A 55291-nucleotide genomic window follows, 5' to 3' on the forward strand; every position below is an offset into this window, starting at 1 on the left:
TGCGCGACGACGTCGTGCAGTTCGCGGGCGATGCGCACCCGATCCAGCGCCACGGCCTGCGCGGCGGTCACCTCGCGCGCCTCCTCGAGCTCGCGGGTGCGCTCCTCCAATGCCAGGCGCTGCACCGCCGCATGCCAGGAGCGCTCGCCGAAGTAGTACGCGCCGCCGAAATACAGCCCGTTGACCAGTAGTTGGATCATCATGACCGCTACGTACGGCGAGAACAGCCCTGCGGCCATGTCGGCCTTGCCCGCCTCATCGATGGCGTCGCGGTACATCACGATGATCAGCCAGATGAACATGCCGAGGATGATGCCGACTCGCACGAGCATCGCCGCTCGGCGGTTCCGCATCCACGCCCCGATCGTGTACAGCGCGATGAACATCGAGATGTTCGACACGTACAACTCGGGCACGTGGAAGGTCACGCTGACGAAGTAGATGACCGAGATCAGGACGGCGACGGCGGCCGGCCAGCGCCGACGGGCGGCGAGGGGAGCCGTCACCCCGACGACGACGAGCAGCGCGGACCACATCGGCGCCTGCTCGTCGCCGTACATGCGGGCGACGGTCGACAGGCCAGCGCTGATGATCCCGCCGACGAGCATCACGGCCGCCAGCAGCAGATCCTGGCGCAGGTCGCGCGGAGTCGGCGCGCGCGTGAAGGTGGAGTCCGGCATCCTTCCACCGTAGGGCGGGGCGGATGCCGCAGCATCCCCCGCGAGGCGGATCGCGCTCCAGCCGGCCCGCGCGCCCGCCGCGCGCCGCGCCGCCGCGCCGCCGCGCGAGCCACCAAGAAGTCGTCGACCCACCAAGAGGTTTCACGCCGTCTGCTTGGTGGCTGGGCGATTGCCTGGTGGCTCAGCGGGCCCGGGCGGTGCGTGTGAGAATCGAGCGTGACCCTCCCGCGCCCTCGGCTTGCGCCGCTGTACCTCGCCGGCTTCACCACGGCCTTCGGGGCGCACGGCATCGCCGCAGCTCTGGGCGCGGAGACCGAGGACATCGGCTGGACGCTGCTGGCGTTCGGCTTCACCCTGGCGCTGTACGACCTCGCCGAGGTGCTGCTCAAGCCGTTGTTCGGCGCGCTCAGCGATCGGATCGGGGTGCGCCCGGTGATCGTCGCGGGGCTGCTGGCCTTCGCCGCGTTCTCGGTGCTCGGAGCGCTCGTGCCCGGCACGGTCGGGCTGATCGTCGCCCGTTTCGGGCAGGGCGCCTCGGCGGCGGCCTTCTCCCCGGCATCGTCGGCGGCCGTGGCCCGACTGACCGACGGCGCCTCGCGGGGGCGATACTTCGGGCGGTACGGGTCCTGGAAGAGCCTCGGCTACGCGCTGGGTCCGCTGATCGGCGCGGTGCTCGTGGTCTGGGCAGGGCTGCCCGCCCTGTTCTGGGCGCTCGCCGCGCTGGGGCTCGCCGCCGCTGCGTGGGTGCGGTTCGCGGTGCCCGCCGTGCCGGTGCTGCCCCGCAAGCGTGTGACGCTCATCGATCTGGCGCACGAGGTGACCGCACCCGGCTTTCTCGTGCCGACGCTCGTGCTGGCGGCGACCACCGGTGCACTCGCCGTGGCGGTCGGCTTCCTGCCGCTGCTCGCGCGTCAGGTCGGCATCGGCACCGTGGGCAGCATGGCGCTGGTCACCGTGCTGGCCGTGGTCGCCAGTGCGGTGCAGCCTCTGATCGGCGCCTGGCACGACCGCGGGCGGGTGTCGGTGCGGCTCGGTGCGATCGGCGGACTCGCCCTGATCGCCGGGGGCATCGCCCTGGCCGGCGTGGTCGCGGTCGTCGAGGACGGCCACGGGATGCTGCTGCTCGCCGCCCTCATCCTCACGGCGGTGCTCGTGGGTGCAGGCGTGGGCTCGGCGACGCCGGTCGCGTTCTCGCACCTGGCGGCGTCCACGCCGGAGGAGCGGATGGGGCGCACCATGGGCTCGGCGGAGCTCGGCCGCGAGCTGGGCGATGCCGGCGGGCCGCTCATCGCGGGGGCCGTGGGCACGGCATCCGTCCCTGGCGTGGGACTGATCGTCGTCGCCGTGCTGACCGCCGGCGCCGGTGCGCTGGCCCTGGTCGGCCTTCGCCGACCGGGCTGATCAGCAGATGCTGTTGACACCTGTGATCGCCGGGCGCAGGATCTCCCCATGACCGGACGCATCATCATCGACCTGTTCACCACTCTCGACGGCGTCGCCCAGGCACCGGGTGGTCCCGAGGAGGACACCAGCGACGGCTTCCCGTTCGGCGGATGGCAGGCGCCACTGCAGAGCGAAGCCGTGGGCGCGAGCGTCGGCAAGGGCATGGAGACCCTTGACGCGCTGCTGCTCGGACGGCGCACCTATGACATCTTCGCCGGGTACTGGCCGAACCACACCGACGGTCCCGAGGGCTTCATCGGGCAGCTGTTCGACCGGGTGCCGAAGTACGTCGCCTCCAGGGATGCCGACATCGCACTGGATTGGCAGGGCTCCACGCGGGTCGGCGAGGACCTGGCATCCGAGATCGCGGCGATGCGCGAGAAGCATCAGGACGTGCACGTGATCGGCAGCATCGACTTCGTGCAGACCCTGCTGGCCGAGCAGCTCTACGACGAGCTGCAGCTCTGGGTGTACCCGGTCGTTCTCGGCCAGGGCAAGAAGGTGTTCCCCGAGGGCGCGGCGCCCGCGAACCTCAAGCTCGTGCATTCAGAAGCCGGCGACGGCGGGGTGCTGATCCTGCGCTACGCGCCCGTCTCCGGCGAGGTGGAAGTCGGCACGATGGGGTCCTGATGCAGGCTGTCCCTTCCGCTGGGACGCACCTGCCCAGTACATTCTGAATCAGCACATTGCCGTCGGTTCGGCAGAGTGAACCACCCGGACGGCGGACGGCGATGTCGCCACGCGCCGTGAACTCGTGAGGGGACGAGATGACGACATATCGCGCGCACGCCCGGAGGTCGCTCAGCGGCATCATCGCCGGAGTCGTGGCACTGACGATGCTGACGCTGGGCGCCACGCCCGCAGCGGCCGAGGAGCCGACGACCGGCAGCATCTCGGGGACGGTCGTCGCGGATGGCGATGGCGCACCGGTCGCCGGGGCGCGCGTGTCCGCGCAGGCTGATGACGGGTCCGGTGTCGTCGAGACGATGACGGATGCCGATGGCACGTACCAGCTCGAGGGGCTGATGCCCGGTGACTACGTCGTGCACTTCGAGCCGTCGACCGATGTGCTGCTCGCGGAGTACTGGAACGATGCGCGGCAACAGTGGCGCGCCGAGCGGATCACCATAGAGGCGGGTTCAGCGATCACCGGTATCGACGCGCGTCTGACTGCGGTGGGGTCGATCGCAGGCACGGTCACGCAGGACTCGGACGGCAGTCCGATCGCCGGGATGCAGGTGAGTGTGACGGGCAATGAGACCGGCGCGTGGGCATCCGCCACGACGGAGAGCGACGGCACGTACGTGATCCCGGGGGTGCCGGTCGACTCGTACATCGTCACCTTCCACACCGACGGCACCGCGTTCGTCAGCGAGTTCTGGAGCGATGCAGCCACGTGGGACGCTGCCGCACCGGTCGCTGTTGCGGCCGGTGCGTCGGTGACCGGCATCGACGCGGCCCTCGCCGTGGGAGGTGCCATCGCCGGAACAGTCACGCGCGCGTCGGACGGAACAGCGGTGGCGGACACGTTCGTGAATGCACTTTTCGCGAACGGCGAGATCGCCGGCAGCGGATATGCCGGCGTGAACGGCGAGTACCGGATCGACGGGCTGCGCGCGGGTGACTATGTGGTGCAGTTCGGTTCTCCCGATGCGGCGCTCGTGGCCGAGTACTGGGACAACGCTCGCAGTCTGGCAGAGGCGACGCCGGTCACAGTGGTCGGGACGCAGACGGTGACCGGCATCGACGGCTCCCTCGACGCGGCCGGGTACGTCAGCGGCACGGTGACGCGGGCGTCCGATGGCGCTCCCGTGAGCGGCATCGTCTTCGTCATGGACGTCTCCGGCGATAGCGGCATGGTGGGTGCCGACGTCATGGAGGATGGCACGTATCGCGCCGTCGTAGCGCCCGGAACCTATCAGGTGATGTTCCAGGCGTGGGATTCCACGCTGCTCACCGAGTACTGGCAGAACGCTCGGAGCGCATCCGAAGCGACAACGGTGACGGTGGCATCGGAGGAGGAGATCCAGGGGATCGACGCCGCGCTCGATGCGGCAGCGATCATCACCGGCGTCGTGAGTCTGGACAGCGACGAGGATCGCGAGGTCATCGTCGACGCCTACGACGGATCGACACTGGTCGCCTCAGCGCACGCGAGCCTCGACGATGGGTCCTACACGCTCGCCCTTCCGCCCCGGCACATACACGCTGAAGGCCTCTGCCGTGTTCTACAACCACAGCCGCACGACGGTGAAGCCGCAGTACTACGACGGCGCGTCGAACGCGAAGAAGGCGACGCCCGTGGTCGCCGATGACGGAGAGGCGCTCACCGGCATCGACTTCACTCTCGTGGCGAAGAAGAAGGGCAAGGGCTGACCCGGGGTCGATCCTGACTGAGGAGCCTCAGCTCGCCAGCATCCGCTCGATCACCTGCGCGACGCCGTCTTCGGCGTTCGCGGAGGTGACCTCGTCGGCGGCATCCCGCACGACGTCGATCGCGTTGGCGACGGCGACGCCGTGACCGGCCCACTGAAGCATCTCCAGGTCGTTCAGCGCGTCGCCGAAGGCGAGCACCTCGCTGCGGTCGATGCCCAGCCGCGTGCAGACCTGCGCGAGACCGGTCGCCTTGGTGACGCCTTGCGCCATCACCTCGACGAAGGGCGCGCCCGACAGCGTCGCCTCGAAACCGCTCAGCCCCAGTGACTGCAGCGCGGCAAAGATCTCCGGGATCGGTACGGACGGATGCCGGATCACGAGCTTCAGACTCGGCGCACCCACCACGTCCGCCAGCGGCACACCGCCCATCGAATCCGGATGACGCTTGTGGTCGTTCACATCGGCGATCGCGGCGTAGCCGTCCTGCGCGACGAAGCCCTCACCGGCATCCCGCACGCTCGCGAAGAGCAGATCCGGGATCACCTCGAGCAGCGCATCGGCCAGCTCCTGCTGCACAGCGGACGGGATCTCCTCGGCGAACAGGTGCTCGCCGGTGGTCAGATGCACGCCGTATGCGCCGTTGCCGCACAGCGCCCAGCCGTCGAACCCGGCCTGCGCGGCGATCGGACGCAGCCCGATCGGCTGCCGTGCCGTCACGGGGACCGTCGGGATGCCGGCATCCCGGGCAGCGTCCAATGCCGCACGCGTGCGCGGCGAGACGACTCCCGCGTCGTCGAGCAGGGTGCCGTCGAGGTCGGTCGCGATCAGACGGACGCCTGAGGCGGGAAGGGTCACGCGAAGATCATCGGCAGGTCGTCGTCGTCCTCCGCCGCGCCGAGGGAGAGGTCCACGGCCACAGGCACGTGGTCGCTGGGCTGCTCGCCCTTGCGCTCATCGCGGTGGATCTTCGCGGCGGACACGGCGTTCGCGAAGGGTTCCGATCCGAGGATGAAGTCGATGCGCACGCCCTCGTTGCGGGGGAACTTGAGCCGCTGGTAGTCCCAGTACGTGAACCCCTCGGGGATCAGTGGGCGCACGACATCCGTCAGTCCCGCCGACTCCAGCGCGAAGAACGCCGCGCGCTCCTCGGGCGAGACGTGCGTGGATACGCCCTCGACGATCGATGGGTCGCCGTTGTCCTTCTCGAACGGGATGATGTTGAAGTCGCCGACCAGCGCCAGCGGGCGGCTCGGGTTCGCGGCGATCTCGGCCGCGGTCGCGGTGCGCAGCGCTTCGAGCCAATGCAGCTTGTACGCCAGGTGCGGGTCACCGAGGGCGCGGCCGTTGGGCACGTACAGGCTCCACACCCGCACGCCGTCGACGGTCACGCCCAGCGCGCGCGCCTCGAGCGGAGCATCCGGACCCTCATGACCCTTCGCGAATCCGGGCATCCCGTCGAACCCCGTGCTCACCTCGGTCATCGGCAGACGACTCGCGATCGCGACGCCGTTCCACTGATTCAACCCGTGCACCTCGACCTGGTACCCGGCCTCCTCGAACGGAGCGTACGGGAACTGCTCCGGCTTGCACTTGATCTCCTGGAAGGCGAGCACGTCGATGTCCTCGCGCACGGCGAAGTCGACGGCGCGTCCCACGCGCGTGCGGATCGAGTTGATGTTCCAGGTGGCCAGACGCATGCGTCCAGCCTATTCGGGGGAGCCGACACCCTCGGCGCCACGGTGGAAGATCGCCGCCGCCTCGGTGCGATTGGCGGCACCCACCTTCGCGAGGATCGCCGACACGTGCACCGACGCGGTCTTCGGCGAGATGAACAGGCGTCGCCCGATCTCGGGGTTGGTGAGCCCTTCGGCGACGAGTTCGAGCACCTGCCGCTCGCGGGCGGTCAGCTCCGGCAGCCCGGTACTCGGGGTGCCCGCCAGGCCCGCGCGTCCGGCGAGCTCCCGCGCCCAGCGCGCCACGACCTCGATGCCGTGCGCAGGAGCACCGGTCGCGATCATCTCGAGCAAGGCGGATGCCGCGTCGCGCTCGCCCGCATCGAGCAGCGCCTCCGCCAACCGGTACCGGGCGTACCAGAGCTGGCGTACGGGCACGAAGCCGTCGGCGGCGAGGTCAGATGCCGTGCGCCAGGCGTCCACGGTCGCCGCCGGTGATTCGGCATCCGCCCGCGTGGCCTCCGCGGCGACGAGCGCCTCGAGCGCGGCGGTCGGATCGTCCCGGCCGTGCCGTCCCAGTGCGTCGTCGATGAACTCCCGCAGCTGCGCTTGGTCCTCAGGTGCGACGCCGGCCCGCGTCGCCTCCGCGAGGGCGCGCGCCGTCGGCACCACGTGGGGCCGGCCGATGCCCGGTTCCAGGCCGGCGCGGGCGATGTCGAGCGCCCCCGCGAGCGCCGTGTCGACGAGGAGCGCACGCGTCGTGACATCCGTCGTCCCCTCGGCTTGATTCAGCGCCGCCTCGAGCGTGCACGTGCCCCAGCCGGCGACCTCCTCACCGTCATCCGCGATGAGCTCGGCGATCGCCGCAGCGTGCTCGTCCCGCAGCGAGCGCGCCCGTTCCGGGCGATCGCTCCAGATATCGGCCAGACTCAGCAGGCGCCAGCCGAACGAGCTCATCACCTGCGGGCCGACGATGGTCGCGAGATCGCGCCGTGCCACGCGACGCCCTCCTTCGATGTCTCCCAGGGCGAAGAGCGCCTCGGCGACGTTCAGGTCGATGCCGAACATCACGTCGGTCCCCTTCGGCGTCTCCTCGGTCCTGCGATGGGCGAGCGCCACCGCCTCGCGGAAACGACCCAGGCGCACAAGGGTGTCGAGTTCGGTGATGAGGTTGATCTGGTACTGGCGCTCGGTGAGCCGAAAGGCGGGGAAGCGGCGCAGATTGGCGAGCGCCGCGTCGAGCCGGCCGGAGGTGATCTCGAGAGTCGACGCGGTGTCGAGCACCCTGGCGCTCAGCACGCGATCGTCGAGAATGTCGCTGTGCGCGATCGCAAGGGCGGTCATGCGCTCCAGTTCCGACACGCGCTCGCCCCGCACGTCGAAGGTCGCCGTGCGGATCCTCGACACCAGGCAGTCCACGATGAGGGCACGCGTTGAGGGGTCGGGGTCGGGATCATCGAGGTCGATCAGGGACAGCGCCTCCTCGCTGGCGTCGCGGGCGCCGGCCGTGTCGCCCAGGTTCGAGTGCGCGTAGCTCATCGCGTTCAGCAGCCGGGCGCGCTCCGAGCGCTGCTCCGGCCGGACCTCGGCCAGCCCGGCACGGGCGATGAGCATCGCTCGGCGGGGATCGTTGAGCGCGTTCTGAGTCGTCACGGCGAACAGGTCCAGGCGCGACATGCCGACGTGCTGCTCCGCATCCGGAACCTGCGGCCACGACGCCAGCATCCGCTCGGCGATCTGCGAGGCGACCAGCTGGGTCGCCGTCGCGAGAGCGAATCGGCGCGCCACCACCATCGCGGCGAAGGCACGGGTCACGTCGCGGGCGTGCCCCCAGTGCTCGGCGGCTCCGGCCGCCAGCTCGTGTCTGCCCGCGGCGATGCGCAGGTCGAGCGCCGCGGCGTAGCCGGCGTGCAGCTCGGTACGGATGCTGGGCAGCAGGTCGTCGTGCACCGCCTCCTGCAGCAGTGCGTGCCGGAAGGCGTAGCCGTCGCCGTCGGTGACGAGGATGTTCGCCGCGAGGGCCTCGCGCAGCCCGTCGTGCAGCCGGTCGCGCTCGATGCGCCCGTCGGCGGTCTCCTCCAGCAGATCGCTGTCGACGTGCACTCCGCCGGCGGCGAGCAGATCGACGGTGGCGCGGGCGTCGGCCCCGAGGGTCTCGACCCGCGCGAGCAGCAGGTCGCGGAGGGTGTCGGGAAGGCGTCGGTCCGCGAAGGCGATGAGCTCCTCGATGAAGAAGGGCAGGCCGTCGCTGCGCTCCACGATCTGCTGGACGGCGTCGCCGTCGAGCTCCGGCGCGAGCATCCGCGTCAGGCGGGCGGCGTCGTCGGCGGTGAGCCGGTCGAGGTCGACGAAGGCGACGGCGCGATTGCGCTCGAGGTCGCTGAGGACGCCGCGCAGGGGATGTCCGCGGCCCACGTCGTCGGTGCGGTAGGTCAAGATCACGGTCAGGTGCGCACCGCGCAGCGTGAACGCGAGAGTCTTCAGCAGGGCGAGGGTGGCGGTGTCGGCCCAGTGCAGGTCCTCGATGAACAGCACCGGATGGCGGTCGACGCTGAGCTTCTCGAGCAGAGCGCCCAGAGCATCGGCGACGGCGTCGGCACCGGGAGCCGCGGTCGCGGGAGAATCAGTGGACATCTCGGGCAGGATGCCGGCGAGCGCGCTGCGTACAGTGGGAGTCGCGGCGTCAATCAGCAGGTCGCCGAGCTGCGAGTGCAGGTCGCGCAGCATCCGGCGGATGGGTGTGTAGGGGCTGCCGATCTCGCCCATGTCCACGCACTGGCCGGTGGCGAAGACGGGCTCGGGTGCGGTGATATCGCGGGTGGCCTCGCTGCGGAACTCCTGCAGCAGGCGGGTCTTGCCGATGCCGGCCTCGCCGCGCACGATGACCACTTGCGGGACTCCGCCGCGTCCGGCCTCGAACGCGCGGCGAAGAGTGGATGCCGCCTCATCGCGCACGATGAGCGCTGTCGACGATGACATGGTCATGCCTCATCGTGGCATGCGGGGTGCGGGGCGGCCACTGCTCATGCGTGGCGGGGAGCGCGGGTGCGGCGGGCGGTCGGCAGCAGCGCGCGGCGGATGCCGGCGGAGATGCGCTCGGCGCGCGTGAGGCGCGGGGCAGCCGTGTGGCGCTCGGCGCGGCGCTCCAGTGCGATGCGGCGGATCTCGAGCTGGCGGTTCAGTTCGGCAGTGCGACGCGACTCCATCATGGATGCGGCGTTCAGGTACTCGTACATGTCGTTCTCCTTGTTCGTGCCCCGTTCGGTGCGGGGCTGATGAGAACGACGATCCTCTCTGAGGGGCGGGTGCTGAATCGGGCGGATGCCTTATCTTGCGGGCACCGCGATGGGCCCGGCCCGGGCTGAGGGGGCCTCAGACGACGGCGCGGCTGTCTGAGGCCCCTCATGCCGGCGTCGTGAGGGGCCGATGCCGCGAACACCGAGTCCGGCTCAGCGCTCGGTCGGGTCGCCCGTGCCGATCAGGATGCCGCGGGCCAGCGTGTGGAAGTGGCGGTTGAAGCCGAGCACGGCCGGCGTCGCGCCGATCTCCAGGTCCAGATGATCGACATCGAGCGCGTCTACGACGAAGAAGTAGCGGTGAATCCCGGTGCCTGCGGGCGGGGCTGCGCCGATGTAGCGCTCCAGGCGCGCCTCGTTCGGCAGCACCGCCGATCCTCCCGGCAGGCTCTTCGTGGTGCCGTCGCCGCTCTCGAGCCGGCGTGCGTCGGCGGGCAGGTTGTACGCGGCCCAGTGCCAGAAGCCCGAGCCGGTCGGGGCATCCGGGTCGAAGCAGGAGATGGCGAAGCTGAGCGTGCCGGCCGGCGGCTGCGACCATTCCAGCGTCGGATGCTGGTCTTCACCCCCTCGGCTGGACGACCAGGCGAAGCCCGGCAGCGGGCCGCCGGCGGTGAAGTCGGGGCTGGTCAGCTCGAGCGGCGGCACGGGGCGCAGTTCGGCGAGGGCGGCATAGGGATCGTACGAGAACATGGGTGGCCTCCTTCCTTCCACGCTAGGCCAGCTCACGGCATCCGGGTAGGGGACGCGGCAGCGGGGACGAAGCCGGGCGGCGAATACACTGGTGCCGTGACCGATCTCGCCGCTGACCGCCAGGCCCTGCTCGACCTCATCACCGCCGAGGCGGTGTTCCATGGCGACTTCACGCTTTCCAGCGGCAAGAAGGCGACCTACTACGTCGACATGCGCAAGCTGACCCTCGACCATCGGGCCGCCCCCGCGATCGGGCGCATCATGCTCGACCTGATCAAGGACCACGACGTGTCGGCCGTCGGCGGGCTCACGCTCGGCGCCGACCCGATCGCCAACTCCGTGCTGCATGCTTCCGTGGCATCCGACCGTCCGCTGGACGCGTTCGTCGTGCGCAAGGAGCCCAAGGACCACGGCCGCGGCCGTCAGGTGGAGGGTGCGGATGTCGCGGGCAAGCGCGTGATCGTGCTGGAGGACACGTCCACCACCGGGCAGTCCGCACTGAAGGCGGTCGAGGTGCTGCGTCGCGAGGGCGCCGAGGTCGTCGCCGTTGCCGTCATCGTCGATCGCAAGACGGGCGCGCAGGCCGCGATCGAGGCCGAGGGCCTGCAGTGGCTGGCCGCGTTCGACCTGGACGACCTGGGGCTCGACCCGCAGTAATCGTCTGCTCAGCGGCATCCATCAGCTGCCGCACGGAGGAGTCGCCGCGAAAGCGCACAGTCTTCGCCCACTCGTCGCGGATGCCGTCGACGCATGGCTCAGAAGAACAGCATTGCCTTGTACGCGACGACTGATGAGACCACGCATAGGCCGATCGTGACCGCCACCCCTGCCAGCGGGACGAAGCGAACGCGTCGGTGCCGGCGCAGCGCGACGATCAACAGCAGAGTCACGAGCTGGATCAGCGCAGTCACGATCATGAATCCTCGAAAGTTGTATTCAAGGAGGCCCCAGTCGCAGTTCGGCGAGCAGCCCGGGGTGGAAATGCCCAAGAATCCGACCCAGAACACGGCCGCCATTGACAGCAACAGCTGGATGCCCCAGTTCACGAGACTGCGCCAGTACTCGACGACCGGTTTCGGTCGGAGCCAGAGTCCGATTGAGGCTGCCACGCCGCCCGCGATCGCAGCCGCCAATGCAGCAAGTCCGAACAGCTCGTTCATCCGGTCAGTGTCCGCATCGATCGTCCGATCGGATGTCCGACTGGTGCGGCACGTCGCGATCCACTAGCCGGCCTGAATCAGCTCGACGACCGCGTCGGGGTCGTCTTGGGGCGAGAGCCCCAAAGTGACCTGGTCACCGCTGATCGGTTCCATGACGGATACGGCCGAGACGATCTCATCGCCAGCCTTCATGAGAAGGCGGGACTCAGTGCCGGCGTCGCTCGCCTGGGTCGTGAGGTCGTTGAGCACTTTGGCGCCCTCATCGGTGAACGTGACGTCGACGGCATTCTGCTCGTCGTCGTTGCGCGCCACAGCAGTCTCGACGGCTGCTTCCTCGAAGTCAGAGGGGCGCATCAGGTGCTCATCGCCCACGGGAATGCATTGCGGGTCAGATCCGGCATCACATGTCTGTGTGATCGCCAGCTGGATCGACCCTCCGCTCTGCGATGCCGGGGTCTCGCTGTCGCCGGCCACGGCACACCCGCATAGGCCCAGCGACACAAGGATGACGAATGCGAATCGGGCCGTTTGCTGTGTCATCGTCGCTCCCCCTGGTCGTGCGACAGCAGCCGATTGATTACCGGTATCCTTGCCAAGCTAGGGGACACCGGCAGCGCACGCCACCGGCGCGCCTGACGAAAATCGTGACCATTCCCTGCTCGGGCGGATTCGCGCGCAAGGTAGGGGCGCATGCACTCCTGATGACCGACGCAACGCGCAAGGACAGCGATAGCTATCGGCGGGCATTAGGCGACTACACCTGACCGTCTCTGACTTCCCCGTTTGGGAATCCCGGAGGCAGGGTGCGGGCCGCGCGCACCGACCGGCAGGCGATGAAGCGGGTACCTCCGTGAACGAGCGTTCAACGGCACAGGTGAGGGATGCCTGTCGATGCCTTCGAGCGTCTGTGGTCAGGAGCAGGCGCTGTCTGACCACACCTCAACAACGCGATCGATGTCGGGGTAGCCGGCGGTGTCGAGCTGATCCTTGACGTGAAGGGTCACGGTGAGCAGGTACGCCTCGCGTTCGAGGGCTTGGGCCGATGTGTTCGCTCGTTCATAGTCGTTCTTGGAATCGTTAAGCAGGCTGACCGTCGAAGCCAGTGCCACAGGCGACACCTCTGCTTCGGCAAGCGCCGCTTCGGCAATGACCCGGGCCTCGTCACTGGTTCCTTCACGCGGGTCGCCAATCCACCACGAACCGGTACAGGCTGCACCGGCCGCAACAAACTCGTCAACGCGATCGGCGGGACCACGAACCAACGCGCATCCGGCGAGCAATGCGCTCGCGAGACAGGCGATTCCGAGGAACGCGATGCGACGAGTTCTCATCCCACGAGGATACGGGACGGGTATGCAGAACTGTTCTCGGCACCACGAGCGCGGCGGGCAGAGCATCCAGCGCCGCGGCGAACTCCGCCGTCTCGATGCCGGCCGCCCGTTGAGCACGGTCCATCACCCGTCGGCGTTCGCCGCCTCGTTCACGCGGATGCCGGGTGCCAGCTTCCCGGCAGACTCGAGCTCGGCGAATCGACATCGGCGCACGGCTTGGAAGGTTTTCAGCAGGCCTATTCAGCGAGAGCGCTTCGATTCTGTCTCTGGTCGCGGGGGTGGCGTGTCTGTCGCCGAGGTGGGGTGGTTCAGACGCGGGCATGCGCGGGCACTTCGGCAAGTGTCCGCAGAGCGGCAGGGCGCCGGGCAGCACGCACACCGTTGAGGATCACGAAGACCTCCGCGATCTCGTGCACGAGAACCACGCCGGCCAGCCCGAGCACACCGAAGAGCGCGAGCGGGAAGAGCACGACGATGATCGCGAGGGCGAGCACGATGTTCGCGGTCATGATCCGGCGGCCACGACGAGCGTGGGCGAGAGCCCCGGGGATCAGCCGGAGATCGCTGCCGGTGAAGGCGACGTCGGCGGACTCGATGGCAGCAGCTGATCCCTTCAGTCCCATGGCGATTCCGACGGTGGCGGTCGCGAGGGCGGGGGCGTCGTTGATGCCGTCACCGACCATGGCCGTCGGGCGCACGGCTGCGAGTTGTTCGATGACGGCGGCCTTGTCGGCGGGGAGCTGCTCTGCGCGGATGTCAGAGATGCCCGCCTCTGCGGCGATCGCGCGCGCGGTGCGTTCGTTGTCTCCGGTGAGCATCGTGATCCCGATTCCGGCGTCCTGCAGCAGTCGCACGGTCTCTGCGGATTCCGGGCGCAGTTCGTCGCGGATGCCGATGAGACCGGCGATCCTGCCGTCGGCTTCGACGACGACAACGGTCATGCCCTTTTCGGCCATGTCATCGGCCGCGCCCTTTAACGCGCCGGGGTCGAGCCAACGAATGCTCCCGACCCGGACCAGGGTGCCGTCGACGTGGCCGGTGATGCCGTGGCCGGCGTCTTCCATCACGTCCTCGGCTGAAAGCCTCTGGGGTGCGGCGGCGCTGATCGCGGCGGCGAGCGGGTGGCTGCTTGTCGCTTCGACTGCTCCCGCCCAGGTCAGCAGATCTTCGCGAGAGATGCCGTCTGCAGAGCGCACATCGACGACGGCCGGTTCATTGCGGGTGAGAGTGCCGGTCTTGTCCAGAGCGACCGCTCGGATGGTGCCGAGCTGCTCGAACGCCTCCCCGGACTTGATCACGACCCCGAACCTCGAGGCAGAGCCGATGGCGCTGATCACCGTGACCGGCACGGCGATCGCGAGAGCACACGGAGATGCGGCGACCAGCACGACGAGCGCGCGCTCGATCCAGGTCGACGGATCCCCGACGATGAACCCGAACACGGCGACGAGGGCGGCGGCGATCAGCACGACGGGCACGAGCGGGCGGGCGATGCGGTCGGCAAGCCGTGCGCGGTCTCCCTTTCGGGCGTGCGCCTGCTCCACGAGGGAGACGATCTGGGTGAGCGAGTTGTCGCGGCCATCCGCGGTCGCTTCGATCCGCAGTGTCGATGCGCCGTTCACCGAGCCCGCCGCGACCGCATCGCCGGGATCGACGTCGACGGGAATCGACTCACCGGTGATCGCGGAGGTGTCCAAGCTCGAACGGCCCTCCACGACGACACCGTCTGTGGCGACGCGCTCGCCTGCCCCCACGATGAGGATGTCGAGTTCACGGACGTCCGCGGCCGGGATCGTCGTGTCACCGGCGAGGCGAGAGACGCGCACGGTCTCGGGGATCAGGGACAGCAGGGAACGCAGACCCTCTTTCGCCCGATCCATCGCGCGGTCCTCGAGAGCTTCCGCCAGCGAGAACAGGAACGCCAAGGTCGCAGCCTCACCGACGTGGCCCAGTAGAACCGCGCCGATCGCGGCGATGGTCATCAGCAGCCCGACGCCGAGCCGGCCTCGGATCAGCCGGCGGATCGCACCGGGGACGAACGTGTATGCCCCGGCCAGCAGAGCCGCCGCGTGCAGCACGAGCGCCGGGATCTCGATGCCCGACCACTCGAAGGCGTAGCCGATGATCAGGAACAGCCCCGAGAGTGCCGAGGGGAGCAGTGCGAGGTCACGCCACCACGGCGGACGGAGCTCGTGCTCATCGTCATCCGCGCCGGCCCTGGAAGGCAGCGCCGGGCCGCAACAGGCGTCGCCTTCCTCGTGAGCCGGGGGTGCGGCGGTGTTCCGCCCAGGATCGGGGGCGCAGCATGCGTCTCCCGCGGTATGGGGACGCGTCAGCTCCATGCGCTGAATCGTGCGTGTCTTCCGGGGCTCGTCGGGCCCGCAGCACTCTTCACTCATGCGCAGCACTCGCATCTCTCGTCCGTGCACGGGGCGCCCTCGTCGACGGCGACCACGGCTTCCAGCATGTGCCGCAGGCCCACCGTCAGATGCGGGTCTGCGATCTCGTAGCGCGTACGCCGACCTTCCGGCGTCGCGACGACCAGACCGCACCCACGCAGACACGTCAGATGGTTGGAGACATTCGTGCGTGTCAGGCCCAGTCCACGCGCCAGCTCCGCCGGATAGCCGGGGGCATCCAGGAGGGTGAGCAGGATTCGCGAGCGAGACGGATCCGCCATCGCGCGGCCCAGACGGTTCATCACATCAAGACGAGAAGCAATAGTCAGCACACGATGACTATACAGGGAGTGCTGACCAATTGAATAGGGTCAACCGCGCGACCGGCAGCGGGGTCTTGCATCAGATCGTCAGGGCCGCTTGCCCTCCGCGGCATCCGCGACGATCTTCGCGATCCGTGCGGCACGCGTCTCGGCGCGCTTCGCCGTGGCGATCAGGGTCAGGCCCTGCTTCTTGACCGACTTCGGGAAGGCGTCCCACGCCGCACGCGCGGCGGGCACGGCATCCAGCGCCGCGGCGAACTCCGCCGTCTCGATGCCGGCCTCCGGCCCGTCGAGGACGGTCCACGACCCGTCGGCCTTCGCCGCCTCGATCACGCGGATGCCGGCGGGCGCCAGCATCCCGGCAGACTCGAGCTCGGCGAGACGCGCCTTGTTGGTCGCCGCCCACCCGCTGCCGCGACGCCGAGGGGAGAACCACTGGCCGACCTGCTTCCCGCTGCCCGTCGAATCCTCGGCGAAGGTGCGCACCGGCCCGTCGATCCAGCCGAAGCAGAGCGCGTGGCGCACGGCATCCTCGTAGGCGACGCCGTCAGCTGCCGCGCCGCGCACATTCAGCAGCCAGACTCCGCTCGCAGACTCATGGTTCGTCTCCAGCCAGGCTCGCCAGGCGGCAGCATCAGCTGCACCGACCTTCTCGCCGTCATCCAGAGCACCCATCCGCACCTCCATGTCGCGCTGCGTTCAGCATAGGCAGGACATCCCACCTGGACTTGGCAACGTTTTCATGGGAATGTTCCCTGTGTGGCGAAGACGAGTGGCGAGAGCACCGACGCCGCGGGCCGGCCGACCATGAAGGATGTCGCCGCCCGTGCCGGCGTCGGCCTGTCGACCGTGTCGCGCGTCGTCTCCGAGAAGAGCGGCGTCAGCCGCAGCAAGCGCAAGGCCGTGGAGCGGGCGATCGCCGAGCTCGGGTACAGCCGCAACGACTTTCGCGCACACGCTGCGCACGGGCTCGGCCCGCACGATCGGCGTCGTCGTCACGCGCATCTCCGACCCGTTCTACGCCCAGCTCGTCAGCACGGTCGAGCAGAGTGCGCAGGAGCGCGACCTGCTCGTGCTGGTGGCCTCGGCCGGCGATGACCCCGCCGAGGGCGAGCGGGTGCTGCGGCGGATGCTGGGTCGGCGCCTCGACGGGTTGATCGTCGTCGCGCATGAGGAGGCCGACCTCTCCTTCCTGCAGGCCGAGATCGACGCCGGCACGAGGGTCGTCTTCGTCGACCGTCCCCCGCGAGGACTGCACGCCGACCTCATCGCCATCGACAACGAGCGCGGTGCGGCGGATGCCGTGGCGCACCTGGTGCAGGCGGGGCACCGCAGCATCGCCTGCATCGCGCACACGTCGGGCAGGTTCACCTCCGAGCGCCGGCAGGCGGGATTCCGCCAGGGGGTGCGGGATGCCGGCCTGCCCGCCCGCCCCGAGCTGATCGTCGCCGTGGACGACGACGTGGACGTCTGCGTCGAGGCGCTGGCCGAGCTGTCGTCGCTGGATGACCCGCCGACGGCGCTGTTCACCACCAACAGTCGCACCACGAAGGCCGTGCTCAAGGCGCTGCGGCTGCTGGACGCGCATCCCGCGCTGGTCGGCTTCGACGACTTCGATCTGGCCGAGCTGATGAGGCCTCCCGTGACGACCATCGCGCAGGATCCGTGGGCGATCGGCGAGGCGGCGGCAGGACTGCTGTTCGATCGCATCGCCGGACTGGAGGGTCCGGAGCGGCGCATCACGCTGGGCACGCGCCTGATCGTGCGGGGTTCCGGCGAGTTGCCTCCCGGCTGATCGCGCGGGGCGTTACCTGGTTGTGACCCCGACGCGGTTGCGTTTGGCAACGTTTTCATATTCGATGGCACAGGGCCCGCGAAATGCAGGCTGTCATCATCCAATGGAGGATCACATGCGCAAGGCACTCGCAGCAGTAGCGGGTATCGCCGTCACCGCGATCGCGCTCGCCGGCTGCTCCGGCAACGCCGACAACGGCAGCGGCAACAAGGGTGGCTCGGACGACGCCAGCCAGGTCGAGGTGTTCACGTGGTGGGCATCCGGATCCGAGAAGACGGGCCTCGACGCGCTCGTCAAGGTGTTCGGCGAGCAGAACCCCGACACGAAGTTCGTCAACGCGGCCGTCGCCGGTGGCGCGGGCTCGAATGCGAAGAACGCGCTCGCCTCCCGACTGAAGGCGAACAATCCGCCGGACTCGTTCCAGGCGCACGCCGGTGCCGAGCTCACCGACTACATCGAGGCCGACAAGATCGAGGACCTCAGCTCGTTCTACAAGGACAACGGTCTGAACGACGTGTTCCCGAAGACGCTGCTGGACCGCCTCACGGTCGACGGCAAGATCTACTCGGTGCCCAGCAACATCCACCGCGCCAACGTGGTGTGGGTGAACACCGACCTGCTGACCAAGGCCGGCATCGACCCGAAGGCCGCACCGGCCGACATCGACGCCTGGCTCGCCGACATGCAGAAGCTGAAGGATGCCGGAGTCGAGACGCCGCTCTCCGTGGCCACCGACTGGACCCAGGTGCAGCTGTTCGAGAACGTGCTGCTCGCCGACCTCGGCGCCGAGGGCTACACCGGCCTGTGGGACGGTTCGACGAAGTTCGACGATTCCAAGGTCACCAAGGCGATCGAGGATTACACGAAGCTGCTGTCGTTCGCGAACACCGACGGCACCGGCCAGGACTGGCCCGTCGCGACCGATATGGTCATCGACGGCACCGCCGCCTACAACGTGATGGGTGACTGGGCGCTGGCCGAGTTCGACGCCAAGAACAAGACCTACGGCACCGACTACACGACGTGGCCGACCCCGGGCACCGACGGCACGTTCGACTTCCTCGCCGACTCGTTCACCCTTCCGGTGGGCGCCCCGCACGCCGGCGGCGCGAAGGCATGGCTGAAGACGATCAGCTCCGCCGACGGCCAGAAGGCGTTCAACCTCGCCAAGGGCTCGATCCCGGCTCGCACCGACGCGGTCGCGACCGACTACCCCGAGTACCAGCAGGGTGCGATGGCCTCGTTCGCCAAGGACACCGTCGTCAGCTCGCTGGCCCACGGTGCCGCGGTCAAGGTCTCCTGGTTGAACGACATCACCTCGTCGATCGGACAGTTCGTCTCCACCAAGGACGCGGGAACCCTGCAGGATGCGCTCGTCCAGGCGCAGACCAAGGGCCTCGGCAAGTAATTCACACAACCTCGTGCGCGGGGCGGCGTCACCACGCCGCCCCGCGCGCATCCCCGTCTGAAGGAGGGCGTCGATGCGCAAGGGCATCCGCAACTGGGGGCCGCCGCTGCTGCTGATCTCACCGACGATCGTGCTGCTGGGCATCTTCGTCTACGTGATGATCGGCCTGAACTTCTCCACGGCCATGACGAAGGACTCGGCGCTGAGCGCCTCCGAGTTCGTCGGCCTGCAGAACTTCGCCGACCTGCTGACCGAGCCGCGCTTCCTGCACTCGCTGGCCAACCTCGGCATCTTCACCGTGTTCTTCATGGTGGGCACGATGCTGTTCGGGTTCCTGTGGGCGTGGATGCTGGACAAGGGCGTGACCGCAGAGGGCGTGTTCCGCTCGATCTACCTCTTCCCGATGGCCGTGTCGTTCGTGGCATCCGGTGTCGTCTGGCGCTGGCTGCTCAGCTCCGCGCAGGGCGAGCGGGCCTCAGGACTGAACCGCCTGCTCGACTCGATCGGCCTCGGCAGCCTGCAGAACGACTGGTACAACCAGCCGGGCTGGGGGATGGCCGCGATGGCCATGCCGGCGATCTGGCAGCTGTCCGGCTACGTGATGGCACTGTTCCTCTCGGGCTTCCGCGGCATCCCGGAAGAGCTGCGCGAGGCGGCGCGGATGGACGGCGCCAGCGAGTGGAAGCTCTACCGCTACGTCGTCTTCCCGCAGTTGAGCCCGGTGGCGCTGTCGGCCCTGGTGATCGTCGCGCACATGTCGCTGAAGGTCTTCGACCTGATCATGGCCGTCACCGGCCCCGTCTACATCACCGAGGTCCCCGCGACCTACATGTGGACCGCCCTGACCGGCGGTGAGTACGGCAAGGCATCCGCGATCGCGACCGTCCTGCTGCTGCTGGTCTGCATCTTCATCGTGCCGTACCTTATCTCCACGGCCCGCGCCGAGAGGAGGGCACGCAAGTGACCGTCGCAACCGGAATCGAGCGCCGCGCCACCACCGGCGGCAACATCCCCACCGCGCACCGCACGCGGGCGCGCATCGGCCGCACCACCAAGTACGTGCTGCTGCTGCTGTTCGTGGTCATCGTCCTGATGCCCGTCTACGTGCTCGTCGTCACCAGCCTCAAGCCGCCGTCGGATGTCAGCGCGGTCACGTCGTGGGGATGGCCCGCACGCTGGCCCTGGCAGGCGGATGCCGACGGCAACACCGGCTTCGGCAACTGGGCCACTGCATGGGATGCCCTGGCCGCCCCGCTCGGACGCACCTTCCTGCTGGCGATCCCCGCCGCCGTCATCTCGGCCATGCTCGGCTCGATGAACGGCTTCGTGCTCTCGCGGTGGAAGTTCCCGTACGCCAACATGGTGTTCACGCTGATCCTGTTCGGCATGTTCATCCCGTACCAGGCGATCATGGTCCCGCTGGTGCAGCTGAAGACGTCGCTCGGCCTGCCGAGCAACATCCTCACCCTGCTGCTCGTGCACATCATCTACGGTCTGCCGATCTGCACGCTGATCTTCCGCAACTACTACGAGGGCGTTCCCGAAGAGCTGATGGAGGCCTCGCGCGTGGACGGCGCGGGCATGCTCGCCTCGTACTGGCGCATCATCCTGCCGCTGTCGCTGCCCGGGTTCGTCGTCACGATCATCTGGCAGTTCACCTCGGCGTGGAACGACTACCTGTTCGCCCTGTTCCTCTCGGATGCCAATCAGGGGCCGGTGTCGCTGTCGCTGGTGAACCTCTCGCAGGGCGCGCAGCTGTCGAACTACGGTGCGTCCATGGCGGGTGCGCTGATCGCGTCGATCCCCACCCTGGTGGTCTACATCCTGCTGGGCAAGTACTTCATCGGTGGACTGATGAGCGGGTCGGTCAAATCCTGACCTGATCCGATGTCAGTTCCGGGGGCCCCGCGGGCGATTCTCATCGTCCCAGGGGCCCTCGTACCATTCGCCCCGGTCGTCGCGCTTGCGCGGCTTGAGCAGCTGCATGACGATGAGCGTCAGCACCGTCAGGATGATGACGACGGCCACCAAGAACAGCACATCCTGTTGAGTCATCGGGATCCCTTCGCGTGGAGCTCAGCCTACGCGGAGCGGCCGGACGGTGGCGGAAGTCAGTGATCTCCGGGATGCGGCCGGGTGGTGCGCGGAGGAGAGTGGAGTCGTCGACGCTGCGCTCGCGGCGCCGCACCTCGTGAAACAGGAGCCGCCCGATGTCCTCCACCACCCTCTCCGAGTTCGCGCCCGAGCGTCCCGGCAACGCCGCGTCATCGGCGCTGCGCGATATCCCGGGTGTGCTCGTTCCCGGTGACGCCGGCTACGACGAGGCTCGCCTGGCGTGGAACCTCGCCGCCGATCAGCATCCGGCCGGAGTCGCGGAGCCTGACAGCATCGACGAGGTGCAGCGCATCGTGCGCGCGGCGGCCGCCGCCGGGGTGCCCGTCGCGCCGCAGAGCAGCGGCCACAACGCCATGCCGCTCACCCAGGCGGGTCTCGAAGACGCGCTGCTGCTGCGCCTGCACCGTCTGACGGGCGTCGAGGTCGATGCCGAGCAGCGTGCCGCCCGGGTGGCCGGCGGCACGCTGTGGCGGGACGTGGTGGTCGCGGCCGCGCCGCACGGGCTCACCGCCCTGCACGGCAGCGCCGGCGACGTGGCGGTCGCGGGCTACGTGCTCGGCGGCGGGCTGTCGTTCTACGGCCGGACGCACGGACTCACCGCGCACGGGGTCCGATCCTTCGAGGTCGTCACGGCGGCGGGCGAGCTGGTCCATGCCGCGCCCGACTCGCACGACGAGCTGTTCTGGGCGCTGCGCGGCGGGGGCGGCAGCTTCGGCGTCGTGGTCGGCATCGAACTGGAGCTGATCCCGGTCGCGGATGTGTACGCCGGGTTCCTGTTGTGGGATCTCTCCTCGGCGCCGTCGGTGCTGAGCGCGTGGCGGACCTGGACCGACGGTCTCGATCGGGCGGTCACCTCGAGCCTGCGGATGCTGCGCTTCCCGCCGATTCCCGAGCTGCCGCCGTTCCTCAGCGGTCGCTCGCTGATCATCATCGACGGCGCCGTGCTCGCCGACGACGCACGGGCCGAGGAGCTGCTGCAGCCGCTGCGCGACCTCCGGCCCGAGATGGACACCTTCGCGCGGATGCCGTCGATCGGTCTGCTCGAGGTGCACATGGATCCACCCGAACCCGCCGCCGGTGTGAGCGAGCACGTCATGTTCGACGCCCTCGACGACGAGGCGCTGGCCGCCCTGCTCGCCGTCGCGGGGCCGGATGCCGTCGATGCGCCCATGATCATCGAGCTGCGCCATCTCGGCGGGATGCTGGCCGAGCCACAGGATGCCGCCCTGTCGCACCTGGACGGCGAGTACGCCATGATGGCGGTCGACATCGTGCCGGTGCCGGCGCTCGCGGCGGTGTCATCCGCACGGGTCGCAGTGATCGCCGCCGCGATGTGGACCTTCGCCGGAGGCTCGCCGTACCTCAACTTCGTGGAGAACGCCGCGGGGGCGGCAGGGGCGTTCGATGACGCGACGGCCGAGCGGCTGCGCCGCGTGCGCGCGACCTACGACCCGAGGCTGCGCATGCGTGCCTCGCATCCCCTGCCGGTGGCCTGACGTGCCGGTTGTGCCGGTGGCCTGAGCTGCCGACCCGCGGCGCAACTCCGGAGAGATGCGCATCGTCGGAGAGGTTCGCGCGGAGATCTCCGAAAGAGTGCAGATCTCCGAAGCTGTGCCGATCTCCGAAGCTGTGCCGCGCTGAGCGCGGGCAGAAGCGGGATGCTCAGGCAGTCAGCCAGATGACGTCGAGTGCGCCGTCTGGCAGCTCGACGGGGCTCCCGTCCAGCTGCATCCCGCCATCGGCGACGGTCAGTTCGTGGCCGACGGCTATGCCGGCATCCTCCAGCGCCTGCAGCAGCTCGGGGTCGCGGTCGTTCACGCGCAGCACGCGACCCGAATGGCCCACGGCCGCCTCGGCGAGCAGCACGAACGGCTCGCGCTCGACGCGCCCCTCGGCATCCGGGATCGCATCGCCGTGCGGATCGAAGCGCGGCCGACCCAGACGCTGGTCGATGCCCTCCAGCAGCCGGTCGCTGATGGTGTGCTCCAGCACCTCGGCCTCGTCGTGCACCTCGTGCCAGGCGTAGCCGAACTCGCGCACCAGCCACGTCTCGATGAGTCGGTGCCGGCGCAGCATGTGCAGTGCGCGGTCGCGGCCGGCATCCGTCAGCCGCACCGCGCCGTAGGGCACGTGCGAGACGAGGCCTGCAGCGGCGAGCTTCTTCACCATCTCGGTGACACTCGAGGGGGCGATCGCGAGCGCGGCGGCGAGCTGCGAGGGCGTGATGGGTGCGTCCTGCCACTCGGTGTGCGAGTAGACCGTCTTCAGGTAATCGTCGAACGCGGGGGAGGGCATGTCAGCCGCCTCAGCTGCTCTCAGCTGCCCAATGCGACGAGGACCTTGAAGGCCGCGTTGCCGGCGAAGAAGAGGATCGCGAAGCCGGCCAACGCGGCCAGCAGCGACAGTCGGCCGTCGTAGTCGTCGACGCCGCGGGAGCCGATGGTGCGCGCGCGGAACGCGAAGAACAGGGTCATCGCGCCGAGTGCGAGCTGCACCCAGGGGCCGCCGACCGGCAGCAGATACGGCCACGCGATGAGCACTCCGCCGAGGGCACCCGCGAACAGGGCGAACCAGGTGCTCAGCCGCATCGCGCGACGTGCTTCGGAGTCGTCGCGGTGCTTCTTGGTGGGGGCGGAGGGCATGCACCGAGCCTACCCGCGCCGTGCCTGCGCACGTGCCGCGACCACCGCCCTCGGATGACCGGAGTTCAGGTCCCCGCGCCGCACGCGGGCCGAGTGAATCGTGTCAAAAGGGTTGACCCCGGCCGGGGACCCGGGTAACTTCGGCCAGGCGCGGAAAGCGCTATCCAACGGCCCCAGCCCAGAGGAGTTTCAATGTCGAATCCCAGATCCCGCCCGTTCCGGCTGTCGTTGGCGGTGGTGACCGCTGGCTGCATGCTCGCGGTCGGCACGCCGGCGGCATTGGCATCCGTCGCCCCGGCGGCCGTCAAGCCCGTCTCGAGCCATCCCCAGCTCGAGACCCTCGACCGCGGCCTCGTCGCGGTCTCCACCGATGCCGGCGTCTTCCTCAGCTGGCGCCTGCTCGGCTCCGAGGCCACCGGCGCGACCGAGACCGGCCTCGCCGGCCCCGACTTCGCCGTCTACCGCGACGGCGAGCGTCTGGCCGTCGTCACCGACAGCACGAACTATGCGGATGCCGAAGGCTCAGCCGACTCGACCTACACGGTCGCCCCGATCGTGAACGGCGTCGAGCTCGCGGCATCCGATTCCGTCTCGGCCTGGTCGCAGGGCTTCCATGACCTGCCGCTGCAGAAGCCGGCCGACGGCGTCACGCCGAAGGGCGAGGCGTACACGTACTCGGCCAACGACGTCTCGGTCGGCGATGTCGACGGCGACGGGAAGTACGAGTACATCGTCAAGTGGGACCCCTCCAACTCGAAGGACGTCTCGCAGCGCGGTTACACCGGCAGCGTCTACCTCGACACGTATGAGCTCGACGGCACCCTGCTGAACCGCCTCGACCTGGGCGTGAACATCCGCGCCGGCGCGCACTACACGCAGTTCCTCACCTACGACTTCGACGGCGACGGCCGCGCGGAGACCATGCTGAAGACGGCGCCGGGCACCAAGTCGATCAGCTACAACGCCGACGGCTCGGTGGCATCCGAGAAGTACGTCACGATGCCGGAGTCCGACCTCGAGGCCGGCTACTCGAACGACGACGACTACCGCCTGAGCGCCGCCGACTACGAGCAGCACCTGGTGGACATGTTCCTCGGCTGGAGCGAGCGCCCCGAGGTCGCCTCCGGTCAGTGGCCGGCGACGCTCGAAGAGGCGTGGGGGATGCCCGTCACGCATGAGTACCCGCTGAACCGCGCGGATGCCGAAGAGCTCGCTGACACGTTCATCGACGTGTACGCGCCGAGCCGCAGCGGCAAGAACCTGCTGCGCGAGTTCGAGGGCTTCATCGTCGACGGCCCGGAGTACCTGACCGTGTTCGACGGCGCCACCGGCAAGGAGCTGAAGACCATCCCGTACCCGACCGAGCGCGGCGACGACGGCCTGCTCTGGGGCGACTACGCGATGTCGCGCATCGAGCCGGGCAACCGCGTGGACCGCTTCCTCTCCGGCGTCGGGTACCTCGACGGCGAGCACCCATCCGCCGCCTTCGCCCGCGGCTACTACACGCGCACGACGGTGACGACCTTCGACTGGGACGGTGAGAACCTCACCCAGCGCTGGCAGGTCGACAGCGGTCAGGTACCGCTGACGAACCCGTTCAACGACGGACCGCACGGGCGCGACGGCAGCGACCCGGTGTACGGCGGCATCACCACGCAGGGCGATCACTCGCTGAGCTTCGCCGACGTCGACTCCGACGGCAAGCAGGAACTGGTCTACGGCTCGGTGACCTTCGACGATGACGGCAGCGTGCAGTACAGCTCGCACGACGTGCTGCCCGAGGGCAGCGCCGACCCGGGTGCGGATGTGCGCCTCGGTCATGGGGACGCGATCCACGTCACCGACATCGACCCGAGCCGCGACGGTCTGGAGATCTGGACCGCGCATGAGGGCGGCACGTACGCGCCCTACGGCTCGGCGCTGCGCGATGCCGCCACCGGCGAGGTGCAGTTCGGCGCGTACTCCGGCAGGGACACCGGCCGGGCGATGATCGGCGATGTGCGTGCCGACGTTCCCGGCATCGAGGTGTGGTCGAGCATGCCCGGCGGCACGGATGCCAGTGGGCTTCTGAGCGCGCAGGGCGAGATCGTGGACACGAAGACGCCCGGCACGAACATGTCGATCCGCTGGGCTGCCGACATGACCACGCAGATCGTGAACGGCAGCGGGGACCAGACGCCGACGATCGACGACTGGACGCGCGGCACGGTTCTCACTGCCGACGGCACCCGCACGAACAACTCCACCAAGGGCACCCCGTCCCTGGTCGCCGATGTGCTGGGCGACTGGCGCGAGGAGCTGCTGGTGCGCACGGCCGATTCGAGCGCGCTGCGCTTCTACACGTCGACCGAGGTGACCGCGCACAAGCTGACCACGCTCATGCACGACGTGCAGTACCGCGCCGAGACGGCTCGCCAGCAGACGGCCTACAACCAGCCGGCGTACACGTCGTTCTATCTGGCCAGTGACGTCGACTGGGCGAAGGTGCCGGTGCTGACCGCGCCGGTGACTCCGGCCGCTCCGACGTTCAAGGACCGCCCTGGCACCGCTCACGACGAGGTGCAGGTGCCCAAGAACGTCAAGGGCGTCACGTACTACGTCGACGGTGAGAAGGTCGCCTCTGCCAACGGCAAGGTGCGGGTCACGGGCGAGGCGACGGTCGTCGCCGTGCCGGATGCCTGGTACCGCGTCGCCGACGGCGCGACCTCCCAGTGGACCGGGGAGTTCAGCAGCCGCTGACCCCGGCCTCGACCCTGACAGAGCGCACGGTCCGTTCCCGCGAACGGGCCGTGCGCTCTTTCGCGCGGTCAGGGGGCGCCGAGCAGGCGCGAGATCTCGTCGGCGGCGGCCACGGCTGCCGGGGCCAGGCTCTCGATGCTGGAGCCCGGGTGCTCGAGCGCGATCGACGACACCGACAGCCCATGGGTGACCCGGCCGGTGTGATCGCGGATCGCTGCGGACACGCACACCGTCCCCACCTCGTTCTCGCCCAGATCGAGGGCGTAGCCGCGGGAGCGGATGCCGTCGAGCGACTCGCGCAGCCGGTCGAGGTCGGTGATGGTCGTATTCGTGTAGGACGGGAGGCCGGTGCGCGCAGCGAGCGCGGCCACCTCATCGTCGGTCCACGAGGCGAGCGCGACCTTCCCCATCCCGGTGGAGTGCATCGGGATGGCGAGGCCGACGCGCGAGCGCATCCGGTACGGCTTGGAGGAGTCCGTGCGGATGACATAGACCATCTGGTCTCCGGAGACGACGCCGACGTGCACCGTGCAGTCCACCGATGCCACCAGCCGATCGACGACCGGCTGAGCGATCTGCGAGATGTCCAGATTCGAGATCGCCCGCCCGGCGAGCGTCATGAACCGCGGTCCGGCCCGGAACCCCTGCTCGGCATCCCCCGCGACGAAGCCCTCGTCGACGAGGGTCGCGAGGATGCGGTGCACCGTGGACTTCGGCAGCCCGGTCTCGGCGACGATGTCGGTGAATCGGTCGTTGAGCAGAGCTGCCTCGAGCACTCCCAGCGTCTTCTTGCTCGCGCCGCCGGAGGGCGCACTCCGCTCCGAGCGCGGTCGCGCCGGGCTGATCTGCTCACTCATCGACTACATCATCTCAGTGATCTGCACGTGATCCATGTCGTCGAACGACTGATTCTCGCCCGCCATGGCCCACACGAAGGAGTACGCACGCGTGCCCACGCCGGAATGGATCGACCAGCTGGGCGAGAGCACGAGCTGCTCGTCGGCCACGACGATGTGCCGGGTCTCCTCCGGCTCGCCGGCCAGGTGCAGCACCCGCGCGTCCTCCTGCACATCGAAGTACAGGTAGAACTCGGTGCGCCGCTCGTGCGTGTGCGCCGGCATGGTGTTCCACATGCTGCCCTCGTGCAGCCGGGTGACGCCCATCACGACCTGGCAGCTGCGGATGCCGTTCTCGTGGATGCACTGGCGCAGCGTGCGCCGGTTGGCCGTGGACTGATCGCCGAGCTCGCGGATCGTGCCCTGATCGGGTGCGGCGACGGCGTTCGGGAACGCGGTGTGCGCGGGAGCGGAGAACCCGTAGTACTTGGCGGGGTTCGCCGGATCGACCGAGCGGAACAGCACGTCCTTCGTGCCGCGACCCAGGTACAGCACCGCTTCGCGCTCCATCGTCCACGACTCGTCCTGCGTGTCGATGACACCCGGGCCGCCGACGTTCACGATCCCGATCTCGCGGTGCTCGAGGAAGAACTCCGAGCGGATCTCGGGGATCGCCGCCAGCGCGATCGGCTCGGCCAGGGGCACGGCGCCCACGGCTACCACCCGGTCGTAGTGGGTCGGGATCGCGACGAACTCACCGGCGACCAGCAGATCCTCGACGAGGAATCGGTCGCGGAGGTCCTGCTGGGTGAAGCCGGACATCTGCTCGGCGGCGACGGGGCCGCGCATGGCGCTGGGCATGGTCTCTCCTTCTGTGGGACGGATTCCCGGCCGAGTGGCGGCCGGGGCGGATGCTTCGTCCGCCGACTACACGAGTCCGAGCAGTCGCGGCAGGAACAGCGACAGATCGGGCACGAACACGACGACGAACAGCAGCGCGATGAGCACGATCAGGAACGGTGTCAGCTTGATGATGACCTTCTCGAGCCTGGCATTCGCGACCTGGGTACCGACGAAGAGCACGGGCGCGGATGGTGGCGAGATCACGGCGATCGACAGGTTGAAGACCATCATGATGCCGAAGTGCACCGGATCGATGCCGTACGAGACGGCGATGGGCAGGAAGATCGGCACGAAGATCAGGATCGCCGGCGTCGGGTCCAGAGGGATGCCGATCAGCAGCAGGATGACCATCATGATCAACAGCACGACGACCTTGGAGTCCGTCCAGCCGAACAGCGTGTCCGCGATGAGCTGCGGCAGCCGGGCGTAGGTCATGACGTAGCCCATGATGGACGACACGGCGATCAGGAAGATCACGATCGAACTGGTGCGGCATGCCTCGTAGAGGATGCCGGGGATGTCGCGGAAGCGCACCGTGCGGTACAGCAGCGACAGCACGAGCGCGTAGACCACGGCCACGGCCGAGCCCTCGGTCGGGGTGAAGAATCCTGCCACGATGCCGCCGATGGCGACGACGATGAGCCCGAGCGACGGGATGGCGCGCAGCACCGTGGCGAAGAACACACCCCAGCCGGGGAACGCCTCGCCCTTCAGCTCGGGGTGACGGCGGGCGTAGAAGTAGACCACGGCGCCGCAGGCGCCCGCCCACAGCAGTCCGGGGATGTACCCGGCCATGAACAGGGCGCCGACGGAGGTGCCGCCGGCGGCCAGCGAGTAGATGATGAGCGTGTTGCTTGGCGGGATGAGCATGCCGGCGGGTGCCGAGGCGACGTTCGCGGCAGCGGAGAAGGAGCGGTCGTAGCCGGACTTGCGGATCATCGGGCTCATGGTGGCGCCGACGGCCGCGGCGGTGGCGACGGCCGATCCCGACACCGTGCTGAAGATGGTGTTGGCGATCACGTTGGCCTGCACGAGAGGGGCGGGGGTGCGTCCGACCATCACGCGGGCGAGGTTGATCAGCCGCTCGGCGATGCCGCCGTTGTTCATGATCACGCCGGCGAGGATGAAGAACGGGATCGCCAGCAGCGCGAAGGAGTTCGCTCCGCGGAACATCTGCTGCGCCGAGGTGATCGCGCCGTTGTCGAAGTTGATGATGAGCATCATGCAGATCGCCGACGGCAGGGCGATGCTGATGGAGACCGGCGCGCCGATGGCGAGCAGGATGATGAGTCCGCCGATGAGGATGGCGGAGATGAGGCCGGGATCGATCATGCTGCAGCCGCCTCGGGGTCTTCGTGGAATCCCTCGCGCACGGTGTAGTTCCGCGAGAGCGCGTGCACGATGTGCAGGATCAGGTAGAACGCCAGGAGCGCTCCGGCGATCGGGAGAGCGAGGTACAGCTCCCCCTGGGTGAACGGGAGAAGCGGGTTGCGCTGGGTCCAGGCCATCATGCTCTGCTTGATCCCGCCGTAGAGCAGGACGTAGACGACGAACGCGAGCGTCGTCAGATAGGCGAGGATGTCGGCGATGCGCTGCAACCGGCGCGGCAGCTTCTCGACGAGGAAGTCCATGACCACGTCCGCCTTCTCGCCGACCGCGATGGCGATGCCGATCATGCTCGCCCAGACGAACACGTAGCGGGCGGCCTCCTCGGTCCACGGGCTGGGGTCGTCGAGCACGAGGCGGGTGAACACCTGCCAGACGACCAGCAGGACGAGCGCTCCGAAGAGCACGATGCAGATCGAACGCAGGATGCGGTCGAGCCATCGGCGGAACATGGTCATGGGTGATCCCTCGTCAGTCGCGTGCGGCGTTGATCGCGTCGTAGACGGCGCGGTTGCTGTCGGTGATGATCTCGTCGTGCAGCGGGAGCACGGCCTCGCGGAACGCGTCGGTGTCGACGTCGATGAACGTCGCGCCGGCGTCCTTCGCGGCGGTGATGGCCTCCTGGGTGGCGGCGTCGAAGGCGGCGAGCTGGGTGTCGATCGACTTCGTCACCAGGTCCTGGAAGATCTCCTTCGTGTCATCGTCCAGACCGTTCCAGAAGGTGGGGCTGGCGATGAGGTAGTCGGGCATCATCAGGTGCGCGGTGCGCGAGTAGTACGGTGCGATCTCCGCGTGGGACAGCGAGGAGTAGATCAGCTCGTTGTTCTCCGCGCCGTCGAGGACGCCCGACTGGATGGCGGTGTAGACCTCGTCCTGGGCCATCGGCGTGCCGACGCCGCCCATGAGCTCCATCATCTTGACGTTGGTGTCGGATCCGATCACGCGGATCTTCTTGCCCTTGAGGTCGGCCGGGGTCTTCACCGGCTCCTTCGTGTACACGTTGCGCACGCCGCCGTGGTACGCCGCGAGGACGTGGATGTTCTGCGCGTCGAGCGTGCCGTAGAGGTCGCCGACGACGTCGTCGTCGTTGAGCACCGACATCTGGTGCTCGGGCGAGGAGTACATGTACGGCAGGTTGACGACGGCGAAGTCGGGGTTGAAGTTCTCCAGCAGCGACCCGGCGACGACGGCGAGATCGATGGTTCCCGACTGCACCTGCTCGATGGTGGCCTCCTGAGCGCCGAGGGTGGCGTCGGGGTAGAGCTCGAGCTTGTAGGCGCCGTCCGTCGCCTCTTCCAGAGCATCCGACATCTCCAGGATCGCCTGGGCCTGCGGGTGCTGGGCGTTCTGGTTGAACGCGACGCGGAGGACGTGCTGGCTGCCGCCGGCCTTGTCGTCTGCGCCACCGGACGAGCATCCGGCGAGTCCTGCGGCCAGCAGTGCGACCGAGGCGAGGGCGAGCATTTTCTTCGTGCGCATGTGATGTGTCTCCTCTTCGAGATCCCTCCGGCGACGTTGCGCAGAAAGGGCGGGTAGGCGCTACAGTAGCAAAACAGAACCGGGTTCCGCCAGGCGGATCTCAAAATGGAATGAAGTTCCGTCAATCCGTTCCGGTTCACGCCACTCAGAGAGGAGTCCTCGTGCGCACAGCGAGCTACATCGGACAGGGACGGATCGAATCCCGAGACGTCGAAGCGATCGAACCCGGATCGCGCGACGTGCGCATCCGCGTCGCCTTCGCAGGGATCTGCGGCACCGACCTGCACATCCTGCACGGCCACATGGACCACCGCGTGTCCGTGCCGCAGCCGATCGGCCACGAGATGAGCGGCACCATCGAGAGCGTCGGCTCGGCCGTCTCCGATCTCGCCGCGGGCCAGAAGGTCACCGTCATGCCGCTGCTCTCGTGCGGCGACTGCCCTGCCTGCCGCGCCGGCCATCGGCACATCTGCCAGAACCTCGACTTCGTCGGCATCGAGACCCCCGGCGCCATGCAGGAGCTCTGGACCGTGCCGGCATCCATCGTCATCCCCGTGCCCGACGACGTCGATCTCGCGCACGCCGCCCTGATCGAGCCGCTGGCCGTTGCGGCGCACGACGTGCGCCGGGCACGCCTCGCAGCCGGCGAGACCGCCCTCGTGATCGGCGGAGGGCCGATCGGGCAGCTGATCGCCCTCGTCGCCGCGCGCACCGGCGCCGACGTGATCGTCGCCGAGCCGAACGCGGAGCGCCGCGCGCTCGCCGCGAAGCACGGTGCGCGCGTCGTGGATCCGCTGCACGATGACCTCGCCGCGATCGTGCAGGACGCGACAGGCGGGGCCGGTGCGGACGTCGTGTTCGAGGTGGCCGGCATCGCCGCCACCGCGCTGGATGCCACCGCGCACGCCAAGGTACGCGGGCGCGTCGTGATGGTCGCCATCCACCCGAACCCGGTCCCCATCGACCTGCACCGCATCTTCTGGCGCGAGCTGGAGATCCTCGGCGCGCGGGTGTACGAGCGCGAGGACTTCGAACGCGCCGTGGCGCTGATCGCCGCAGGAGAGATCCCCGCCGACGACATCATCACCGATGTCGTCCCCCTCGATCAGGCCGCGCGGGCCTTCGCCGCGCTTTCCGAAGCACGGGCCATGAAGCTGCTCGTCGATGTTCGCTCGCACGAGGAGATCTCCGCATGAGTGCCGCACTGTTCGACCTGTCCGGAACCACCGCCGTCGTCACAGGCGCTCGCCGGGGAATCGGCTACGCCATGGCCGAGGCGCTCGCCGCCGCCGGCGCCGACATCATCGCCGCGTCCGCCCGCCAGGAGGCCGATGGCGGTGCGATCGGCCGCCGGGTGCGCGAGCTCGGGCGCAGCTTCGAGGGCCACGCGGTCGACTTCACCGACCGGGATGCGGTCATCGCCTTCGCGGATGCCGTGAAGGACCGCGCCGACATCCTCGTCAACAATGCCGGGACGATCCGGCGCGCGCCCGCGGCCGAGCATCCGCTGGAATGGTGGGACGAGGTGATCGCCGTGAACCTGTCCAGCCAGTTCGCGCTTGCCCAGCGCGTGGGCGCCGGCATGATCGAGCGCGGCTCCGGCCGCATCATCTTCACCGCCAGCCTGCTCACCTTCCAGGGCGGCATCAACGTGCCCGGCTACGCCGCGGCCAAATCCGGCATCTCCGGTGTCGTGAAGGCGCTGGCCAACGAGTGGGCGTCCAGCGGCGTGACCGTGAACGCGATCGCACCGGGATACATCGCCACCGACAACACCGAGGCGCTGCGTGAGGACTCCGAGCGCTCGGAGGCGATCCTCTCGCGCATCCCGGCCGGGCGCTGGGGTCGTGCGGAGGATCTCGGCGGGGCGACCGTGTTCCTGGCGAGTCCTGCCAGCTCGTACGTCACCGGCGTCGTGCTGCCCGTCGACGGCGGATGGCTGGCCCGATGAGCGCCCTGTTCGATCACCGGATCATCCCGCTGGCATCCATCGCCGACGCGGCGCACATAGACGCGATCGGCGAGGGACTCGTCGCCGGCGGGCTGCCCGTCGTCGAGGTCGCCCTGCGCAGCGAGCACGGACTGCCCGCGATCGAGCGACTGGCTGCGCGCGGCGACCTGCTGGTCGGCGCCGGGACCGTGCTCGACGTCGCCCAGGCGCGCGACGCGATCGCGGCCGGCGCGCGATTCGTCGTGACGCCGGGACTGGATGCCGACGTGGTGCGCGTCGTGCAGGATGCCGGTCTGCCGATCGTCCCCGGCGTGCTGACCGCCACCGAGGTGCAGGCGGCCATGCGGATGGGACTGGATCGGCTGAAGCTCTTCCCGGCCGGCCCGTTCCAGGCGCTGTCGGTGCTCTCCGCGTACGCGGACGTGTACCCGCGGACGAAGTTCATGCCCTCAGGCGGCGTCTCGCCCGAGAACCTCGCCGAGCATCTGCGGCATCCGGCCGTGTTCGCCGCGAGCGGCAGCTGGATCACCAAGCGGGCGGTGGACGGCGCCGACGCGGTGGCCCAGGCTGCGCGCGCGGCCATGGAGCTGGCGCGATGAGCCTCGACGTCCTGGCCATCGGCGAGAGTCTCGGCCTGCTCGTGCCGCAGCGCGCCGGAAGGCTGTCGCACGTCCGCGACCTGCGGCTCGGGTTCGGCGGGGCCGAGAGCAACGTCGCGATCGGAGTGTCCCGTCTCGGCGCGCGCGCCGGATGGTGCGGCCGTGTCGGCAGCGACGACATCGGCGACATGATCCTGCGGGAGATCCGTGCGGAGGGCGTCGGCGTCTGGGCCGTGCGGGACGACAGCGCGCCCACGGCACTCATGATCAAGGAGCGGCCCCGCGCGGGCGCGACGCGCATCGTCTACTACCGCGAGGCCGCGGCCGGACGACGGCTGGTCGGTGCGGACATCCCCGAGGGTCTCATCGAGAGCACGCGGATCCTGCACATCACCGGCATCTCGGCCGGGCTCGGCGCCGGCACGCTGGGCGCCGTGCACGCGGCCATCGACCGCGCGCACGCGGCGGGCGTGCTGGTCTCGTTCGACGTCAACCATCGCTCTGCGCTGTGGCGGGCCGGCTCGGATCCGGGCGCCGCGTACCGCGGCCTCGCGGAGCGGGCGGACATCGTGTTCGCGGGCGAGGACGAGGCCGAGCTCACCACAGGCGAGCGCGGGGTCGACGGCCAGCTCGAGGCGCTGCTGTCGCTCGGTGCGGCGTGCGCGGTGATCAAGCGCGGGGCGGACGGCGCCGTCGCCGCAGTGCGCGACGACGCCGGTGAGCGCCGCGTGGAGGCCTCCGCCATCACGGTGGATGTCGTCGACACGGTCGGCGCCGGAGACGCCTTCGTCTCCGGATGGCTCGCGGAGACCGTCGCCGGAGCGGAGCTCGACCAGCGGATGGCCACCGCCGTCGCCTGCGGCGCGTTCGCCTGCACGGTGGAGGGGGACTGGGAGGCCGCGCCTTCGCACGCCGACCTGCGCGCCTTCAGCGATCCCGATCCGGAGCCCGTCCGCCGCTGATCCGCGGCGGGAGCATCAGGCCCCCGTCAGCACCAGCCACAGCAGCACCGCGTTGAGGGTGATCAGCAGGATCGCGAACACGATGCCGAGGATCGTCGTCAGGCGCCGGTTGACGTGCTCGCCGAGCGTGCGGCGCTGCGAGGTCAGGGCGACGAGCGGGATGAGTGCGAAGGGGATGCCGAACGACAGCACCACCTGACTCAGCACCAGCGCGAGCGTGGGGTCGAAGCCGACCCCGAGGATGAAGAGCGCCGGGATGAGGGTGACCAGACGCCGTGCGAGCAGCGGGACGCGAACGGTCAGCAGCCCGTGCATGATCTCGGCCCCGGCATAGGCGCCCACGGATGTCGACGCGAGACCGGATGCCAGCAGCCCCACCGCGAACAGCGTGCCGATCAGTCCGCCCAGGTTCGCGGTGATGGCGGCGTGCGCGCCCTCGAGCGAGTCGGTGCCCGAGACGCCGGCGAGGTTCGCGGCGGCCAGCAGCAGGATCGCGAGGTTCACGGAACCAGCGATCACCATCGCGATCGTCACGTCCCAGCGGGTGGCAGTGAGCAGGATCCTCAGCGACGGGCGCGCCGGATCGGGCGCATGGCCCGGTCCGGTCGGGAATCGGTCGCGCGCGAGCGCGCTGTGGGCGTAGATGGCGTGCGGCATGATCGTCGCACCGAGGATGGATGCCGCCAGCAGCACCGATCCACTGTCGGTGAACCGCGGCAGCATCCCGCCGGCGATCGCCGCCGGATCCGGCGGGGCGACGAAGAGCCCCGCGACGAAGCCGATCACGATCACCGCCATCAGTCCGATGATGACGAACTCGAAGTGCCGCGGCCCGCGACGCGACTGCACGGCCAGCAGGGTGATCGAGACGGCGCCGGTGATGACGCCGCCGTAGATGAGGGGGATGTCGAAGAGGAGGTTCAGCGCGACCGCGCCGCCCAGCACCTCGGCGATGTCGGTCGCCATCGCGACGAGTTCGGCCTGTAGCCAGAACGCGCGCCGCGCCCAGCGGTTGCGGATGCGCTGGCCGAGCACCTCGGGCAGACTGCGGCCGGTGACCAGGCCGAGCTTGGCGGAGAGGTACTGGATCAGCCAGGCCATCACGTTGCCGGCGATCACCACCCACACCAGCAGGTACCCGTAGCGGGCGCCGGCGGTCATGTTGCTGGCGACGTTGCCCGGGTCGAGGTAGGCGACGCCGGCGACGAGCGCGGGACCGAGCAGGGCGGCGGCGCGCAGGTTCGTGGTCAGGCGGGGTCTCGCCTGCGGCCTCGTCGCCAGATTTTTAGGCATGCCTAAAAATTAGCACGGCCAGCGCGGGTGGGGCCAGAGGAGCGGGGCTACTCTGGAGGGGATGGACGAGACCCCCGAAGAGACCCCGGAGCGCACGACCCACGGGGTCGGACCCTGGCAGGGGGAGTGGCCCGAGGATGGCCCGTACGATCCGGAGCTTCTCGAGCGCGGCGACACCCGCAACGTGATCGATCGCTACCGCTACTGGCGGATGGATGCCATCGTCGCCGACCTCGACCTGCAGCGGCATCCGTTCCACGTCGCCATCGAGAACTGGCAGCACGACATGAACATCGGTTCGATCGTGCGCAGCGCAAACGCGTTCCTCGCCGATACCGTGCACATCATCGGCCGCCGCCGGTGGAACAAGCGCGGCGCGATGGTCACCGACCGCTATCAGCATGTCGTGCACCATCCGGATGTCGAGGCGTTCACGGAATGGGCGGCCGAAGCCGGCATCCCGATCATCGCCGTCGACAACGTCGGTGCAGCGGTGCCGGTCGACAAGGCGGAGCTGCCCGAGCGTTGCGTGCTGCTGTTCGGGCAGGAGGGGCCGGGGCTCTCGGAGGAGGCGCTCGCCGCGGCATCCGGACACATCGAGATCACGCAGTACGGCTCGACCCGCTCGATCAACGCGAGCGCGGCGGCGGCCGTCGTGATGTACGAGTGGTGCCGCCGGTACGCCTGAGAGCGTGCGTGACCTGAGGTCAGTCGCGCTGGATGCCGAAGGTGTGCTTCATCAGGGCGTTGACATCGCTGTCGAGACGGTCGATGCGCTGGTGGATGCCGCGGAACTCGGACGACATCTCGCTCCGCAGCGAGCCGATCTCCGTGCGGATGACACGCACGAACATGGTAGACATCAGCGTCAGCATGCCGAACAGGCCGGTGGCGAAGACGCCGATCAGCGCCCATACCTGCGGTTCTGTCATCGTGAGCACCTCTCCATCATCGCCCGTTTCACCCCAGGATGCCAGTGGTCGCTGACGTCGTAGTGCGGCATCCCACGGCATGGGGACAGTCTCCGAAAATGACGAACTGTGCAGGGGAATCCTCTCCCGATGACACGCAGTCTCGCGTACACTGATTCTCAGTCTCAGCAAAGGCGTTCATGAAGGAGTGCACCATGGCATCCGACTACATTCCCCCGGTCTCGGACTACGCCTTCCTCTTCGGCGAGGCCTTCGGGCTCGACCTGGTAGCGCGCGGCACGGGCGGCGCGTTCAGCGCCGACGATGCGACCGAGATCATCGCGGGTGCCGGCGAGTTCGCGGCATCCGTCCTCGCTCCTCTCGAGACCGTCGGCGACCGTGAGGGCGCCCGTCTCGACGACGGCCAGGGTGCGCCTGCCCGCCGGATTCGCCGAGGCCTACCAGGCATTCGTCGAGGCCGGTTGGATCACCGCCGAGGCGCCCGAATCCGCAGGAGGCGACGGGCTTCCCGGTTCGATCCGCGCGGGGCTCGGCGAGATCTGGAACGCCTCGAACGCCGCCTTCGCGCTGTGCTGGCTGCTGACGGCCGGTCAGATCCACGCGCTGGATGCCGCGGCATCCGACGAGATCCGCGAGACGTACCTGACCAAGCTCGTCTCGGGCGAGTGGACCGGCACGATGAACCTGACCGAGCCCGAGGCCGGCACCGACCTGGGTGCGATCCGCACCATGGCGACGCCGCGCGATGACGGCTCCTGGGGCATCAGCGGGCAGAAGATCTTCATCACCTGGGGCGACCACGACATCGCCGAGAACATCGTGCACCTCGTGCTCGCGCGCACGCCGGGCGCTCCTGCGGGCGCCAAGGGTCTGTCGCTGTTCGTCGCGCCGAAGCGTCTCGTGAACGCCGACGGTTCGCTGGGCGAGCGCAATGCGGTCACGACGGTCGCGATCGAGCACAAGCTCGGCATCCACGGCAGCCCCACCTGCGTGCTCGCCTACGAGGATGCCACCGGCTACCTCGTCGGTGAAGTCGGCGGAGGGCTCGCCGGGATGTTCGTGATGATGAACTCCGCCCGGGCCGGCATGGGCTTCCAGGCCACCGGCATCTCGGACCGCGCCTACCAGCAGGCCGTCTCGTATGCGGAGGGGCGTCTGCAGGGCGGGGTGCTCGACCGGCCCGCCGGCACCACCATCGCCGAGCACCCGGATGTGCGCCGCCTGCTGCTGTCGATGCAGAGCCGCATCTTCGCGATGCGCGCACTGGGCGTCTACCTGGGCGACCAGTTCGACCGCGCGGAGACCGACGGCACGCTCGCGCGCGCCGAGTTCCTCGTGCCGGTGCTGAAGGGGTGGACCACCGAGGATGCCGTCGCTCTCACCAGCGACGCGATCCAGGTGCACGGTGGGATGGGCTTCATCGAGGAGACCGGCGTCGCGCAGCACTATCGGGATGCCAGGATCATGCCGATCTACGAGGGCACGACCGCGATCCAGTCGAACGACCTGATCGGGAGGAAGGTGGTCCGCGACGGCGGCGCCACGGCTTCGCAGCTCTTCGATTCGATGGCCGAGACGGTCGAGGCGCTGCGCGGACTGGACGACGCGGTCGCGACGCGCACCGCCGATCGCATGGAGAGGGCGATCGCCGCGGGGCGTGCCGCCACGGCATCCGTCCTCGGCTTCGGCCAGACCCGCGACGCGTACGGCGTGAGCGTGCCGTACCTCATGCTGCTCGGCACGCTCGCCGGCGGCTGGATGCATGCGCTCGCCGTCGTCGCCGTGCTCGCGCACGAGACGCAGGACGAGGCGGATGCCGCCCGCCTGCGCTCCGCGGACTTCTACGGCGCCCACCACCTGCCCCGCGTGCACATGCTCGCCGAGACGGTCGCCGCCGGCGAAGTGCGCTGACGCGCCCCGCGCGCCCGCGCCCCGCGCGCCCGCCACGTTCGCCGAGCCACCGAGCAATCGTCGAGCCACCACGCAGATCACGTGCATCTGCTTGGTGGCTCGTCGCTTGCCTGGTCGCTCGCGGCGAGGCGACCTGACTCACCCGCACGGGTGATCCGCGGGTTCCGGCCGGCATGAGAGCATGAGCGCGATGCGGGCAGAGACGACGGGCGCTGATCGCCTCCCACGGGGGCGTGCCTGGCTGCGCCTCGATCTCATCATCGCCCTGGTCGCGTTGATCGTTCTGCTGCCCGCCAGCCTCGCGGCGCTCGCGCAGCCCGAGCTGCGACCCGATGACGTGACGATGACGGTCATGGTCGTGCCGTTCGTCCTGCTGCACGCGCTCACGTTCGTGGCGGCTCATCGGCCGCTGGCGGCTCTGGTGGGTGCGAGTGCGGTCCTGTGCGTACTCGCGCTGCTGCCGGGTGCACAGGCGGTGAGCGCCCCGCTGTTTCCCTCCAGCGCCGCCTACCTGCTCGTGCTGGGCCATGTCGCGCTGCAACGGCGCTGGCCCATCGCCGCGCTCGCACTGGGCAGCGGCGTGTTCGGCGCCGGGCTCATCGCCGTCACGAATCCCGTGCTCGTCGACGTCGGCATGCGCCTGGGGGCCTTCTTCGGTCTGAGCGCAGGGGCGACGACGGCGTGGGCGATCGGCCTGCTGCTGCGGGCGCGCCGCGAGCAGTCCGACGAGCGGATGCGAACACGCGTGCAGCAGGCGATCTCCGAGGAGCGGATGCGGATCAGCCGCGATCTGCACGACGTCGTGGCGCACTCGATGACGGTGATGATCGCGCAGGCCGAGGTCGCGGCGGCGGTGCTGCGGGACGACCTCTCGCAGAGTGAACGTGCGCTGGGTGTCGTCGCCGACACGGGGCGAGAGGCATTGCGGGGTATGCGGGCGATCATCGCGGTCGACGGCGATGCCCCCCGCGACCCGCCACCCGGCATCGAGGAGATCACGAAGCTCGTCGAAGGAGTGCGCAGCCCGGGCTGCGACGTTCGCCTGGTCGACAGCGGGATGCGCGTCGCGATCCGTCCCGAGGTCGCTCTGGCTCTGCACCATGCCGTGCGCGAGGCGCTCACCAACGTCGTGCGGCACACCCTCCCGCCCGTTCGCGTGGAGGTGCGGATGGAGTGGGCCTCCGGCCTGCTGCACGCGACGATCGCCGACGACGGCGGAGCGGGGCCCGCGCGTAGCGAGCTCGGCAGCGGCACAGGGCTGGTCGGCATCGCAGAGCGGGTGCGCGTCGCAGGTGGATCGATGATCGCCGAACCGCGGATGCCGCGGGGCTGGGTCGTGAGGATCGATCTGCCGACCGAAGCTTCGGACACGCGCGTCCCAGCGGACGGGAAGGGGGCGGCATGAGCATCCGCGTGCTGATCGTCGATGACCAGGAACTGTTCCGCGACGCGATCGCGGTGCTGCTGCGCCGTGATGAACGGATCGAGGAGGTCGTGTCCGTCGCATCCGGTGCCGCCGCCATCGAGCATCTCCGGGCTCACGCCGCCGATGTGGTGCTGATGGACATCCGGATGCCGGGCATGGACGGCATCGCCGCGACCCGCGAGGTGCTGCGGGTGCGCCCGGGTGTGCGAGTGCTGATACTCACCACCTTCGACCTCGATGAGTACGTGTACGCGGCGATCCGCGAGGGGGCGAGCGGATTTCTCACCAAGGACACCAGCGCGGTCGCTCTCACCGACGCGGCAGTCGCGGTGGCGGCCGGTGATGCGGTCATGTCGCAGGGTGCGACCCGGTCGGTTCTGGGTTTCGTGCGCGATGCGGTGCCGCCGGCGCCGTCGGCCGACGCGCTCGCCGTGCTCAGCGAGCGGGAGCAGGAGGTGACGCGGATGCTGGCCACCGGCGCCTCCAACGAGCAGATCGCACGATCGCTGTTCCTGTCGGCGAACACGGTGAAGACGCACGTGAAGGCGGTGCTCGCCAAGCTCGGCCTGCCAGACCGCGTGCACGTGGTCATCTGGGCGTACGAGAACGGCGTGCTCCGGCCCGGACGCTGAGCAGGCGCGGGCACTGACTCGGCCCGGACGGGGAGCCGGCGCGGGCACTGACTCGACGCGAAGCGCGCTCACCCGTGCGGGTGAGGAAGAGCACCCTCGCGGGCGATGCGCCGCCTCGAGGCCGGTTCGTAGCGTCGAGGCATGTCAATCGGAATCCGTGTTCTGCTCCTCGCGATCGGCGGCGTCTCCGCCGCTGTCATCGCCGTCCTGACGCTGCTGCGCCTGCTCGCGCCCGACTTCGCACCGGAGGCCGCCATGCTGCTCCCATCGCTGGTCGGTCGCGTGGGCGGTCCGGCGGTGGATGCCGCCGTTACCCTGACTGCGGCGCTGGGCGCGCTCGCCGTGTTCGTGATCTCGGCTGCGGTGCCACGAAGCGAGCGGCTGCCCGCCGGCATCCGGTTCGCCGTGGTCCTCGCGGCCGCGTTGCTCGCGCTGGTCACTCCGGGCGGCGTGATCGCGGCGGCCGGGTACACGTTCGCGCTGCTGGTGGTGGTGGGCATCGTCGTTCTGATCGTCCTGCTCGTTCTGCGACGCCCCTGGATCGGTCTGCCGCTGGCGCTCGTCATGGCCGTCCTCATCGGCATCGCCGTCACCTCGCTGAAGGCGACCGAACTCGTCCCGGCGATCTTCGGCGCGCTGGAGGAGATCCTGCCGCGGATGCTGATGGCGCTCGCGCACCTCGCCGGTGCGGTGGCACTGCTCATCCCGGTCATCATCGACTCCCGCCGCACCCGCGGGAGGTTCGCACGGGGCGTGCAGCGGCATCGGGTCGCGATCACGGTGCTCGCGGCGATGTGCGCACTGCCGTACGTGATCGCCCGCGCGAGCTGGCTGACGCCGTGGCCGCTGTTCGGGGGAAGCGCGAACATGCTCAGTACACAGCCGGAGGTGCTGCTGACCGGGTTGCTCCTCGCGCTGGGGATGCTGGTCGGCGGTGTGCTCACGCTCGGCCTGGTGCTGCCGTGGGGCGAGCGATTCCCGCGGTGGCTGGTCGGGCTCGGAGGGCGACCGGTGCCGCTGGCACTCGTGGTGGTTCCGGCGAGCATCGTGTCGGTGCTCTTCACCGTCGGCGGCGTCGAGATGGCGTTCTTCTCCGTCGGCGGCACAGTGGAGGCGGCGAGCGTCGTGCTGCTCCTGGCGGTGCTGCCGTTCTGGCTGTGGGGTCCGCTGCTCGGGCTCGCTACCTGGGCCTACGCGATGAAGCGGATGGCGTCGGATCTCGACGTGCGAGCGCGGCTCAGCATCCGCTGACCGGAGTGCGTGGCTCAGGGCAGGTCGGGCTCGCCGCCGGCGTTGAGGTAGGCCTCGTACTCCTCGCCGGCGGTGCGCATCTGCGCCTCGTCCACCCTCGGGATGTCCGGGAGCAGGTAGGGCCGGAACAGAGTGGTGCCGTCGAAGCACTCGACGTCGTTGTGCCAGTCGTCATCGCGCGTCGGATTCCAGACGCACGACCAGATGCCGGGGCTCGGGTCTGTCGTGGGATCGGTGTCGCTCATCAGCTTCGTCGCCGGAGAGGCCAGGTGCGAGGCCGCCATTCGGAACAGGTCGGGTTGCCCGTTGTACGTCCAGATCCCGAAGCCGACCACGGCGACGATGAGCAGCGAGACTAGGCGCGTGCCGACCGATGTGCCGCGCGCGCGACGTCGTTGATTCCCCACAGCGCCTCCCCAGGCTCAGCACGAGCATAGCGATCGACCCCGTTGCCGACCCACCAAGCCATCGGCGACCCACCAGGCGATTCGCGCGAGTTTGCTTGGTGGGTCGATGCTTGCCTGGTTGCTCGGCGGCGGCGGCGGGTCGGCGGGCAGGACGTGCCTACGCCGCGACCTTCGTCCAGGCGTCGGTGCGCACGCGCCAGCCGAGGGTGGCGAGTCGGGCGAGCAGGTAGATGCCGAAGAACGCTATCGCGAGCCAGAGCAGCCCGGCCGCGCCGTCGATGCCGGTGGCGGAGATGATCCACAGGGCGGGCAGGAACGGCACGAGGTTGAGCACCCCGACGATCGCGAGGTATCGGGCGTCGTTCGCGCCCATCAGCACGCCGTCGAGCACGAAGACGACTCCGGCGACGGGCTGTGCGATGGCGAGCACGATCAGGGCGGGCTGAACGAGTGCGGCGACGGCGGGATCCCCGGTGAAGACGATCCCGAGCACGCCGGACAGCGACCCGATGAGTGCCCCGACGACAACTCCGAACCACGCGCCCCAGGCGACCGTGCGGCGCAGCACCCGGTGCACCTCCGTCGGGTCGCCGGCTCCCAGACTCTTGCCGATCAGCGCCTGTGCAGCGATCGCGAGGGCGTCGAGTGCGAACGCGGCGGTGATGAAGAGGGTGAACGCGATCTGCCAGCCGGCGAGTTCCTGGGTGCCGATGCCGGTCGCGACTCCGACGGTCACGAGCAGAGCGGCGCGCAGGCTGACGCTGCGCAGGAACAGCCAGCCCCCCGAGCGTGCGGTGCCGCGCATGCCGGAGCGCTGCGCCTTCATCGAGGCGCCGTGGCGCAGGGCGAGGCGGCGGATGACGAAGACGTACGCGGCGACCATGCCCCACTGGGCGGTGACGGTGCCGAACGCGGAGCCGGCGATGCCCCAGCCGAGCCCGTAGATGAACAGCCAGTTCAGCAGGGCGTTGGCGCCGAAGCCGAGGCCTGCGATCCAGAGCGGGGTGACGGTGTTCTGCATCCCCCGCAGCAGACCGGTCGCGGCGAAGACGATGAGCATGGCGGGGAGGCCCCACATCGAGATCGCCAGATAGGTGCGGGCTTCGGTGGCGACGGCATCCGCGGGGCCGAACAGCGCGACCAGCCAGGGGGTCGAGACGGCGCCGATGATCGCGAGGACGGCACCGAGTCCGAGCGCGAACCACATGCCGTCGATGCCGACCGAGACGGCGTCGCCCGGCTTGCCCGCGCCGAAGCGGCGGGCGACGGCGGGCGTGGTCGAGTACGCGAGGAAGACCATCAGCCCGACGATCGTCTGCAGCACGGCGCTCGCGATGCCGAGCCCGGCGAGGGGAGTGGTGCCGAGGTGGCCGATCATCGCCGCGTCGAGGATGAGGAACAGCGGCTCCGCGACGAGCGCGCCCAGCGCCGGCACAGCCAGGTGCAGGATCTCGCGGTTCAGCGAGGCAGGAGCGGATGCGGGGGATGCCACTCCACGAGCCTATGGGGTGGCGCGGGACTGCCGGCCCCGCCGTGAGCCGTCGCTGTTCAGTGGTCAGTTGTTCAGAACGGACAGGCAGGTTCGGGCAGCGTGGTCTGTCTCGCGACTTCGGGTGTGGGGATGAACATGACGCGACGCGGTGGCGGGTCGGTATGGACCCGCCCCTGTGGAGTTGTCCATTCGATGGTGCGGTCGGGGAGCTGCCTTGCGGTCCATCGGTGAGCATCCGGTATCGAGGGATGCTTCAGAGGATGGTGGCTGTGGCAGAGGTCGGCGAGATTGTCGAGTGATGTCGGTCCGCCGAGCGCGTGATCCCAGGTGTGGTCGAGATCGCACCGCCGTGCGGGCACGCGGCACCCGGGGAACCGGCAGTGCTGGTCTCGGGCACGCAGGTGCCGCACCATGGCAGCGGTCGGGGTGTAGCTGTCGGTCTGGGTGACGACTCCGGTCGCATCGAGGAACAGCCGGGTCCAGAGCGTGGCGCGTCCGGCGAGGCGGCGGGCAACATCCGGATGCAGGGGACCCTCGTTGTCGAGCTGGGCGGGCTTGTCGTCCTCGCCGACGAGGGTGGTGGCGCTGATGGTCACCTGAACGTGCCCGGTGATGTTGCCGAGGCCCTCGCCGAAGACCGCAGACGGGTCGGATGCGAGGAGCAGGTCGGTGAGCAGATCCGCGCGCATCTGATCCATGGTGCGCGGGTCGTCGGGAACGTGGGTGATGGCGGCACTGTTCGGATCCGTCAGCGGATCCGTGTCCCGAGCGGCATCGATCGCAGCCCAGTACGCCTCGAGGTCGTCGGCGGTCGCAGGGAGCCAGATCTCGTGCTCCGCGGATTCCCCGGTGCGGGGGTCTTCGATCGTGATGGCATCGCGCTCGGCGTACTCGACGAAGTCGGCCTCGTCGTCGTCGGGGAAGACGGGACGGCGCTCTTCGGGGTGAGCGATGACGTGCTTCGCCGTCTGGGTGAGTCGGTCCATGATCGCCGCGACGACGTGTTCGGGCAGCACAGCCTGCAGCAGGGCGAGCCCGTCGCCGACGGGGCGGGAGGTTACGCACCGCTCTGCTTCGGCTGCCTTGTGCCGCTCGGTGACGGTGACGCCGGCGAGGGCGGCTGCGACCTCCCGCACGGCTGCGCGGGTGCGGGCCGGGGTGTCGTTCTCGGCGATCTCCAACGCGGCCGCCTCGTACAGTGTCAGCGTGCCCGCATCGACGTTGCCGGTGGCGATTGCCTCGTGGACGACCGATGCGGCACGAGTGATCTCTCGCACGTGCGCTCCCGTCACCCGTCCCTCAGCGAAGGATTCGGACAAAGCCGGGAAGTCCGCGAGGGCGTGCGCGTCGGCGAACGCGTAATCCATCGACCCTTTGGGCACGCGCCCTGCCACGGCATACTCCGCGATCATCGACCGCTGGATGGTGTCCCGATACCTCGGAGCCTCGGCCACCTCCGCATCCATCACGGCGATCCGCTGGGCCAGCAGACCCGCGGCCCTAGCTTCCAACCGGGCGATCTGCCGACGCGTCTCCAGCCACTCGTCAAGCAGCACGAGGTGCTGCGAGAGGGTGGGGAGCGCGTCGGTGGCCATGCTTCGAGTGTAGTACATAAGTTCGAAGAATGGAAGGCTTGGGCGACACTTTCTGGATGGCTTTGGGCGCCCTCGAGGGGGCGGATCGACCCAGTTGTACCCTGGAATGACCAGTCGTGAGGTGTGTGATGACCGAGCCGAAGAAGGATCCGGATGCCGTGGAGCCGGCGAAGCCGCCCATGGTGCTCAACGCGCAGAACAAGGCCGAGTTCGTCGAGACGGCGATTCAGCTCGCGATCAGGCGCGGCGACTTCGACGATCTGCCCGGGGCGGGCAAGCCGATCGAGGGTCTCGGCACGCATCATGATCCGGACTGGTGGATCCGCCGCAAGATCGAGACGGAGAACCTGTCGGGTCTCGGCCCTCCCGCGCTGCTGCTGCGCACCGAGGATCGCGGACTGGACGATGAACTCGATCAGCTCGGTCGCGAGGAGGACGTGCGCGCAGTCGTCGAGGACTTCAACCGCCGTGTGATCGAGGCGCGTCGGCAGCTGGCCGGCGGCCCGCCGGTGGTGACGAAGACGCGCGATGCGGATGCCGAGGTCGCGGCCTGGCGGGAGCGCCGGGAGGCTGGGCGAACGGCGGAGAAGGCGGATGCCACGGCATCCGAGGCGGCGGATGCCAGACGCCGAGGTCTACGCGGATGGCTACGGCGCTGATGCTGGAAGCGATGGATTTGAGAGCGCTCCCGACCTGTGGACGTCTACGCGGGTAACGACCGTGAGGAATTCTGGACTGCGTCCGATATACCGGTTCACCCGGTCGTGACCAGAACGTGATGATTGCCACTTGTGAAGAACCAGCTGTGAGGCCAGTATGTGGTCAGGAGCCGAACCAGCTGGGGAGACGGCGGCTCCACACTCTGGGGACGGAATGGTTTTAGGCGCTGCTGGGGCGCGCCGGCCACAGAGCTACCCATTCTCCGTCACCCCGGAGGGAACACTCTGTCATGCGCACTATTCACCGCCTCATCGAGGCAAAGAAGGCTCAGCGCGAAGAAGAGGGCAAGGACGCCGGCTTCTCGCTCATCGAGCTGATCATCGTCATTGTGATCCTGGGCATCCTGGTCGCGATCGCGATTCCGCTGATCGGCAACCTGCAGACCCAGGCGCTGAAGAACTCCGCACAGGCCGCGGCCGCTAATGCGGCGACGCAAGCATCTGCTCAAATCACACAGAACGCGACAGCAACCCTTCCGACGGATGCGAGCACTGCCACGGAGTTCACGATGGCCTGGAATGACGGAACAACGACGACCACCACTGTCCCGACAAAGGTTGAAGACGTCTGCGTGACCGCAACAGCCAAGGATGACACCAACATCGTCGGTAAGTCGGGCCCCGGCTGCTGATCGCCATCTGAGATCTGAGGCGGAGGCTCACTCGCAGCCTCCGCTTCAGTGACCCACAAGGATCTGCCATGTCTTCCCACGCCCGACCGGACGACGATGGCTTCGGCCTGATCGAAGCCGTCATCGCGATGGTGCTTATTGCCGTCATCGCGATGGCTCTTGCGCCGTTACTGATCAACGGCCTGCGCTATTCAAGTGAGCAATCGACAGTTGCGACGGCGACCAGGCAATTGAACTCGCTTGTCGAGCAGGCGCGCGAATCCGGTGACTGTGCAGCGATCACGACAGCTGCCGCATCACACTCCTATCCCGATGGTGTCGGGCGTGACTTCGACTCTTCCGGCGTCATCAACGGGACATGTGGCCCGGGCAAAGTCATCAGACTCACCCTGACTGCCATCCAGGGCGGGCGGCAACTTGCCGTGGCCGATGCTCTGTTCATTGTGCCGGCGCTGCCGGAGACGATTCCATGAATATCGATGACGAGTCCGGCCTGAGCCTGATCGAGTTGATCATCTACGTACTGATTCTCGGGGTGATCACGGCGGCGATCGCAATGCTCTTCATTAACACCCTGCAGACGGAGAAAAGCGTGCGCGATCAGACGGCCGCAACCACTCGAGGACAACTGATCTCTTCACAGATCGAGCGCGCCGTCCGAAACGCTGAAGCATTTGCCATTGAGGACGGCGGCGCAACTCTGAAGGTCAACAGTGTTGATCGAAACGGAACGACGCTCTGCCAGGGATTCACCTTCTCGGGCGGTGACGTTCGCATGGTGATCAGCGACTCACCATCGGCCACTCCGAGTTCATGGCCTGCGTGGCAGGACGGGGTAAAGAAGGATCCCGCCAAGCCGTACTTTTCAGCCAGTGGGGCAGATGCAGTCACCTACGCGTTCGACGCAACCAATCCCGACCTCGGGGGCTCGCCAGTCAGATTCACGGGGAATGTGTACATGCGAAATACAGCATCTGGGAGTGTGTCACCATGCTGGTGACGCGGCGGCTCATGGGCCGGGCGGACTCGAATGATGCTGGCGCGGCGCTCGTCGCGGTGATCATCATCATGGTCGTCGGCATGATCGCCGCAGCGACGATCGCAGCGGGCGTCGTTTTCGCGATGTCATCGAACGCATCGAACAAGGCCACAACTCAGGCATTCGTCGCAGCGGAGTCAGGTCGTGACGCAGCGCTCGACGCGGTCGTAGCTTCCTCTTGCAGTCTCACCGCTTCGAACAGCGATCCTGCCCATGGGCCAGTGTTCTACGCCACTGCCCAAACGGGTCCAGACGAGGCGAATCTCAGCGCAGCTTGCCCGACAGATTCGATATCAAGCGTGATCGAGATCACGTCCACAGGCTGGGGTTCCGATGGAAGCATGACCACGGTCAAGGCTCTCTATCAGCGTCCGATCACGTTCCAGAACCAGCCCGGCGGCACGCTCGCGTACTTCGCCGGCCAATTCAAGCTCACGCAATCCACCTTCGACGGCGACTTGGTGATCCGCGAAGGCAACTATGAGTGCAATTCGACGACCACGATCAACGGTGACCTGTGGGTGCCGAAAGGCAATCTGGAACTCTCGTCCAGCTGTGAGGTCACGGGCAACGTGTACGCCTTGGGTCTAGTCGAGGCGAAGGGATCGGGTACGACTATCGGCGGGAACATCGTCTCCGAGGGCAGCATCATCCTGGGTTCTACAGACGGGACGGTTGGGGGCGACGTCAATGCGGGTGTGAACATCACAGTCAAGGGCATGACTGTCGCAGGCAGTGCGACTGCGGGCGGCAGCGTCACGGTCGACTCCGGGGTTATCACTGGGGGTTACAAGGTAACGACGCCTCTCCCCGTCGGCGCTATCACGCCGAGTCTGCAAGCGGTGTACGACATGACGACCTGGGTTGACTTCCCATCCACGCGCGACTCCTGGGGTACAGACGTGGATTGGAAGAACGGGACTTGCTCCGGGAATGCTTTCACTGATGCCACGAGATCGCCAGCTCCGGGCAAGAACCGCCTCGGAATCGACTACACCTTGTGCACGGGAACGATCAGTATCTCCGTCACAGGCGCGACCTCAATCGGCCGAGATGTGATCTTCCTGTTCCCGCCGAACGCGAAGATGGATCTGACTCTCGGGACTCTCATCGGGGCGACTCCGAAGCCGCAGCTGCTCTTCATTCATGCGGACAACGTCCCCGATCGTCAGGTCACCTGCTCTACCTCCGTTGGGTCCGGGGGAGATGCGCTCGAAAGTGTTGCGAACGATAGCGTCAAGATCCTGCTTTACACACCGTGTGGATTGTTCAAAGCGCCGAAGAAGGAAGGCTTCCACGGGCAGTACTACTCCGGGGACAGCGGCAGCGGCAAGCTGGAACAACCGGACTTCGTCTGCGCGCCCATGACCTGGGAGCCACGGCTCGATCTCGGGTGCAGGCTGTCTGACGGCGCCTCGGGCTCCGGCGACGTGGTGCGCACGCGGTTGGCGCCGACGCTCATCTCCCAGACTGAGGTGCCGCTGCCGGCTCCTTCGCCGACTCCCTTCGGGACCTGGGCGCCGACCTCATGACCCCTGCGATCGTCTTCGTAACCGTCTTCGCGGCACTCTTCGGCCTCGCGATCGGGTCGTTCCTCAACGTCGTGGCGTACCGGCTGCCGAGGAAGATCTCGCTCCTTCGGGAGAGCAGGTGCCCGAACTGCCGGGCGCGGATCCGCTGGTACCAGAACATCCCGGTGCTGTCGTGGTTCGCACTCAAGGGCCGCTGCGCCACCTGCTGGGAGCGCATCTCCCCGCGCTACGCCATCGTCGAGGGCGCGACCGGCCTGCTGTTCGCACTCGTCGCGCTGGGCGTCATCTTCGGACGCCCCCTCGATCTGCGCCCGGTGGACGGCTCGCTGTGGTTCACCTCCGCCGAGTTCTGGGGCATCCTGCTCACCCTCGAGGTCTTCGCCGCATTCAGCGTCGTGCTGACGCTCATCGACCTCGACAGCAAACGCCTGCCGAACACGATCGTGCTGCCCGGATGGGCCGCGATCATCGTGCTGCTGCTGGTCACCACGCTGCTGACTCGTTTCGTCTCGCCTGCGGCTCGCTCAACGACCGGGGAATCGCTCGACACCTGGTGGCCGTTCCTGCGGGCACTCATCGGCGGGGCCGCGCTGTTCCTCTTCTACTACGTCGTCCGGCTGATCAGCCCGCGCGGCATGGGCGGCGGAGACGTGAAGCTCGCCGGCCTCGTCGGCACGATGCTCGGCTGGTTCGGGTGGGGAGCCCTCGTCTTCGGCGCATTTGCGGCCTTCGTGCTCGGCGCCGCCTACGGCGGCATCCTGCTGCTGACCAGACGTGCGAAACGTAAATCGGCGATCCCATTCGGCCCCTGGATCCTCTTGGGTGCCTGGGCCGGGATCGTCGTCGGAGAACCGATAGGACGCTGGTACGTCGGACTCATGAGCTGAGGGGCTCTAGGGCGAGAAGGGGACAACAGAATGAGCAGCACACAGATCGGTGTCGAGATCACCGAAGAGAGCGTGCGCGCCGTGGAGGTGACGGGCGGACGTTCACCGCGCGTGCTCGCCTTCGGCGAGGTCGCGCTGCCACCGGATTCCGCGAAGGACTCCGAGATCGTCGACGAGGGAGCCGTCGCCGTGGCACTGCGTCAGCTCTGGTCGACCGCACGGTTCAAGAGCCGCAAGGTCACCCTCGGCATCGCCAGCAGGCGCGTGCTGGTGCGCGAGTACAGCACCACCGCGATGCCGCCCGACATGCTGCGCAAGGCCCTGCCCTTCCAGGTGCAGGATCTGCTGCCCGTGCCGGTCGACCAGGCGGTGCTCGACTACTACCCCGACCGCCCAGCACGGCGACCAGCTGCACGGTCTGCTCGTCGCCGCCGTCGCAGAGACCATCGAGCAGTTGATCTCCGCGTTCACCCGCACCAAGCTCCGGGTGCAGGATGTCGACCTCACCGCCTTCGCGCTCGCCCGCGCCGCCCGCGTCGCCGCACCGCAGGGCACGGTCGCCGCCATCCACGTGGGCGACCACACCACGCAGGTCGTGATCATGCGCGACGGCATCCCCGAGTTCGTGCGTCTGCTTCCGGCCGATCTGTCCACCGCCGCCGTGCGCCGACGCTCTGCGGTGCTCGCCATCACCGACGACGGCACCCCGATGTCGACCGTGCGAGACATCGCGAACACCGTCGATCCCGCCCGGATGCACGGAGGCGAGGACCTGAGTGGATCGGCCGGTATCGTCCCTCGCGGCGCTCTGCGCGGAGACGTGGGCAGTCGCCCGGTCTCCGACCTGCTCGCCCGGCTGCACAGCACACTCTCCTTCTATGCGAACAGGCCCGGTGCGACGGCGATCCAGCAGATCCTGCTCACCGGAGCCGGCGCCGCCGTAGACGGCGTGCACCCCGGGCTGCAGGAGAAGAGCCAGGCGCCCGTGCGCGTGATCTCGCTCACCGATGTCGCCGCCGTCCGCGACGCGCATCCCTCCGGAGAGCTCGCGATGAACCTCGTGAGCACCGTCGGTCTCGCCCTCGGAAAGGACAGCTGATGTCCAGCACAGCATCCGTGCCGCACACCGGCATTCCACGCGTCAGCCTGCTGCCGCCGTCCGAGGTGGCTCGCCGCGAACGCGACAAGGTCGGCGACCGCTGGATCTGGATCGGCATCGTGGCCGTGATCGTCTCGGGCCTGCTGGTTGCCGGCGCCTGGCTCTGGAACCAGTACGCCCAGCTGCAGCTGTCCGCCGAGCAGAGCCGCACGACCACCCTCATCCAGCAGATCGGTGGACTCTCCGAGGTCAGCGGCGCGCTCGCCACCGACCGTGAGCTGCGCTCCTATCTCGCCGAGGCGATGGGATCGGACATCGTCTGGCAGGGCGTGCGCACCAGCGTCGAATCGGCGCTGCCCGCCGACGTCACGCTGATCGGCTTCGACCTCGCGCCCGGGGCCCCTGCGGTGACCAAGCTCAGCGAAGAGGAGGCTCAGGGAGCCGTCGGACTGACCGGCACGCTCACGCTCGACAGCCCGAACACCCTGGACATCGCCTCGATCGCGCAGAAGCTCCGCTCCATCGGCGCCATCATGCTCAGCGACGCGAACGCGCTCACGCAGAGCAACGCCGAACAGAACAGGTACACCTACACGCTCGACGTCGGATTCGACCAGCGCATCTATACCGGGCGGTTCGCAGCCGAGGAGGCGAAGTGATGACCAAGCAGCTGATCACCCTCATCGGAGCCCTCGTCTCGGCGGCCGTGATCATCGCGGCCGTGGTGATCGGGGTCGTCCCGCTCGTCGGCGGCGTGTTCTCGGCCGACACCGAGCGCCAGCAGGTCGCCGCCACCAACGCGACCTACGAGACGCAGATCGCGACGCTCACCGCGCAGAAGGAGAAGCTCGCCGAGATCAACGCCGCGGTCGAGAAGTTGCGAGGTCAGGTGCCCGAGAAGCAGCTCCTCAACCAGGTGTTCGAGCGGATCTCGCTGGCCGCGACCTCGGCCGGAGTCACCGTCACCGCTGCCAACCGGGGTGACCTCGCCCCGTACGCACCCCGCACCGGAACTGCGGATGCCGCGGCATCCGTTCCCGCTCCCGTACCCACGCCGACCCCGACGACGGGCACCCCGATCGACGGGGCGAACGATGTCGCCGACAAAGCGGACGCGAACGTCGCGGATGCCGACGGCGCCACCGCCGACGGCGGGACGCCGGCACCCGCAGCACCGACTGCCGCAGCATCCGCGCGCGAACAGGTCGAGCTCAGCATCAGCGTCACCGCCCCCGACATGGCGAGCGCCTTCGCGTTCCTCGACGGCCTGCGCGCCGGACCGCGGGCGATCGCCATCGACACGGCCACGGTCTCGCAGTCGGGCGAGGGATTCTCGCTTCAGGTCACCGTGCTCGCATTCCTGCAGAACAGTGGAGGCGAGTGAGATGACCGTCATCCTGACCGACCTGCTGCGCATCGGAGCCCGCTCCGGAGCATCCGATGTGCACATCACCGCCGACGCCCCGCCGCTGATGCGCGTGGACGGCGACCTGGTCGACATCCCCCGGCATCCCGAGATCCTCACCGAGGACTGGGTGCGCGCCGCCGCCTTCGACCTGATGAACGAGGGCCAGCGAGACGACTTCGAGATCCACCACGAGGTCGACCTCGCGCACGCCGCCGAGGGCATCGGCCGGTTCCGCGTGAACGTGTTCCGCCAGCTCGGCGCGATCGCCATGGCGCTGCGCTTCATCCCGGACCGCGTCTTCACGCTCGAGGAGCTCGGCGCGCCCGCGATCGCTCGCGACCTGGCCCTGCGGCCGCGCGGCCTCGTGCTGCTGACCGGGCCCACCGGCTCGGGTAAGTCGACCACGCTCACCGCGATGGTCGACATCATCAACAGCACGCGCCCGGTGCACATCGTCACCATCGAGGACCCGATCGAGTTCCACCACACCAGCCGCCGTGCGCTGATCCACCAGCGCGAGGTCGGCAGCGACACGAGCTCGTTCGCCGAGGCGCTGCGCCGCGTGCTGCGCCAGGACCCCGACGTGATCCTGGTCGGCGAGCTGCGCGACCCCGAGTCGATCATGACGGCCCTGTCCGCCGCCGAGACCGGCCACCTGGTGCTCTCCACCCTGCACACGCAGGGCGCGGGCAAGTCGGTCAACCGCATCGTCGACGTGTTCCCCGCCGACCAGCAGCATCAGATCCGCTCGCAGCTCGGCGACACCCTGCAGGGCATCATCAGCCAGACCCTGCTGCCCCGGGCGCAGTCCAACGGACGCACGATCGCGACCGAGGTGCTCACCAACACCCCTGCCGTCGCGAACCTCATCCGAGAGGGACAGGTCGCTCAGCTGTACACGGCCATGCAGGCCGGAGCCACTGACGGCATGCACACCCTCGATCAGGATCTGCGCCGTCTCGTCGGCGAGGGCGCAGTGTCGGCCGCGGTCGCGCGCACCTTCGCCACCGACCCGGCATCCCTCGACGGCGTGCACGTGCGTCCTGCCGACCTGGATGCCGAATCCTGGTCGCACTATGCGGTCGATCAGCAGCTCGAAGAGTGGGGGTCATGATGGCGACCATGCAGGAGTGGCAGTACCAGGCGATCGACCCGGGCACCACGAAGCTACTGAAGGGGACGATGGATGCCGCGAGCGAAGGCGCCGTCACCGCCAAGCTGCGCGCCCAGGGTCTGATGCCAGTGGAGCTCGCTCCGGTCGAGAAGACCGGTCTGCGTCGCGAGATCACCCTGCCCAGCATCAACCGCGGCGTCTCGGCGAAGACCCTCGCGATCTTCGCCCGCCAGATGTCCGCACTGATCAACGCCGGCCTGCCGCTGATGCGCACCCTCAACGTCCTCGCCGAGCAGACCTCCGACAAGAGGCTGAAGACGGTGCTGGGCACGGTGTCGAACGATGTGGAGAGCGGCTCGTCGCTGTCGGCGTCGCTGCAACGGCATCCGCTGGTCTTCCCGCCTCTCATGGTCTCGATCGTGCGCGTCGGCGAGTCCGGCGGCTTCCTCGGTGCCGCGCTGACATCCATCGCGGAGAACTATCAGAAGCAGTCCGAGCTGCACGGCAAGATCCGCTCGGCCACCACGTATCCTGCCGTCGTACTCGTGATCGCGATGATCGGCGTGCTCGTCATGGTGACGTTCATCGTGCCGGTGTTCGAGAACATGTTCAAGGGACTCGGCGGCCAGCTGCCGCTGCCCACGCAGATCCTCGTGACGATCTCGCACAACATGCTCTGGATCCTGCCGGCGCTGGTCGTCGTGATCGCCGTCGCGTGGATCTGGTGGGTGCGCAACCGCTACACGGACGGGTACCGGCGCATCGTCGATCCGATCAAGCTGCGCCTGCCGATCTTCGGGCCGCTCATCACCAAGATGGCGGTCGCCCGGTTCAGCCGGAACCTGTCGATGATGCTCGATGCCGGTGTGCCGATCATCCAGGCGCTGTCGATCGTCGGGCAGGCATCGAACAACTGGAAGATCGAGCAGACCGTGCGCGACATCCAGGAGTCGATCCGCGGCGGGCGCTCGTTCGCCGCGCCGCTGGCGAAGGCCGCGGTGTTCCCGACGATGGTGTCGCAGATGGTCGCCGTCGGCGAGGAATCGGGCACGCTCACCCAGATGCTCGGCAGCATCGCCGACTTCTACGAGGACGAGGTCGAGACCGCCACCGAACAGCTGTCCTCGCTCATCGAGCCGGTGCTCATCGTGGGCCTGGGCGTGATCATCGGCGGCATGGTGGTCTCGCTCTACCTGCCGATCTTCACGCTGTACGGAGACATCGCGAAGCAGTAACCCTTCGACAGGCTCAGTGCCCTTCGACAGGCTCAGGGACCCAGTGGGTTGCTGAGCCTGTCGAAGCACATCACACCGAGACGCGCAGCACCTCTTCGATCGTCGTGATGCCGTCGGCGACCTTCACCCAGCCGTCGTCGCGCAGCGCGATCATGCACTGCTCCAGCGCCAGTTCGCGCAGGTCGGCGCCGGTCGCCCGGCCCACCAGACGCTGCTCGATCTCGTCGGTCACCGTCATCACCTCGTGCAGGGCGACGCGGCCGCGGTAGCCGGTGTTCGAGCAGTTCGTGCACCCCACGGCGGTGTGCACCTCGGCATCCGCGATCATCTCCTCGGGCATGCCCACCTGCCGCAGCGTGTCGGCATCGCCGTCGAACGGGCGTCGGCACTTGGTGCACAGTCGCCGGGCGAGGCGCTGCGCGACCACGGCGCTCAGCGCCGTGGCCACCAGGAACGGCTCGGTGCCGATCTCGGTCAGTCGCGTCAGCGCGCTGGGCGCGT

58 protein-coding genes (2 of these 58 running past the window's edge) are annotated in these 55291 nt (G+C 68.7%); 31 read left to right on the plus strand and 27 right to left on the minus strand.

Annotated elements, in window-relative coordinates; translation table 11 throughout:
- Positions 1-680, minus strand: the 5' portion of a protein-coding gene (locus QF046_RS12670; protein ID WP_307370324.1) for a sensor histidine kinase. Its footprint begins 610 nt before the window's first position; the window shows 680 of its 1290 coding nt (coding positions 1-680); its start codon is at positions 678-680; its stop codon lies beyond the left edge, outside the window.
- A gap of 216 nt (positions 681-896) precedes the next feature.
- Between QF046_RS12670 and QF046_RS12675 the strand changes: the two genes are divergently transcribed.
- From QF046_RS12675 to QF046_RS12685, 3 genes are all read left to right on the plus strand, one after another.
- Complete coding sequence (locus QF046_RS12675) at positions 897-2081, plus strand: MFS transporter (RefSeq protein WP_307370326.1); 1185 nt, start codon at positions 897-899, stop codon at positions 2079-2081.
- A gap of 48 nt (positions 2082-2129) precedes the next feature.
- On the plus strand, positions 2130-2753 hold the full coding sequence (locus tag QF046_RS12680) for a dihydrofolate reductase family protein (protein WP_307370329.1): 624 nt from the start codon (positions 2130-2132) through the stop codon (positions 2751-2753).
- Positions 2754-2890: 137 nt separating this feature from the next.
- On the plus strand, positions 2891-4438 hold the full coding sequence (locus tag QF046_RS12685; protein WP_307370331.1) for a collagen binding domain-containing protein: 1548 nt from the start codon (positions 2891-2893) through the stop codon (positions 4436-4438).
- A gap of 88 nt (positions 4439-4526) precedes the next feature.
- Here QF046_RS12685 and QF046_RS12690 read toward each other — a convergent pair whose 3' ends face one another.
- The 5 genes from QF046_RS12690 to QF046_RS12710 form a co-directional block, all read right to left on the minus strand.
- Positions 4527-5354 (minus strand): Cof-type HAD-IIB family hydrolase, encoded by an 828-nt coding sequence (locus QF046_RS12690; protein ID WP_307370333.1) that lies wholly within the window; start codon positions 5352-5354, stop codon positions 4527-4529.
- Entirely contained in the window at positions 5351-6196 is an 846-nt protein-coding gene (locus tag QF046_RS12695) for an exodeoxyribonuclease III (protein WP_307370335.1), read from the minus strand. The genes QF046_RS12690 and QF046_RS12695 overlap by 4 nt, the downstream gene beginning before the upstream one ends.
- 9 nt (positions 6197-6205) lie before the next feature.
- Positions 6206-9157, minus strand: coding sequence for a helix-turn-helix transcriptional regulator (locus QF046_RS12700; protein WP_307370337.1), 2952 nt, complete (start codon positions 9155-9157; stop codon positions 6206-6208).
- Positions 9158-9195: 38 nt separating this feature from the next.
- Positions 9196-9408: a hypothetical protein gene (locus QF046_RS12705; RefSeq protein WP_307370339.1), complete on the minus strand. Its 213-nt coding sequence runs from the start codon at positions 9406-9408 to the stop codon at positions 9196-9198.
- Between the two features lie 213 nt (positions 9409-9621).
- Positions 9622-10158 (minus strand): YbhB/YbcL family Raf kinase inhibitor-like protein, encoded by a 537-nt coding sequence (locus tag QF046_RS12710; protein WP_307370342.1) that lies wholly within the window; start codon positions 10156-10158, stop codon positions 9622-9624.
- A 96-nt stretch (positions 10159-10254) separates the two neighbouring features.
- Between QF046_RS12710 and pyrE the strand changes: the two genes are divergently transcribed.
- Positions 10255-10815 (plus strand): orotate phosphoribosyltransferase, encoded by a 561-nt coding sequence (pyrE, locus tag QF046_RS12715; protein WP_307370344.1) that lies wholly within the window; start codon positions 10255-10257, stop codon positions 10813-10815.
- Positions 10816-10913: 98 nt separating this feature from the next.
- Here the strand turns inward: pyrE and QF046_RS12720 are convergent, their stop codons facing one another.
- From QF046_RS12720 to QF046_RS12745, 6 genes are all read right to left on the minus strand, one after another.
- Positions 10914-11318 carry a hypothetical protein gene (locus QF046_RS12720; RefSeq protein ID WP_307370346.1) on the minus strand — a complete coding sequence of 135 codons (405 nt, stop codon included), beginning with the start codon at positions 11316-11318 and terminating at the stop codon, positions 10914-10916.
- 63 nt (positions 11319-11381) lie between these two features.
- On the minus strand, positions 11382-11792 hold the full coding sequence (locus tag QF046_RS12725; protein WP_307370348.1) for a hypothetical protein: 411 nt from the start codon (positions 11790-11792) through the stop codon (positions 11382-11384).
- Between the two features lie 437 nt (positions 11793-12229).
- Positions 12230-12649 (minus strand): hypothetical protein, encoded by a 420-nt coding sequence (locus tag QF046_RS12730; RefSeq protein ID WP_307370350.1) that lies wholly within the window; start codon positions 12647-12649, stop codon positions 12230-12232.
- Between the two features lie 308 nt (positions 12650-12957).
- Positions 12958-14991, minus strand: a complete 2034-nt coding sequence (locus QF046_RS12735) for a cation-translocating P-type ATPase (protein ID WP_307370352.1) — start codon at positions 14989-14991, stop codon at positions 12958-12960.
- A gap of 53 nt (positions 14992-15044) precedes the next feature.
- The gene (locus QF046_RS12740; protein WP_307370356.1) at positions 15045-15380 is read right to left on the minus strand and encodes a helix-turn-helix transcriptional regulator; all 336 of its coding nucleotides are present in this window, start codon (positions 15378-15380) and stop codon (positions 15045-15047) included.
- A 78-nt stretch (positions 15381-15458) separates the two neighbouring features.
- The gene (locus QF046_RS12745; RefSeq protein ID WP_307370359.1) at positions 15459-16046 is read right to left on the minus strand and encodes a YdeI family protein; all 588 of its coding nucleotides are present in this window, start codon (positions 16044-16046) and stop codon (positions 15459-15461) included.
- Between the two features lie 132 nt (positions 16047-16178).
- Between QF046_RS12745 and QF046_RS18310 the strand changes: the two genes are divergently transcribed.
- The 5 genes from QF046_RS18310 (at position 16179) to QF046_RS12765 (ending at position 20452) form a co-directional block, all read left to right on the plus strand.
- Entirely contained in the window at positions 16179-16469 is a 291-nt protein-coding gene (locus tag QF046_RS18310) for a LacI family DNA-binding transcriptional regulator (RefSeq protein WP_373425758.1), read from the plus strand.
- The gene (locus QF046_RS12750) at positions 16354-17166 is read left to right on the plus strand and encodes a substrate-binding domain-containing protein (protein ID WP_373425759.1); all 813 of its coding nucleotides are present in this window, start codon (positions 16354-16356) and stop codon (positions 17164-17166) included. Before QF046_RS18310 ends, QF046_RS12750 begins: the two co-directional genes overlap by 116 nt.
- A gap of 115 nt (positions 17167-17281) precedes the next feature.
- Positions 17282-18574, plus strand: coding sequence for an ABC transporter substrate-binding protein (locus QF046_RS12755; RefSeq protein WP_307370365.1), 1293 nt, complete (start codon positions 17282-17284; stop codon positions 18572-18574).
- A 73-nt stretch (positions 18575-18647) separates the two neighbouring features.
- Positions 18648-19538, plus strand: a complete 891-nt coding sequence (locus tag QF046_RS12760; RefSeq protein ID WP_307370367.1) for a carbohydrate ABC transporter permease — start codon at positions 18648-18650, stop codon at positions 19536-19538.
- Positions 19535-20452, plus strand: a complete 918-nt coding sequence (locus QF046_RS12765; protein ID WP_307370369.1) for a carbohydrate ABC transporter permease — start codon at positions 19535-19537, stop codon at positions 20450-20452. The genes QF046_RS12760 and QF046_RS12765 overlap by 4 nt, the downstream gene beginning before the upstream one ends.
- Before the next feature lie 12 nt (positions 20453-20464).
- Here QF046_RS12765 and QF046_RS12770 read toward each other — a convergent pair whose 3' ends face one another.
- The gene (locus QF046_RS12770) at positions 20465-20629 is read right to left on the minus strand and encodes a hypothetical protein (protein ID WP_307370371.1); all 165 of its coding nucleotides are present in this window, start codon (positions 20627-20629) and stop codon (positions 20465-20467) included.
- 155 nt (positions 20630-20784) lie between these two features.
- Between QF046_RS12770 and QF046_RS12775 the strand changes: the two genes are divergently transcribed.
- Positions 20785-22185, plus strand: a complete 1401-nt coding sequence (locus tag QF046_RS12775; RefSeq protein WP_307370374.1) for an FAD-binding oxidoreductase — start codon at positions 20785-20787, stop codon at positions 22183-22185.
- A gap of 166 nt (positions 22186-22351) precedes the next feature.
- Here the strand turns inward: QF046_RS12775 and QF046_RS12780 are convergent, their stop codons facing one another.
- Complete coding sequence (locus tag QF046_RS12780) at positions 22352-22984, minus strand: metal-dependent transcriptional regulator (protein WP_307370376.1); 633 nt, start codon at positions 22982-22984, stop codon at positions 22352-22354.
- Between the two features lie 20 nt (positions 22985-23004).
- Positions 23005-23331: a hypothetical protein gene (locus QF046_RS12785; protein WP_307370378.1), complete on the minus strand. Its 327-nt coding sequence runs from the start codon at positions 23329-23331 to the stop codon at positions 23005-23007.
- 192 nt (positions 23332-23523) lie between these two features.
- Between QF046_RS12785 and QF046_RS12790 the strand changes: the two genes are divergently transcribed.
- On the plus strand, positions 23524-26070 hold the full coding sequence (locus QF046_RS12790) for a rhamnogalacturonan lyase (protein ID WP_307370380.1): 2547 nt from the start codon (positions 23524-23526) through the stop codon (positions 26068-26070).
- 68 nt (positions 26071-26138) lie between these two features.
- On the opposite strand, the gene QF046_RS12795 is transcribed toward QF046_RS12790, so the two are convergent.
- The 5 genes from QF046_RS12795 to QF046_RS12815 all read right to left on the minus strand — a co-directional run bounded on the left by QF046_RS12795 (position 26139) and on the right by QF046_RS12815 (position 30674).
- Entirely contained in the window at positions 26139-26927 is a 789-nt protein-coding gene (locus QF046_RS12795) for an IclR family transcriptional regulator (protein WP_307370382.1), read from the minus strand.
- Positions 26928-26930: 3 nt separating this feature from the next.
- Positions 26931-27767: a 5-dehydro-4-deoxy-D-glucuronate isomerase gene (kduI, locus tag QF046_RS12800; RefSeq protein WP_307370383.1), complete on the minus strand. Its 837-nt coding sequence runs from the start codon at positions 27765-27767 to the stop codon at positions 26931-26933.
- Between the two features lie 66 nt (positions 27768-27833).
- Complete coding sequence (locus QF046_RS12805) at positions 27834-29141, minus strand: TRAP transporter large permease (RefSeq protein WP_307370385.1); 1308 nt, start codon at positions 29139-29141, stop codon at positions 27834-27836.
- Positions 29138-29653, minus strand: a complete 516-nt coding sequence (locus tag QF046_RS12810) for a TRAP transporter small permease (protein WP_307370387.1) — start codon at positions 29651-29653, stop codon at positions 29138-29140. The genes QF046_RS12805 and QF046_RS12810 overlap by 4 nt, the downstream gene beginning before the upstream one ends.
- Positions 29654-29666: 13 nt before the next feature.
- Positions 29667-30674 (minus strand): TRAP transporter substrate-binding protein, encoded by a 1008-nt coding sequence (locus QF046_RS12815; RefSeq protein WP_307370388.1) that lies wholly within the window; start codon positions 30672-30674, stop codon positions 29667-29669.
- Between the two features lie 161 nt (positions 30675-30835).
- Between QF046_RS12815 and QF046_RS12820 the strand changes: the two genes are divergently transcribed.
- Genes QF046_RS12820 through QF046_RS12835 form a run of 4 tightly spaced genes read left to right on the plus strand, consistent with a single transcriptional unit; the run spans position 30836 to position 34186 of the window.
- Entirely contained in the window at positions 30836-31870 is a 1035-nt protein-coding gene (locus QF046_RS12820) for a zinc-binding dehydrogenase (protein ID WP_307370391.1), read from the plus strand.
- Positions 31867-32625 carry an SDR family oxidoreductase gene (locus QF046_RS12825; RefSeq protein WP_307370393.1) on the plus strand — a complete coding sequence of 253 codons (759 nt, stop codon included), beginning with the start codon at positions 31867-31869 and terminating at the stop codon, positions 32623-32625. The genes QF046_RS12820 and QF046_RS12825 overlap by 4 nt, the downstream gene beginning before the upstream one ends.
- Positions 32622-33224 carry a bifunctional 4-hydroxy-2-oxoglutarate aldolase/2-dehydro-3-deoxy-phosphogluconate aldolase gene (locus QF046_RS12830; RefSeq protein ID WP_307370395.1) on the plus strand — a complete coding sequence of 201 codons (603 nt, stop codon included), beginning with the start codon at positions 32622-32624 and terminating at the stop codon, positions 33222-33224. The genes QF046_RS12825 and QF046_RS12830 overlap by 4 nt, the downstream gene beginning before the upstream one ends.
- Entirely contained in the window at positions 33221-34186 is a 966-nt protein-coding gene (locus tag QF046_RS12835) for a sugar kinase (RefSeq protein WP_307370398.1), read from the plus strand. Before QF046_RS12830 ends, QF046_RS12835 begins: the two co-directional genes overlap by 4 nt.
- A 15-nt stretch (positions 34187-34201) precedes the next feature.
- Here QF046_RS12835 and QF046_RS12840 read toward each other — a convergent pair whose 3' ends face one another.
- A complete protein-coding gene (locus tag QF046_RS12840; protein ID WP_307370401.1) occupies positions 34202-35479 on the minus strand; it encodes an Nramp family divalent metal transporter in 1278 nt (425 codons plus the stop codon).
- A 61-nt stretch (positions 35480-35540) separates the two neighbouring features.
- Here QF046_RS12840 and QF046_RS12845 point away from each other — a divergent pair, with 61 nt between their 5' ends.
- Positions 35541-36167 (plus strand): TrmH family RNA methyltransferase, encoded by a 627-nt coding sequence (locus QF046_RS12845; protein ID WP_307370403.1) that lies wholly within the window; start codon positions 35541-35543, stop codon positions 36165-36167.
- Positions 36168-36186: 19 nt separating this feature from the next.
- On the opposite strand, the gene QF046_RS12850 is transcribed toward QF046_RS12845, so the two are convergent.
- Positions 36187-36411 (minus strand): hypothetical protein, encoded by a 225-nt coding sequence (locus QF046_RS12850; RefSeq protein ID WP_307370404.1) that lies wholly within the window; start codon positions 36409-36411, stop codon positions 36187-36189.
- Positions 36412-36789: 378 nt separating this feature from the next.
- On the opposite strand from QF046_RS12850, the gene QF046_RS12855 reads away from it, so the two are divergent.
- From QF046_RS12855 to QF046_RS12870, 4 genes are all read left to right on the plus strand, one after another.
- The gene (locus tag QF046_RS12855) at positions 36790-38322 is read left to right on the plus strand and encodes an acyl-CoA dehydrogenase (protein ID WP_307370406.1); all 1533 of its coding nucleotides are present in this window, start codon (positions 36790-36792) and stop codon (positions 38320-38322) included.
- 181 nt (positions 38323-38503) lie between these two features.
- Positions 38504-39727 (plus strand): sensor histidine kinase, encoded by a 1224-nt coding sequence (locus QF046_RS12860; protein WP_307370409.1) that lies wholly within the window; start codon positions 38504-38506, stop codon positions 39725-39727.
- On the plus strand, positions 39724-40380 hold the full coding sequence (locus tag QF046_RS12865; protein WP_307370412.1) for a response regulator transcription factor: 657 nt from the start codon (positions 39724-39726) through the stop codon (positions 40378-40380). The genes QF046_RS12860 and QF046_RS12865 overlap by 4 nt, the downstream gene beginning before the upstream one ends.
- A gap of 141 nt (positions 40381-40521) precedes the next feature.
- Positions 40522-41631, plus strand: coding sequence for a hypothetical protein (locus QF046_RS12870; protein ID WP_307370413.1), 1110 nt, complete (start codon positions 40522-40524; stop codon positions 41629-41631).
- Between the two features lie 14 nt (positions 41632-41645).
- Here the strand turns inward: QF046_RS12870 and QF046_RS12875 are convergent, their stop codons facing one another.
- The 3 genes from QF046_RS12875 to QF046_RS12885 form a co-directional block, all read right to left on the minus strand.
- Positions 41646-42038: a hypothetical protein gene (locus QF046_RS12875; RefSeq protein WP_307370416.1), complete on the minus strand. Its 393-nt coding sequence runs from the start codon at positions 42036-42038 to the stop codon at positions 41646-41648.
- 157 nt (positions 42039-42195) lie between these two features.
- The gene (locus tag QF046_RS12880; RefSeq protein WP_307370418.1) at positions 42196-43530 is read right to left on the minus strand and encodes an MATE family efflux transporter; all 1335 of its coding nucleotides are present in this window, start codon (positions 43528-43530) and stop codon (positions 42196-42198) included.
- 71 nt (positions 43531-43601) lie between these two features.
- Complete coding sequence (locus QF046_RS12885; RefSeq protein WP_307370420.1) at positions 43602-45125, minus strand: HNH endonuclease signature motif containing protein; 1524 nt, start codon at positions 45123-45125, stop codon at positions 43602-43604.
- Between the two features lie 128 nt (positions 45126-45253).
- On the opposite strand from QF046_RS12885, the gene QF046_RS12890 reads away from it, so the two are divergent.
- From QF046_RS12890 to QF046_RS12915, 6 genes are all read left to right on the plus strand, one after another.
- A complete protein-coding gene (locus QF046_RS12890) occupies positions 45254-45784 on the plus strand; it encodes a DUF1992 domain-containing protein (RefSeq protein WP_373425731.1) in 531 nt (176 codons plus the stop codon).
- Positions 45785-46074: 290 nt separating this feature from the next.
- The gene (locus QF046_RS12895; protein WP_307370423.1) at positions 46075-46476 is read left to right on the plus strand and encodes a prepilin-type N-terminal cleavage/methylation domain-containing protein; all 402 of its coding nucleotides are present in this window, start codon (positions 46075-46077) and stop codon (positions 46474-46476) included.
- A gap of 68 nt (positions 46477-46544) precedes the next feature.
- On the plus strand, positions 46545-46949 hold the full coding sequence (locus QF046_RS12900) for a prepilin-type N-terminal cleavage/methylation domain-containing protein (RefSeq protein WP_307370425.1): 405 nt from the start codon (positions 46545-46547) through the stop codon (positions 46947-46949).
- Positions 46946-47476, plus strand: a complete 531-nt coding sequence (locus tag QF046_RS12905) for a PilW family protein (protein ID WP_307370428.1) — start codon at positions 46946-46948, stop codon at positions 47474-47476. Before QF046_RS12900 ends, QF046_RS12905 begins: the two co-directional genes overlap by 4 nt.
- Entirely contained in the window at positions 47467-49047 is a 1581-nt protein-coding gene (locus QF046_RS12910) for a hypothetical protein (protein WP_307370430.1), read from the plus strand. Before QF046_RS12905 ends, QF046_RS12910 begins: the two co-directional genes overlap by 10 nt.
- Positions 49044-49934 (plus strand): A24 family peptidase, encoded by an 891-nt coding sequence (locus tag QF046_RS12915; RefSeq protein ID WP_307370432.1) that lies wholly within the window; start codon positions 49044-49046, stop codon positions 49932-49934. The genes QF046_RS12910 and QF046_RS12915 overlap by 4 nt, the downstream gene beginning before the upstream one ends.
- A 102-nt stretch (positions 49935-50036) precedes the next feature.
- Here QF046_RS12915 and QF046_RS12920 read toward each other — a convergent pair whose 3' ends face one another.
- A complete protein-coding gene (locus QF046_RS12920; protein WP_307370434.1) occupies positions 50037-50405 on the minus strand; it encodes a hypothetical protein in 369 nt (122 codons plus the stop codon).
- Between QF046_RS12920 and QF046_RS12925 the strand changes: the two genes are divergently transcribed.
- The 5 genes from QF046_RS12925 to QF046_RS12945 are packed head-to-tail and all read left to right on the plus strand — an operon-like array spanning position 50389 to position 54790.
- Positions 50389-51033, plus strand: a complete 645-nt coding sequence (locus QF046_RS12925) for a hypothetical protein (protein WP_307370437.1) — start codon at positions 50389-50391, stop codon at positions 51031-51033. The two genes, QF046_RS12920 and QF046_RS12925, sit on opposite strands and share 17 nt — an antisense overlap.
- Positions 51033-51692, plus strand: a complete 660-nt coding sequence (locus tag QF046_RS12930; RefSeq protein ID WP_307370439.1) for a hypothetical protein — start codon at positions 51033-51035, stop codon at positions 51690-51692. Before QF046_RS12925 ends, QF046_RS12930 begins: the two co-directional genes overlap by 1 nt.
- Positions 51692-52417, plus strand: a complete 726-nt coding sequence (locus QF046_RS12935) for a hypothetical protein (RefSeq protein WP_307370443.1) — start codon at positions 51692-51694, stop codon at positions 52415-52417. Before QF046_RS12930 ends, QF046_RS12935 begins: the two co-directional genes overlap by 1 nt.
- 1 nt (position 52418) lies before the next feature.
- Positions 52419-53555: a type IV pilus twitching motility protein PilT gene (locus tag QF046_RS12940; protein WP_307370444.1), complete on the plus strand. Its 1137-nt coding sequence runs from the start codon at positions 52419-52421 to the stop codon at positions 53553-53555.
- Positions 53552-54790 (plus strand): type II secretion system F family protein, encoded by a 1239-nt coding sequence (locus QF046_RS12945; protein ID WP_307370446.1) that lies wholly within the window; start codon positions 53552-53554, stop codon positions 54788-54790. The genes QF046_RS12940 and QF046_RS12945 overlap by 4 nt, the downstream gene beginning before the upstream one ends.
- 70 nt (positions 54791-54860) lie before the next feature.
- Here the strand turns inward: QF046_RS12945 and QF046_RS12950 are convergent, their stop codons facing one another.
- A protein-coding gene (locus tag QF046_RS12950) for a GspE/PulE family protein (RefSeq protein ID WP_307370449.1) crosses the window boundary here: on the minus strand, positions 54861-55291 show its 3' end. It continues 1249 nt past the right edge of the window; the window shows 431 of its 1680 coding nt (coding positions 1250-1680); the start codon falls outside the window, past its right edge; the stop codon is at positions 54861-54863.

Origin of the sequence: Microbacterium sp. W4I4 (assembly GCF_030816235.1) — a bacterium.
GTDB lineage: Bacteria > Actinomycetota > Actinomycetes > Actinomycetales > Microbacteriaceae > Microbacterium.

What these genes read in the sequence shown, in the direction of transcription:
- QF046_RS12680 (WP_307370329.1), top strand. Translation starts at nt 2,130, where the DNA reads ATGACCGGACGCATCATCATCGACCTGTTCACCACTCTCGACGGCGTC.
- QF046_RS12685 (WP_307370331.1), top strand. Translation starts at nt 2,891, where the DNA reads ATGACGACATATCGCGCGCACGCCCGGAGGTCGCTCAGCGGCATCATC.
- QF046_RS12695 (WP_307370335.1), bottom strand. Translation starts at nt 6,196, where the DNA reads ATGCGTCTGGCCACCTGGAACATCAACTCGATCCGCACGCGCGTGGGA.
- QF046_RS12700 (WP_307370337.1), bottom strand. Translation starts at nt 9,157, where the DNA reads ATGACCATGTCATCGTCGACAGCGCTCATCGTGCGCGATGAGGCGGCA.
- QF046_RS12705 (WP_307370339.1), bottom strand. Translation starts at nt 9,408, where the DNA reads ATGTACGAGTACCTGAACGCCGCATCCATGATGGAGTCGCGTCGCACT.
- QF046_RS12710 (WP_307370342.1), bottom strand. Translation starts at nt 10,158, where the DNA reads ATGTTCTCGTACGATCCCTATGCCGCCCTCGCCGAACTGCGCCCCGTG.
- QF046_RS12720 (WP_307370346.1), bottom strand. Translation starts at nt 11,318, where the DNA reads ATGAACGAGCTGTTCGGACTTGCTGCATTGGCGGCTGCGATCGCGGGC.
- QF046_RS12730 (WP_307370350.1), bottom strand. Translation starts at nt 12,649, where the DNA reads ATGAGAACTCGTCGCATCGCGTTCCTCGGAATCGCCTGTCTCGCGAGC.
- QF046_RS12735 (WP_307370352.1), bottom strand. Translation starts at nt 14,991, where the DNA reads ATGGAGCTGACGCGTCCCCATACCGCGGGAGACGCATGCTGCGCCCCC.
- QF046_RS12745 (WP_307370359.1), bottom strand. Translation starts at nt 16,046, where the DNA reads ATGGGTGCTCTGGATGACGGCGAGAAGGTCGGTGCAGCTGATGCTGCC.
- QF046_RS18310 (WP_373425758.1), top strand. Translation starts at nt 16,179, where the DNA reads ATGAAGGATGTCGCCGCCCGTGCCGGCGTCGGCCTGTCGACCGTGTCG.
- QF046_RS12755 (WP_307370365.1), top strand. Translation starts at nt 17,282, where the DNA reads ATGCGCAAGGCACTCGCAGCAGTAGCGGGTATCGCCGTCACCGCGATC.
- QF046_RS12760 (WP_307370367.1), top strand. Translation starts at nt 18,648, where the DNA reads ATGCGCAAGGGCATCCGCAACTGGGGGCCGCCGCTGCTGCTGATCTCA.
- QF046_RS12770 (WP_307370371.1), bottom strand. Translation starts at nt 20,629, where the DNA reads ATGACTCAACAGGATGTGCTGTTCTTGGTGGCCGTCGTCATCATCCTG.
- QF046_RS12775 (WP_307370374.1), top strand. Translation starts at nt 20,785, where the DNA reads ATGTCCTCCACCACCCTCTCCGAGTTCGCGCCCGAGCGTCCCGGCAAC.
- QF046_RS12780 (WP_307370376.1), bottom strand. Translation starts at nt 22,984, where the DNA reads ATGCCCTCCCCCGCGTTCGACGATTACCTGAAGACGGTCTACTCGCAC.
- QF046_RS12785 (WP_307370378.1), bottom strand. Translation starts at nt 23,331, where the DNA reads ATGCCCTCCGCCCCCACCAAGAAGCACCGCGACGACTCCGAAGCACGT.
- QF046_RS12790 (WP_307370380.1), top strand. Translation starts at nt 23,524, where the DNA reads ATGTCGAATCCCAGATCCCGCCCGTTCCGGCTGTCGTTGGCGGTGGTG.
- QF046_RS12795 (WP_307370382.1), bottom strand. Translation starts at nt 26,927, where the DNA reads ATGAGTGAGCAGATCAGCCCGGCGCGACCGCGCTCGGAGCGGAGTGCG.
- kduI (WP_307370383.1), bottom strand. Translation starts at nt 27,767, where the DNA reads ATGCCCAGCGCCATGCGCGGCCCCGTCGCCGCCGAGCAGATGTCCGGC.
- QF046_RS12805 (WP_307370385.1), bottom strand. Translation starts at nt 29,141, where the DNA reads ATGATCGATCCCGGCCTCATCTCCGCCATCCTCATCGGCGGACTCATC.
- QF046_RS12810 (WP_307370387.1), bottom strand. Translation starts at nt 29,653, where the DNA reads ATGACCATGTTCCGCCGATGGCTCGACCGCATCCTGCGTTCGATCTGC.
- QF046_RS12815 (WP_307370388.1), bottom strand. Translation starts at nt 30,674, where the DNA reads ATGCGCACGAAGAAAATGCTCGCCCTCGCCTCGGTCGCACTGCTGGCC.
- QF046_RS12825 (WP_307370393.1), top strand. Translation starts at nt 31,867, where the DNA reads ATGAGTGCCGCACTGTTCGACCTGTCCGGAACCACCGCCGTCGTCACA.
- QF046_RS12830 (WP_307370395.1), top strand. Translation starts at nt 32,622, where the DNA reads ATGAGCGCCCTGTTCGATCACCGGATCATCCCGCTGGCATCCATCGCC.
- QF046_RS12835 (WP_307370398.1), top strand. Translation starts at nt 33,221, where the DNA reads ATGAGCCTCGACGTCCTGGCCATCGGCGAGAGTCTCGGCCTGCTCGTG.
- QF046_RS12840 (WP_307370401.1), bottom strand. Translation starts at nt 35,479, where the DNA reads ATGCCTAAAAATCTGGCGACGAGGCCGCAGGCGAGACCCCGCCTGACC.
- QF046_RS12845 (WP_307370403.1), top strand. Translation starts at nt 35,541, where the DNA reads ATGGACGAGACCCCCGAAGAGACCCCGGAGCGCACGACCCACGGGGTC.
- QF046_RS12850 (WP_307370404.1), bottom strand. Translation starts at nt 36,411, where the DNA reads ATGACAGAACCGCAGGTATGGGCGCTGATCGGCGTCTTCGCCACCGGC.
- QF046_RS12860 (WP_307370409.1), top strand. Translation starts at nt 38,504, where the DNA reads ATGAGCGCGATGCGGGCAGAGACGACGGGCGCTGATCGCCTCCCACGG.
- QF046_RS12865 (WP_307370412.1), top strand. Translation starts at nt 39,724, where the DNA reads ATGAGCATCCGCGTGCTGATCGTCGATGACCAGGAACTGTTCCGCGAC.
- QF046_RS12870 (WP_307370413.1), top strand. Translation starts at nt 40,522, where the DNA reads ATGTCAATCGGAATCCGTGTTCTGCTCCTCGCGATCGGCGGCGTCTCC.
- QF046_RS12885 (WP_307370420.1), bottom strand. Translation starts at nt 45,125, where the DNA reads ATGGCCACCGACGCGCTCCCCACCCTCTCGCAGCACCTCGTGCTGCTT.
- QF046_RS12890 (WP_373425731.1), top strand. Translation starts at nt 45,254, where the DNA reads ATGACCGAGCCGAAGAAGGATCCGGATGCCGTGGAGCCGGCGAAGCCG.
- QF046_RS12895 (WP_307370423.1), top strand. Translation starts at nt 46,075, where the DNA reads ATGCGCACTATTCACCGCCTCATCGAGGCAAAGAAGGCTCAGCGCGAA.
- QF046_RS12900 (WP_307370425.1), top strand. Translation starts at nt 46,545, where the DNA reads ATGTCTTCCCACGCCCGACCGGACGACGATGGCTTCGGCCTGATCGAA.
- QF046_RS12905 (WP_307370428.1), top strand. Translation starts at nt 46,946, where the DNA reads ATGAATATCGATGACGAGTCCGGCCTGAGCCTGATCGAGTTGATCATC.
- QF046_RS12910 (WP_307370430.1), top strand. Translation starts at nt 47,467, where the DNA reads ATGCTGGTGACGCGGCGGCTCATGGGCCGGGCGGACTCGAATGATGCT.
- QF046_RS12915 (WP_307370432.1), top strand. Translation starts at nt 49,044, where the DNA reads ATGACCCCTGCGATCGTCTTCGTAACCGTCTTCGCGGCACTCTTCGGC.
- QF046_RS12930 (WP_307370439.1), top strand. Translation starts at nt 51,033, where the DNA reads ATGTCCAGCACAGCATCCGTGCCGCACACCGGCATTCCACGCGTCAGC.
- QF046_RS12935 (WP_307370443.1), top strand. Translation starts at nt 51,692, where the DNA reads ATGACCAAGCAGCTGATCACCCTCATCGGAGCCCTCGTCTCGGCGGCC.
- QF046_RS12940 (WP_307370444.1), top strand. Translation starts at nt 52,419, where the DNA reads ATGACCGTCATCCTGACCGACCTGCTGCGCATCGGAGCCCGCTCCGGA.
- QF046_RS12945 (WP_307370446.1), top strand. Translation starts at nt 53,552, where the DNA reads ATGATGGCGACCATGCAGGAGTGGCAGTACCAGGCGATCGACCCGGGC.